Origin of the sequence: Cupriavidus numazuensis, assembly GCF_905397435.1 — a bacterium.
Lineage (GTDB): Bacteria > Pseudomonadota > Gammaproteobacteria > Burkholderiales > Burkholderiaceae > Cupriavidus > Cupriavidus numazuensis.
The window spans coordinates 1-55,956 of sequence record NZ_CAJPVI010000006.1 but is presented as its reverse complement, the minus strand read 5'-3'; the positions used below and the strand labels follow the sequence as shown (position 1 = coordinate 55,956).

Sequence of the window (55,956 nt, the reverse complement as noted above, 5' to 3'; positions counted from 1 at the left end):
CGCCCCGGAAATCATCGCCCGCATCATTCCGCTCGAGCAGCCCAAGCCGCCCGCGCCGGAACCGCCGAAGCCCAAGACGGAAACGCCGCCCAAGCAAGTCAAGGTCACCACGCCGCGGCCGACGCCGCCGCAGCCCAAGCCAGTTCCGCAACCGGTTGCCGCGCTGCCGCCGTCGCCCACCGCGATCGAGGCCCCGCCGTCACCCCCTGCTCCTCCTGCCCCCGCGCCAGCGCCTGAGCCCGCACCCGTCGCCGCCGCGCCCCGCGCCGTCGGCATCGGCGAAATCCAGTGCTCGCCGCCGCAACCGAGCTATCCGGCCCAGTCCCGCCGCATGGGCGAGACCGGCAAGGCCGTGGTCCGCCTGACGACCGACGAATCCGGCAAGGTCGTGAAGACCTCGGTGGTATCTTCGAGCGGGTCATCGCGCCTGGACCAGGCTGCCGTGGACGCCGTCCAGCGCATGCGCTGCAAGCCTTACATGGACAATGGCCGCGCCATCGCCGTGACCGCGCAGCAGCCGATCGGATTCGAACTCAACTGATCTCAACCTACAACGCACTTACCAGGAACCAACATGCAGGACCTCGGACTTTCCCACCTCTGGTCGCAAGGCGATTTCGTCATGCGTGCGACGGCCATCATTCTGCTGATCATGTCGCTCTTGTCGTGGATCGTGATCCTCACCAAGGCGTGGGATCTGATTCGCCTGAAGAAGATGGCGCACGGCGCGGAAAAGCGCTTCTGGCACTCCGACGATTTCGACCATGCGCTGGAAACGCTCGGTTCCAATGACGCGAACCCGTTCCGCACGCTGGCCATCGCCGGCAAGGAAGCGGCGCAGCACCACCGCGCCAGCCAGCCGCAGCTGCACGATGTGATGGACATCTCAGACTGGCTGACCCGCTCGCTCAAGAGCTCGATCGACGAAGCCGTGGCACGCATGCAATCGGGCCTGGCAGTGCTGGCTTCGGTCGGATCGACCGCGCCGTTCGTGGGCCTGTTCGGCACCGTGTGGGGCATCTATCATGCACTGATCGGCATCGGTGCCTCGGGCGTGCCGACGATCGACAAGGTCGCCGGCCCGGTCGGTGAAGCGCTGATCATGACCGCCTTCGGCCTGGCCGTTGCGATCCCGGCCGTGCTGGGCTACAACGCACTGACCCGCGGCAACAAGTCGGTCATCTCCAAGCTGAACCGCTTCGCCCACGACCTGCACGCCTATTTCGTGACCGGCGCGCGCGTTCGCCCGGCCAGCACCCGCGGTGACGACAACGCCGTACGGCTCGCCGCGGCACGGCAGTAACATCACCGCATCAAGGAAGTCATCATGGCATTTGGCACGCTCGACGGAGACGATGACGAGGTAATGAGCGAAATCAATATGACGCCGCTGGTGGACGTCATGCTGGTGCTGCTGATCATCTTCATCATCACGATCCCGGTCATCAACCACGCGGTGAAGATCGACCTGCCGCGCGCAAGCAATACACCGAACGAATCCAAGCCGCAAAACATCAACGTCTCGATCGATGCCCAGGGCAAGGTCTACTGGAACCAGACCGAGGTGGACGATACTGCGCTGGCCAACAACATCGCGCTGGCCGCGAAGCAGGAGCCGCAGCCTGAACTGCACCTGCGCGCGGACCGCGAGGTGCGCTACGAGCGCGTGGCCGAGGTCATGGCCGCCGCGCAGCACGGCGGGCTGGGCAAGATCGGCTTCATCACCGAGCCGAAGCAGTAAATTCTGATCGACCGGCCGGACCGGTCGGCGGCACCAGCAAAGGGCACCCCACGGGGGTGCCCTTTTTCGTTTGAGTGCCGCCCGTCGAGATATGTAACCATTGATCATCGCTATTGAAATGATAACGGTTCTCATTTAACATCCATCTATTGCAAGCACCTGCCCTGTCGAAATCGTAATGGCAGCGTGTAAGCCAACCGTCTACCGCCGAACGGAGCCAGATGATGAGCACCCTTTCCCTGCCGCTGTCGCAACCCCGTGAAGTTACCCGCCGCCGCCTGTCGTTGCGCCGCGTGGAAGTTGCGCCTCAGGGCCGACGCGATACCGCCGCGGCATCCGCCCTCGAATCCGTGAAATCGGCCGTCGCAGCTTTGCCCGCGCGCCTGGAAGCGCTCGTGCGCGACAGCCTGCCGAATACGCCGGCAAGCGAGCCCGTCGCGCTGGAAACCATCATGCGCGGCGCCACGACGCTGCCGATCCGCCATAACGGCGACATCTACACGCTGCGCGTCACGCGCTACGGCAAGCTGATCCTGACGAAGTAAGGGAAATAAAGGACGCCTGCACTATGGTGCGGGCCGTGGAAGTGTGAAGCCGAGGGGGTGGCAGGCCGAGCGGCCCGCCGGGATGATGCAAATGCCAGCCCCGCCGCTGCGGGGCTCTACGACGAAGGATCAGAGACCCAGCGCGGCAATACCGGCGCGGGCAATCTGCGCGTCTTCCGTCGACTTGACACCCGAAACGCCCACTGCACCGACAACCTGGTCGTTGTGGACGATAGGCACGCCGCCTTCCAGCATGCCCTGCAGCGTCGGCGCAGTCATGAACGAATAGCGGCCGTTGTTGATCATGTCTTCGTAGACCTTCGACTCGCGGCGGCCCAGCGACGACGTGCGGGCCTTTTCCGTGGCGATGTAGGCCGAGATCGGCGCGGCGCCATCCAGGCGCTGCATGGCCAGCATATGGCCACCATCATCCACCACCACGATCGAGACAGCCCACTGATGGGTCTTTGCCTCGGCCTCTGCTGCGGCCATGATCTTCTTCACGTCTTCTGCCGTCAGCACGGTCTTTTGCTGCATACCACTCTCCTGATGTTCATACTGTGTGAACCGGAAGTATAGCGCTGCACAAATACCCCAGTCATCGCGCCCGCCGCGTCAGCAAAGGTCAAACACAATTGCCCAAAACGACTTGACCCGCACGAATGCGGGTCAGTCTGCGGTCTGCGAGATGCGCGCCTCACCGGGCGCCATCAGCTGCGAGAGCGTCAGGCGCCATCCGTGAACGGGTCGGGCTTGCTGACGCGGCCGCCATCGGTGTACGGATCGCGCTGGCTGATACTGGCGCCGTCCGTATAGGGATCAGTCTTGCCTACGCGTGCGCCATCGGTGAACGGATCGGGCTTGCTGATCTTCGAACCGTCCAGATACGGGTCAACCTTGCCCGTGCCCGCGAACGAGGGCAGCGACACGATGGAGAGCGCCGCAAGGGCCGTTGCTGCAGCCAAACTACGCTTGATATTCATAGAGATTCCCCTTGATTCTCACTGGCAGAAGGCGCCGCGCGGGACACGATCTCTTCGTGTGACATCGCGGCGTCACAGGTGCAGTTTAGGGGAAAACCCTAATGCAAGTATCCGCAACCGTTTGATGAGTCTGTTCAGAAAATTTGACCACACTAATCTCGTGGGGAACCGGCGGAGAGCAGCCTGCTACAAGCCTCCGACGTCAGGACAAAATAAAAGAGCCCCGTTACCGGGGCTCTTTCTTTCAAAAACCTTGCAGGACCTGCTCAACGCCAGTGACCATGCCCGTGACCGTGGCCGTAGTAGCCACGAGGACCGTAGTAACCGCGCGGTCCGTAGTATGGACGCGGGCCGTAGTAGCGCGGGCCGTAGTACACCGGGGCCGGACGCACCACGACGGCCGGCGGGCCATAGTAGACCGGCGCGGGCGCCACCACCACCGGCGGAGCGGGCGGATAGTACACCGGGGCCGGAGGGTAGTAAGCCGGCGCACCGATCACTACGCCTGGCACACCGACCGCAACGCCAACGCTCACATGAGCCATTGCTGCACCCGACGCAAGGCCAGCGACGATACCGAATGCTGCGAGCCACCAACGTTTCATTTCCTGCCCCTCTGTCCCAGGATTCCTCATGACTCTATTTTAATGGCTCGGAAATTTCCGAGTGCAACGGCGCTCGCGACATTGTTACCAGCCGTAACAGGGGGATCACATTTGTCGGAGAATCGGTTTTGATAGCAGCGATTGCGCCATGCACTTGCATCCCGGATGCGCAACCACCACAATATCGGGCTTTCCGCGCGGCCGTGGAGAAATTGGTAGACTCAGCAGACTTAAAATCTGCCGCCCTTACGGGCTTACGGGTTCGAGTCCCGTCGGCCGCACCAACACCAGGCTGGATGCGGCCACTGCGTTAGTCGTTCTGCTGGATCCCGCCGCTCAGGCCATCACGTAGCAGAGCGAGGCACCGCCGACCATCAGGAAGATGAACAGCACGCCGGCCAGTGCGAGCGGCTTGCGCCCGGCACGGAGCAGATCGCCGATCCGCGTGTGCAGCCCGATCGCCAGCATGGCGCAGGCCAGCAGCCAGTTGTCCAGCGCGATCAGTCCGCCCTTCCATTCCTGCGGCACGGCACCGACAGAGTTCACCGCCATCACTGCCACGAAGCCGACCGCAAACCACGGCACCGACTTCAGCAGGCCACGCAGGCTTGGGCCGCCAGCCTGGGCTTTTGCGTCCTTGTTCGGCCACAGGGCCATCACCAGCAGCACCGGGCCGAGTGCCAGCACGCGCACCATCTTGGCCACCACCGCGGCATCCGCCGTGGTGTCGCCGATCATCTTGCCTGCCGCGATCACCTGGGCCACCTCGTGCAGCGTAGCGCCGGTGAAGATGCCGAACATCCGCTCGCTGACATTCCAGTGCCACGGGCCCGTCACCAGATCGAACAGGTACGGATAGAGCAGCATGCCAACGGTACCGAACAGCACCACGGTCGCCACGGCCACGGCCGTCTGCTTGTCATCGGTGCGCACGACGGACGCCACCGCAATCGCGGCAGCGGCGCCACAGATCGCGCTGCCCGAACTGACCAGGATCGCCTCGCGCCGGCTCAGACCGAACACCTTCGTGCCGATCAAGGTACCGAACAGCAGCGTAGCAAGCAGCATGGCAAGCGGCACCACGATGCCAGGCAAGCCCAGCGCCGCAATCGACGCAAAGGTCAGCCGCAGCCCGTACAGCGCCACACCGAGACGCAGCAAGTAATGGCGCGCGATCTGCATGCCCGGTGCCAGCGGCTGCAGCCAGTGCTTGGGCATCGTGTTGGCGGCGACCATGCCGGCGCACATCGCCAGCGTCAGCGCGCTCAGGCCGTAACGCGAAATGGCCGGATGATTGGCCAGGACCATTGAGATCCAGGCCACGCCGCCCAGAGGCAGCAAAGGCAGCAGGCGCTGGTGCCACGAGAGCACGGCGGCTGGCGGAACAGCCTGGGCAGAATTGGGAGCGGACACGGTAGACATGGCGGCAGTGGGTTTTGGTTAGTGCTTGCAGCGTAACTGCCCCACTTCAATCTGCAAAACGGGTAATATCGTTATGAATTACCTGAAATGTCGATATGGACCAGCGCCCTCTTCGCCTGACATTGCGCCAGCTGCAAGTCTTCGTGTCCGTGGCCCAGCACGGCAGCACGGTGGCCGCGTCGGAAGCGCTGGCCATGTCGCAATCAGCCGTCAGCGCGTCGCTGGCGGAACTGGAACGTGCGCTCGACGGCCCCTTGTTCGACCGCGTGGCGCGGCGCCTGAGCATCAACGAGACAGGACGCCAGTTCTTCCCGCGCGCCCTGTCGCTGCTCGACCAGGCGCAGGAACTCGAGCGCTTTGCCACGCAGACCGGCGTGCAGTTGCGCATCGCGGCCAGCAATACGATTGGCAGCTATATCCTGCCTGCGCTGCTGGCAGGCTTTCGCGCCTCCCAGGCCGGCCCTTGCCAGCTTGACCTGCGGATCGGAAACACGCGTGATGTGCTGCGCTCGCTGATGCAGTTCGATGCCGACATCGGGCTCGTCGAAGGCGCCAGCCACGAACGCGAGTTGCGCAGCGTGCCGTGGTGCGATGACGAGATGGTCGTTGTCGTCGGCCCTTCTCATCCGCTCGCCGATCCGAATGCGCCACTCGATGGCCTGCGCAATGCCGAATGGATCGTGCGCGAGCCGGGCTCGGGCACGCGCGAGATCATCGAGGAAAGACTGGTGCCGCTGCTCGGAGAGCTGCGTTTCGCGCTGGAACTGGGAAATGCGGAAGCCATCAAGCGCGCCGTGATGAGCGGTTTCGGCGTGAGCTGCCTGTCGCTGCATGTGGTGCGGGACGAACTGGAGCGCGGTTCGCTGGTCGCGGTGCGGCAGGGTCTGCCGCGCATCGTTCGCCCACTGCAGCTTGTCGTGCACCAGGACAAGTTTCCGACGCGGGGATTGCTGGCCTTTACCGAATACCTGCGCGTCGTGGCTGCGCAGGCTGGAGCACGGGCCTGAACGTCGCAAAGTTCGACGCACAAATGAAAACAGCGCCCATTGGGCGCTGTTTTCTTCAACTGGAGGCGGAGGTCGGAATCGAACCGGCGTACACGGCTTTGCAGGCCGCTGCATAACCACTCTGCCACCCCGCCAGGTGACGTGCTGCTGGATTGTATCCGCATTCATCGAACGCTGCCTGACAGCGCCCGCGGATACCAACCCAAACAAAAAGGGAAGCGCTGCTTCCCTTCGGGGATGGAGCGGGAGACGAGTCTCGAACTCGCGACCTCAACCTTGGCAAGGTTGCGCTCTACCAACTGAGCTACTCCCGCGTACAACTTTTACTACTTCGAGCCCGACGCAGACCATGATGATGACCTGACATCAAACCCAGAATCAATCTGGAGCGGGAGACGAGTCTCGAACTCGCGACCTCAACCTTGGCAAGGTTGCGCTCTACCAACTGAGCTACTCCCGCATTACGCTGGCACTACGCAACTGACTGCAAAAAACAGCTTCTTGCGTTAAACCGGCTTATCTTGCTGCTTTCGTTTGCGTCGTCAGCAGCGAGAACGAGATTATTGCAAAGAATGAATCCGTTCGTCAACACCTTTTTTGCGCGCGGCATCATTTTTGCGCACGCACCTCGTTGAGCACGCCGCTTCGCTCCCGGATCTGCGGCCAGGCCAGCTTCATGTAATAGAACATCGACCACAGGGTCAGCACTGCCGCCAGGTAGATCATCCAGGTACCCAGGACCTGCGCGTCGACGCCGAACAAGCGGTCCGTGTAGAGCAACAACGGGATCGCGATCATCTGCACGGTCGTCTTCAGCTTGCCCAGGAAGTTGACCGCGACGCTTTTGGAAGCGCCGATCTGCGCCATCCACTCGCGCAACGCCGAGATCGTGATTTCGCGGCCGATGATAACCAGCGCCACCAGGTCCGCCACGCGGCCCAGCGCCAGCAGCGACAGCAGCGCGGCCGTGACCATGAGCTTGTCCGCGACCGGATCCAGGAACGCACCGAACGCCGAAGTCTGGTTCCAGCGCCGCGCCAGGAAACCGTCGAGCCAGTCCGTGACCGCGGCGATGATGAAGAAGGACGCCGCGGTGATGTTCTTCGTGTGCATCGGCAGCCATGCTTCCGGCAGGTAGTACACGCCCACCACGAGGGGAATCATGGCAACGCGCAACCAGGTCAGCAGGATCGGGATATTAAAGGGCATGGGCTGGGAAACCGACAGTGCAGTGACGAATTCCGCGATTGTCGCCGATTTCCGTACCCATGCGCGCCCGGCGGGACAATTCGCCGGCCACGGGTGCATCAATGGAGCTGGCGATAGATCTCTTCGGCGAGGCCGCGGGAGATACCATCGACGCTGGCCAGCTCGTCGATACTGGCCGCCATGACGCCGCGTAAGCCGCCAAACCGCGTCAGCAGCTTCTGCCGTCGGCGTGCACCCACGCCCTCGATTTCTTCCAGCCGCGAGGTGGTACGCGCCTTGGCCCGGCGCGCACGCATGCCGGTAATGGCGAAACGGTGCGCCTCGTCGCGGATCTGCGCGACCAGCATCAGCGCGGCACTGCCCTGCCCCAGTTCCAACGACGGACGGCCATCGGCGAACACCAGCGTCTCCAGACCGACCTTGCGCCCCTCGCCCTTGGCCACGCCGACCAGCAGCCCGATATCGAGCCCGAGTTCCTCGAATACCTGGCGCGCCACCTCGACCTGCCCCTTGCCGCCGTCGATCAGCACCACATGCGGCACCGGCGACGAAGCCTCGCCAGCCGGATCGAGCCCGCCCTCTTCCTGCATCTGCTCGACCAGCTTCTGGTAACGGCGCGTCAGCACCTGGCGCATGGCCGCGTAATCGTCGCCCGGCGTGATGTCCTGGATGTTGTAGCGCCGGTACTCGCCATTCTGCATATCGTGGTGATGGAACACGACGCACGACGCCTGCGTCGCTTCGCCCGCGGTATGGCTGATGTCGAAACACTCCACGCGCAGCAGCGCCAGGTCTTCCAGGTCGATGCCGATGGTCTCCGCGAGTGCGCGCGTACGCGCCTCCTGGCTGCCCTGCTCCGCAAGGCGGCGTGCGAGCGCCAGCGCCGCGCCCTGCTGCGCCATTTCCAGCCAGGCCTTGCGCTGACCCTGCGGCTGCCGCACCAGTACGATCTTGCGGCCGGCGTGGAGCGCCAGCGCCTCCAGCAACGCCGCATCGTCGGGAACATGGCTGACGACGATGATCGGCGGCGGCGCCTGGTCAAGGTAATGCTGCGCCATGAATGCCGACAGCACGCGTGCGGCAATGCGCTCTACCCCGAGCGGCCCCGCCTGCGCCGGCTCGCTCTCTGCACCTTCGGCGCCTTCGTCACCGTCCTCGACAATCATCGCCGCTTCGTCGGCATGCGCCGGGAAATAGGCCTTGTCGCCAAGATGGCGGCCGCCACGCACCATGGCCAGGTTGACGCACGCGCGGCCACCTTCCACGGCCACCGCCAGCACGTCGATATCGCGTGCCTGGCCGACTTCCTCCACCGCCTGGCGCTTGAGCACCGTCGACAGCGCCGCAATCTGGTCGCGCACCGCAGCGGCCTGCTCGAACTCCAACTGCATGGCGTGCTCTTCCATCTTCGACTGCAAGCCCTCAAGCACCTCCGTCTCGCGTCCTTGCAGGAAACTCGCCGCGTTGCCGACGTCGCGTGCGTAGTCAGCCTCGCTGATCGCACCCACGCAGGGTCCGGTGCAACGATGGATCTGATGCAGCAGGCAGGGCCTCGTCCGGTTGTTGAAGACGGTGTCTTCGCAGGTGCGCAGCTGGAACACCTTCTGCAATATCTGCATGCTCTCGCGCACTGCATAGGCACTCGGGAACGGGCCAAAGTACTGGTGCTTGCGATCCGTGGCGCCACGGTAGTAGGCCATGCGCGGAAAGCGATGGCCCGTGAGCTTGAGGAACGGATAGGACTTGTCGTCGCGGAACAGGATGTTGTACCGCGGCGCCAGGGCCTTGATCAGGTTGTTCTCGAGCAGCAGCGCCTCAGCCTCGGTGCGCACGACGGTGGTGTCGATGCGAGCGATCTTGGCCACCATCATCGCAATGCGCGGCGACAACTGCGTCTTGTTGAAATAGCTCGATACGCGCTTCTTGAGGTCGCGCGCCTTGCCGACATACAGCACGTTGCCGGCACTGTCGATGTAGCGGTACACGCCAGGCAAGCCCGGCAGGCGGGCGATGACCGGCTTGGGGTCGAAGGGTTCTGCCTGGGCAGGATCAGGCGGTTGAGCCGAAGCGTCTGGAAGCTGGTCGGACATGAGGGACGATGACCAAATCGAATGCGGCCGGCTCGCGATTCGCGGCAACGGCTCTAAAATCCGGAGTTTAGAGCCGAAGTTTAGTGCAATTCACCGCCCCACCCTGCTTTACCCGCCTTGCCTGACATGCCAATCCGTTCCTGGGACATCTTCTGCACCGTCATCGACAACTTCGGCGACATCGGCGTCTGCTGGCGCCTGGCGCGCCAGCTTGCGCAGGAACACGGCCATGCCGTGCGCCTGTGGGTCGATGACCTGCACAGCTTCGCGCGGCTCGCGCCGACGCTCGACACGACCGCCCGCAGCCAGCATCTGTCTGGGGTGGAGATCCGCACATGGCGTCCGGGCGGCGATGCGGACGACCGGGCACGGTTTGCAGACGTCGCCGTACACGACGCCGTCATCGAAGCGTTCGCTTGCCATCTGCCCGATGCGTTCCTGGCGCGCATGGTGGCGCGCGAACTTGCGCCGGCATGGATCAACCTGGAATACCTGAGTGCCGAGCCATGGGTGCGGGAGCACCACGGCATGCCATCGCCGCATCCGCGGCTGCCGCTGGTCAAGCACTTCTTTTTCCCGGGATTCGAACGCGGCACCGGCGGCCTGTTGCGCGAATCGATGCTCGGCGCGCAGCGCAGCACTTTCCTCGCCGGACCGGCCGCACAGGCCGCGCTGTGGCACCGGCTGCGTGCGACGCCTGACGGCAGCGCGCTGAAGATCAGCCTGTTTTCATACCAGAATCCCGCACTGCCCGTGCTGCTCGAACAATGGCGCGACGGCCCGGAGCCGGTCCAGTGCCTGATCCCCCAGGGGCTCGCGGCCGAACAGTTGGCCGCATGGTCGGGAGAAGCCGCCGTGCCGGGCAAGGTCGTCACGCGCGGCAACCTGCAGGTCAATATCGTGCCGTTCGTGCGCCAGGAGCACTACGACGAGATGCTGTGGGCCTGTGACCTCAACTTCGTGCGCGGAGAAGATTCCTTCGTGCGTGCGCAGTGGGCGGCCCGGCCACTCGTATGGCATATCTACCCGCAGGACGAGGACGCGCACCACGACAAACTCGACGCCTGGCTCACGCTCTTCCGCCGCAGCGGTGTCGACGCCGGGGCCGCGCAAGCGCTGACGGCTTTCTGGCACGCGTGGAATGCGTACGGCAATGCACCCGACTGGGCCGCGCTGCGCAGCAAACTGCCCGCGCTGACGCAAGCCGCGCAGCAATGGCAGGCGCGCCTGCTCGGATTGGGCGACCTGGCGGCAAATCTCGTGGCGTTCTGCGAAAATCGGGTAAAATAGCGGGTTGATTTGATGGCGACCGGGCCGGGTAACCAAGGCTCCCCGTCACCAGCCGGCAGCGATGCAATGCGCGCGCCGCGGTGCGGGAACCTGAGCGAACACTGAGCACGGGGTCAAGAGCGCGTGGGCAAGGGCCCACCAGGCGCGCAGCCGGTAGCGACAGGCTGCCTGCACGGCGCCTCCGCCAACCCTCGCCATACCAATTTCCGAGACTTTCTTTTTCAGGAAAACAGTTCAGATGAAAATCGCACAGGAACTCCGCGTCGGCAACGTGTTCATGATGAACGGCGCTCCGATGGTTGTGCAAAAGGCCGAGTACAACAAGTCGGGCCGCAACGCCGCCGTGGTCAAGATGAAGTACAAGAACCTGCTCACCGAAGCCCCGGGCGAGTCGGTGTTCAAGGCTGACGACAAGTTCGAAGTCGTGGTGCTGGAGCGCCGCGAATGCACCTACTCGTACTTCGCCGACCCGATGTACGTGTTCATGGACACCGACTACAACCAGTTCGAAGTCGAGGGGGACAGCATGGGCGACGCGCTGAACTACCTCGAAGACGGCATGGCCGTGGAAGTGGTGTTCTACAACGAGAAGGCCATCTCGGTCGAAATGCCGACCACGCTGGTCCGCGAGATCGTCTACACCGAGCCGGCCGTCAAGGGTGACACCTCGTCGGGCAAGGTGCTGAAGGGCGCCAAGATCAACACCGGTTTCGAACTGCAAGTGCCGCTGTTCTGCAACATCGGCGACAAGATCGAAATCGACACGCGTACCGGCGAATACCGCAGCCGCGCCAACTAAGCGCACGGCCCGCTCCGCCTCCGTGGCGGAGCCGGTGATAAAAAAAGGCAGCCTCGGCTGCCTTTTTTGTCGTCTGGCGCAAACCCGTCGCGCGCTCAGGCGATCAGATCATGGTCCTTGAGCAGGCGCAGCGCAGAACGGTATTCGCCCTCCTGCTGCAGCTTGTTCCAGTCGAGCGGCTTGCGGCGCGCGAACAGCTTGCGGATGCGGCGCTGCGAAGTCTTGCCGATGTTCACATCGAGCTCCGTCAGCAGTTGGTCGGCACGCTCGGGGTGATTGCAGATCAGCACCATGTCGCACCCCGCGTCAAGCGCGGCGCGCGCGGCTTGCGTGACATTGCCCGCCACGCTGGCGCCTTCCATGCTCAGGTCGTCGCTGAAGATCACACCCTCGAAGCCAAGCTGCGTGCGCAGGATGTCCTGCAGCCAGAAGCGCGAGAAACCTGCCGGGTTCGGATCGACCTTCGGGTAAATCACGTGCGCCGGCATGACCGACGACAGCGACAGGCCCATCCAGTCGTACGGGCGCGCGTCCTGCGCGAGGATGTCTTCCAGCGAACGCTCGTCCACGGGAATCGCAACATGCGAGTCCGCTTCCACGTAGCCGTGGCCGGGGAAGTGCTTGCCGCAGTTGCTCATGCCGGCCAGCAACAGGCCATGGTTCAGGTGGCCCGCCAGCATGGTGACCACGCGCGGATCGGCGTGGAAAGCGCGGTCGCCGATCACGGCGCTGCGGCCATAGTCGAGATCGAGCACCGGCGTGAAGCTCAGGTCGATATCGCATGCGCGCAGTTCGGCGGCCAGTACATAGCCGCACGCGATCGCTGCCTTGGTGGCAGCCAGGACATCGCGTTCCCACAGTTCGCCGAGCTTTCGCATCGCTGGCAGATGCGTGAAGCCATCGGTCTTGCAGCGCTGCACGCGGCCGCCTTCGTGGTCGATACAGATCAGCACGTCTTCACGCACCGCGCGGATCGCACGCGTCAGCGCCAGCAATTGCGCGCGCGATTCGAAATTGCGCGCGAACAGGATGACACCGCCGGTCAGCGGGTGCGCAATGCGGCGTGCGTCTTCGGCGTCGAGCTGTTTGCCGACGACGTCGAGTACCACCGGTCCCGGCCGTTTGCCGGAAATCTTCTTGATCATGGAATTTGTTCGAGGCTAGGCTGGATTTTCCGGGACGGCAGCATGGCCGCCCCGCTCGGCGATTGCAAAGGCAACCGCATAGTCATGTTCGTCACTGACACTGACACGCACGGTGATGCCGCGTTCCGCAATCCACTGTGCGAGTTCGCCATGGCAGATCGGGGTCGGCTCGCCGGACGGCAGATTCATGAGCTCCATGGCGCGCCAGGTCATCGGCCAGCGCATGCCGAGGCCGATTGCCTTGGAGAAGGCCTCCTTCGCCGCAAAGCGCGTGGCCAGGAACGCCAGGCCACGCCGCTCGGAGCGTGCCTTGCGCGCGTGGTACTTGGCCAGCTCATCGGGCCCCAGCACCTTTTCGGCAAAGCGGCCGCGCGTGCGTTCCATCACGCCCTGCACGCGCGCGATCTCGATGATGTCGGTGCCGACGCCGTAAATCACGCCGGCTTGCCCGCAGCGGGGTAACGGGTGCCGAGGCGCGCGGCCACCATGATGGCCTTCATCTCGCGCACAGCATTCTGCCAGCCCACGAACACCGCATGCGCGACGACCGCGTGGCCGATGTTGAGTTCCTTGATGCCCGCCAGCGCCGCAATCGGCTGCACGTTCGTGTAATGCAGGCCGTGGCCCGCGTTCACGACCAGGCCGTGGCGGATGCCGGCATCGACGCCGTCGGCAACGCGGCGGAATTCGATGGCCAGCTCGTCAGGCGTATGCGCATCGGCATAGCGGCCGGTATGCAGTTCGATCACCGGCGCACCGCAGGCCGCAGCGGCGGCGATCTGGTCGGCATCGGCGTCAATGAACAGCGATACACGGATGCCAGCGGCGGCGAGCTGCTTGCAAGCGGAACTGACCTGTCCAAAGCGGCCTGCCACATCGAGCCCGCCTTCGGTCGTCACCTCCTCGCGCCGCTCGGGCACGAGGCAGACGTCCTGCGGCCGGATCTCGCAGGCGATGTCGAGCATCTCCTGCGTGATGGCGCATTCCAGGTTCATGCGCGTGGCGAGTTGTGGGCGCAGCGCGCGCACATCAGCATCGCGGATATGGCGGCGGTCTTCGCGCAAGTGCAGCGTGATCAGGTCCGCGCCGGCTTCTTCGGCCTGCAATGCTGCCTCGATCGGGTCGGGATACACCGTGCCGCGCGCATTGCGCAGCGTGGCGACGTGGTCGATGTTGATGCCGAGGTCGATGACGCCCGGATTTGCGTGGAAGATCATGCTTGCGGAATCAGCGGTGGGCCGGCTGCCCGGCGGGTCAGAGATAGTGCAGGTCGATCAGAATCTGCCGCGTCTTGAGCGGCGCTCCCTGCAAATAATAATGCAGAAGGAAGCGCATCAGCGCGCGGCTTTGCAGAGCGGTCTGCGCGCGCCCGTAATCGTCCTGCGCCATGTCGAGCAAGGTCTGGCCCGACACCACGGGCCACGACGAAGGATCGCTCGGCTGGGCCCTGCGCACACCGCGCTCGGGCTGGTAGACATAGTCCAGATGCGGCTGCACGCGCTCCCCGGTGCTCAGGCACTGGTCGAAGGCGACGGCAAAGCCGGTTTCCTGCAACAGCACACGCTCGAAGCTGCGCAGCACCAGGCCCGCGGCCTCGCCGTGCGCCAGGCGCGTAAGCGTGGCCATGTAATGGCGGAACAGCGCCGGATGGCCGTCCTCGCGCGGGCAGAACCGCATCAGCAGTTCATTGAGGTAGAACGCGGACAGCAGCGCATCGCCAGCCAGCGGCGGCATGCCGCCCACCCATTCGGCGCGCGTCAGCGTCTTGACTTCGCCGCGCCCGCTCCATGACAGGGAAATCGGATGAAAGTGCTGCAGCACAGGACGCAGCGACGAATGCGGCCGCTTGGCGCCCTTGGCGACCATCGACAGGCGTCCATGGTCGCGCGTAAAGACATCGAGAATCAGGCTGGTTTCGCGATACGGCCAGGCATGCAGCACGAAGCCCGGCTGCTCCGACACGCGGGTTTCGCTGCGCGCGGGCACGATGCGCATCGCGCGGTCCATCATCGCGCGGCCGGCGGCATCGGCCATGCCGGGCAGCGCACGGCTGTCCAGCAGCTCGGCGGCCTCGTCCACGACCGGATCGGCGCGGCGAGCCTTGGCAGGCCCACGCGCGAAGTCAGGCATCTTGCTCACTCGTAGCCGTATGCGCGCAGTCCGGCTTCGTTATCGGCCCAGCCGCTCTTCACCTTGATCCACATTTCCAGGTAGACCTTGCCGTCGAACAGCTTTTCCATATCGAGGCGCGCCTCGGTGGATATCTGCTTGAGCTTGCTGCCCTTGTTGCCGATGATCATGGCCTTGTGCGCGTCGCGCTCGACCAGGATCGTGGCAAACACGCGGCGCAGGCGCCCTTCCGTCTCGAACTTGTCGATGATGACGGTGCTCGTGTACGGCAGTTCGTCGCCGGTCCAGCGGAACACCTTCTCACGGATGATTTCCGAAGCCAGGAAACGCTCGCTGCGATCGGTCATCGCGTCGGCGTCGTACATCGGCTCGCCTTCCGGCAGATAGGGCCGGATGATCTCGAACAGGCGCGCGATATGGTCGCGCGTCTTGGCCGACATCGGCACCACTTCGCGGAAGGGGAACAGCTGGCCCATCTTTTCGAGGAAGGGCATCATCACCCCGGCGCGGTCGTCGGTCACGCGGTCGAGCTTGTTGGTCACCAGCAGCACCGGCGTGTTCTTCGGCAGCAGCGCCAGCACCTTTTCGTCGTCAGCGCCGTAATACCCGGCTTCCACGACGAACAGCACCAGGTCCACCGACGACAGCGTGGACGTGACCGCGCGGTTGAGCGAACGGTTCAGCGCACTGGCATGGCGGGTCTGGAAACCTGGCGTGTCGACGAAGACATACTGCGCGTCATCCGTGGTCTGGATGCCGACCAGGCGGTGGCGCGTGGTCTGCGCCTTGCGCGACGTGATGCTGATCTTCTGGCCGACCAGCGCATTCATCAGCGTGGACTTGCCGACATTGGGACGGCCGACAATGGCCACGGTGCCGCAGCGAAACGCCTTGGCTTGGGTATCCGCAGCAGGCTGCTGCGGATCATGGGATTCGGTCATTCCTTCAACCTGAGAGACAACTGTGGGTCCGGCGGTACCGGCTGCTTGCGGGTCTTGCCGGTGCGCTCGGCGCGGCTGCGCTTGAGCAACTGCGGCACGAGCTTCTGGACTTCGTCGAGCGCCAGCTTGGCCGCCGCCTGCTCCGCCGCACGGCGCGAGGCGCCGGTGCCGAACACCCGGACTTCCAGTTTAGGCACCATGCACTCGACTTCAAACTGCTGGCTGTGCGCGGCGCCGTGAGTGGCGATTACGTTATATTGAGGCAGGGCGATCTTGTGGCCCTGCAGGTATTCCTGAAGCAGCGTCTTGGCATCCTTGCCGAGCGTGCGCGGATCGACCTGCTCCAGGATGGGGATATACAGCTTGCGGATCAGCGTGCGCGCGGCCTCGAAGCCGGCGTCGAGAAACACCGCGCCGACGATGGCTTCGAGCGCATCGGCAAGGATCGACGGGCGGCGGAAGCCGCCGCTCTTGAGTTCGCCCTCGCCCAGGCGCAGCGCCTCGGACAACTGCAGCATCTGGGCGATCTCGTACAACGCCTGCTGCTTGACCAGGTTGGCGCGCACGCGTGACAGGTCGCCTTCATCCAGCTTGCCGAACATGCCGAACAGCATGTCGGCCACGGCGCAGTTCAGCACCGAGTCGCCCAGGAATTCGAGGCGCTCGTTGTGCTGGGCGCTGTGGCTGCGGTGCGTCAGCGCCTGCTGCAGCAACTCAGGCTTGCTGAAACGGTAGCCGAGGCGTTGCTGCAAGGCGTCGAGGTTCATATCAGTGCTGCGTTCCCGAATAGGTAATCAGTAAGCTTAGTGGACCGTAGACCGGCACTTCAGTCCGGTAGGCAAAATCGACCGACTGGATCGTTCCGTTCTCATTTTCGAGGATCTGGAGGTCTTCCCCCTTCACCGCGGCAATCCGGTCGATGGTTGCCTGCTTGTCAAAATACTCCACCACCTCACGCTTGTTGGTGGCACGTTGCTTGGCGTAGCTTGCCGCACGCTTGACCGAGAAATACTCGGTCAGGCTTGGTATCGCCCTGAGCGCCGGCAAGGCAATGCCGATCACGAATACGATCACCACCAGCAGCGTCCACAAGGAAAATCCCCGTGCCGGCTGCCGGCCGGGGCCAACACGCCACCGGCTATTATTCCCGACCCGACCCAATTGACCCGTCTGACCCATTTGCGCTTCCCTCTTTCTAGTTGAGTGTTCTGCGCCGCGCAGGTGTTATTTGAATGAACCGACGCGCCCAAAATTGCCGAGGTTCATCCAGATCACGAACGCCTTGCCGACGATATTCTCGTCCGGCACGAATCCCCAGTAACGGGAATCCAGGCTGTTGTCGCGATTGTCACCCATCACGAAATAGTGACCTGCAGGCACCTTGCAGGTCACACCCTGCTGATTGTAAGTGCAGTTTTCCCGGAACGGGAAATCCGGATCGGCACCGGCGACAAATGCCGGTCGATCCACATCGTTAAGGATGCCGTGCTCCACACCGCCGGGTAGTTTCTCCCGAAAATGCTTGGAATACGCCAGGCGTTCCTCATCCAGATAATCGGGCAGCGGCGTGTAGTCAGCCGGCTTGCCGTTGATGGTCAGATGCTTGTTCGAATATTGCACCACATCGCCGGGCAGGCCGATCACGCGCTTGATGTAATCGAGCGACGGGTCTTTCGGGTAGCGGAACACCATGACGTCGCCGCGTTGCGGCTCGCCGACGTCGACGATCTTCTTGTTCACCACCGGCAGGCGAATCCCGTAGTCGTACTTGTTGACCAGGATGAAATCGCCGATCAGGAGCGTGGGAATCATCGAGCCGGACGGAATCTTGAACGGCTCGACCACGAACGAGCGCAGCACGAACACGGCCAGGATCACCGGGAAGAAGCTCGCCGAATACTCCAGCCACCACGGCTGGCGCAGCTTTTCCTCTGCCAGACGCTTGCGCGTCGAATCGATCTCGCCGGAACCGAAGCGGCCCTGCAGGTCCGACTGGCGCGAATCGAACTCGGCCAGCGCAAGGCGCGCTGAGGCGCGCCGTTGCCGCTCGAATACGAGCTTGTCCGCAACCCACGCGATACCTGTAATCACCACCAGCACAAAAAGGATCAGTGCAAAATTCATGACGGCTTCTGGTTCTTGGATGTCTTGCTACAGCCTCTTCTACTACCGCCGCGCCTCAGGCGCGGCAGCCCCGTTCCTGTTTGCGAAACCGCTTACTTGTCGTCGACCTGCAGGATCGCCAGGAAGGCCTCCTGCGGAATCTCGACGGTACCGACCTGCTTCATGCGCTTCTTGCCGGCCTTCTGCTTTTCGAGCAGCTTCTTCTTGCGGCTGATATCGCCGCCATAGCACTTGGCCAGCACGTTCTTGCGCAACGCCTTGACGTTTTCGCGCGCAATAATATTCGAGCCGATGGCGGCCTGGATTGCCACGTCATACATCTGGCGCGGAATGATTTCGCGCATTTTCGCGGCCACTTCGCGTCCGCGGTATTGCGAGTTGGAGCGGTGCACGATCACCGACAGCGCATCGACCTTGTCGCTGTTGATCAGGATATCGACCTTGACCACGTCGGAGGGGCGATATTCCTTGAACTCGTAATCCATCGACGCATAACCGCGCGACACCGACTTCAGGCGATCGAAGAAATCCATCACGATTTCCGCCATCGGGATTTCGTAGGTCAGTTGCACCTGCTTGCCGTGGTAGCTCATGTTGATCTGCGTACCGCGCTTCTGCGTGCACAGCGTGATCACCGAGCCGACATATTCCTGCGGCATGTACAGGTTCACCGTGACGATCGGCTCGAGGATGGCCTCGATGCGGCTCGGGTCGGGCATCTTGGCCGGGTTTTCCACGGTCACCATGGTGCCGTCGCGCATCTGCACCTGGTACACCACGGTCGGTGCCGTCGTGATCAGGTCCATGTCGAACTCGCGCTCGAGGCGCTCCTGCACGATTTCCATGTGCAGCAGGCCCAGGAAGCCGCAGCGGAAGCCGAAGCCCAGCGCCTGCGACACTTCCGGCTCGAACATCAGCGAGGCATCGTTCAGGCGCAGTTTCTCGAGCGATTCGCGCAGCGCCTCGTACTGGTTCGCCTCGACCGGATACAGGCCGGCGAACACCTGCGGCTTGACTTCCTTGAAGCCCGGCAGCGGCGCCTCGGCCTTGCGCGGCACGGTCGTGATGGTGTCACCGACCTTGGCGGCCTTCAGTTCCTTGATGCCGGCGATGACGAAGCCCACCTCGCCCGCAGTCAGCGAATCGCGCGGCACCGACTTCGGCGAGAACACGCCAACCTGCTCCACGAGGTGCTGCGCACCGGTGGCCATCAGTAGCGCCTTGTCCTTCGGACGCAGCGTGCCATTGACCACGCGCACCAGCATGACCACGCCGACATAGTTGTCGAACCACGAGTCGATGATCAGCGCCTGCAGCGGCGCACTGGCGTCGCCCTTGGGCGGGGGCACCTTGGCGATCAGCGCCTCGATCACGTCCTCCACGCCCTGGCCGGTCTTGGCCGAGCACGGCGTAGCGTCCTGCGCGTCAATGCCGATGACGTCCTCGATTTCCTGGATGGCGTTGTCCGGATCAGCCTGCGGCAGGTCGATCTTGTTCAGCACCGGCACCACTTCCACGCCGAGTTCGATGGCCGTGTAGCAGTTGGCCACGGTCTGTGCTTCGACACCCTGCGAAGCATCGACCACCAGCAGCGCGCCTTCGCACGCCGACAGCGACCGGCTCACTTCGTAGCTGAAGTCGACGTGTCCCGGCGTATCGATCAGATTCAGGTTGTAGACCTTGCCGTCGCGCGCCTTGTAGGTCAGCGCGGCAGTCTGCGCCTTGATCGTGATGCCGCGCTCCTTCTCGATATCCATCGAGTCGAGGACCTGGGCCTCCATTTCGCGATCGGACAGCCCCCCACACAGCTGAATGATCCGGTCGGCCAGCGTGGATTTCCCATGGTCGATATGGGCAATGATCGAGAAATTGCGAATGTGGTCCATCTAGTCTTCAGGCAGGCGCCGGCGACTTCGCGCGGGCGCAGCGGATTCGTGAACGGCCCCGTCGTGGGGGGGCCCCCCCGGGCGCCCCCCCGGGGCCCCCACGTCGAGGCCGCGGGTCTTGGGGCGCGGATTTTGCGCCAATCTGGAATTTTACCGGATTTTCAATGACTTCCGGCCGCTCAGGTGCGATCGGAAGTGGCCGTTCGGCCGCATGTTGCGGCGCAAGCCACACCCGGAGGGCCACGACATCGAGGAAGTCTTGGCAAAGCCCACGAGGATCGTTCCCCGTGAGCAGCAGCATGACCGCGGTCAGCGGGCGGCGGTCGCCCCCGGACGCAGCGTCAGGACCTGGGTAGCATCGCCACGGCGCACGAACACGGCGGCGATGCGGCTCTTGTCCAGCCCCTTCACCAGGTCATTGAACTGGCGCGCGCCAGTCACGTCGGTATCGCCGAGCCGCAGGATGATGTCGCCTGGACGAATGCCTGCACGCAGGGCCGGGCCATCCGCGACCTCGACCTCCACGCCCGATCGCACCTTGAGTTCCTTCAGGCGGGTGTCGGGAATGTCGTTGACAATCAGGCCCAACGCGTTGGGCTTGGCAGCCTGCGCACTGGCGTCGTCCTTGGATGACGGGGCATTACGCGCCTTCGCACGGGCTTCCGGCTCAAGTTCCGTCACGGTGATCGACACATCGCGCGTCGCGCCCTTGCGCCACAACTGCAACGGCACGCGCGTGCCCGGTTTGGTGTCGCCCACCATGCGCGGCAGGTCGGACGCCTTCTCGATCTCCCGGCCGTTGAATTTCAGGATGATGTCACCGGGCTCGATGCCGGCCTTTTCCGCCGGACCGCCCGGCTCCACGCTGCCGACCAGCGCGCCACGGGCACGGCCCAGGCCGAGGGAATCAGCCACTTCCTTGGTCACATCGCCAATCGCCACCGCAATGCGCCCGCGCGTGACGCGGCCCGAGGTCTTCAGTTGCTCGGTGACGCGCATGGCTTCGTCGATCGGGATCGCGAACGAAATGCCCATGTAGCCACCGCTGCGGCTGTAGATCTGCGAGTTGATGCCGATGACCTCGCCACGCAGGTTGATCAGCGGGCCGCCCGAATTGCCGGGGTTGACCGCCACGTCGGTCTGGATGAACGGCAGGTAGTCACCGGTATCACGGCCCTTGGCGGACACGATGCCGGCGGTCACGCTGTTGTCGAGGCCGAACGGCGAACCGATCGCCAGCACCCATTCGCCCGCACGGACCTTGTCGGAATCGCCAAGCACCAGTTTCGGCAGGCCGGTCGCCTCGATCTTGATCAGCGCCACATCGGTGCGCTTGTCCGAGCCAATCAGCTTGGCCTTGAACTCGCGCTTGTCGGGCAGCGTGACATAAATGGTTTCCGCGTCGGCCACCACGTGGGCGTTGGTCATCACATAGCCGTCCTGGCTAATGATGAAGCCGGAACCGACGCCGCGGCTCTGCTCCTCGCCCTGCGGCGGCTGGCCGCGGCGCGGTGCATTCGGGGCACCCGGCGTCGGAGAGCCCGGCATCGGGACCCCGAAGAAACGCCGGAAGAATTCGGCCATCTCGTCGTCATCGCCGCCCGGGCCACCGCGCGAGCGGACGCGCTCGGTCGTCCGGATGTTGACCACGGCCGGGCTGGCCTTCTCCACCAGGTCGGTGAAGTCGGGCAGGTTGTAGTTGGATGCGGCGGCCTGGGCGTGGCCCACTTCGGCAACCGCCGGGCCGAGAATCAATATGGCAGCCATGACCACGGCACGCGCCAGGGCTGGGGATCTGAACGTCATCGACAACTCCCGGGATTCAGCAAATGATGAAGTAGCGACTGAAACAAGGCGGCAGGAAGCCCGCACGGAAGCACCGTATGCAGGGCTTGCGAGCCCCGTATCCGGCACTTCGCAGCGCTCAGTGTAACGCCTTGGGAGGGCGATATTCCACGGCCGACGCGAACTGCCGCACCGTGCTGGCGGGCACTTCGCCCACCACTGTAATCCAGTAGTCCGCAATGCGGCGGACCACGACCTGCGTAGCGCCCAGCGACGCGACGCCCTCGCGGCGCACGCGCTGCTCGGAAACCGGCTCGATAAACACCGACAAGCCAGTCAGCCCGTCGCTGTAGACGACCTGGAGCACCTCGAACACCTGACCGCGTCCGCTGCCCTGCGCGGGCGCGCGCAGTTCACCGAGCGGGCGGCGCACCTCGCGGATCTTCTGGAAGCCCTTCAGCGGCACCGCAATGTTCCAGCCCTCGTCCGCGACGTTGGTTGGCTGGTACGTGACCTCATAGTGACTCCAGGAGCTGGAGTTCTTGATGGCGCCGAGGATGCGCTGCTTGTCCGACGGCACGCCGATGTCGACCTGCGAAAAGGCGACCTGCTCAAGCACCTTGCCGCCGTCGCCGATCGTCTGCGCCCGCATCAGCAGGCCCGAATTCTTTTCGGCCCACAAGCGTACGGCGTAGCGAGCCGCATCGTGCGGCTCCAGCGAGAACACCTCGCACTCCACGCCGGCCACGCGCTCGCCCGGGAGCTTGCGCATCTCGTAGAGATCGAGCACGTCGCTCTTGTTGGTGGCCAGCAGCGCCGGGAAGCGGTCCTTGGCTTCCTGCTTCTCGACCACCACGAGCTTGGCTTCGGGAATCAGGCTGTGCACCACGTCATTCTGCCGCAGCACTTCGCGCGGCTTGCCGTCGAGCGTCTCAAGCCGCTCGTACTCGTTGTGCACGAGATCGCTGTAGTGCTGGATCTTCGACGCATGCATCACACTGCCGCGCTGGTAGATCAGCGTGCCGACATAGTTTTCGCGCTGCGCTGCACGGTGGATCTTGCTGAGCCAGGCGGACGCGTCGCGCCGGTTCAGCGAACTGTCCGAGGGCTGGGCTGTGGCCGCCGCCGCGCTCAGACACAAGGCCAGAAAAAAGGACCTACGCAGGCCCCCCATTCTCGGTGCGCCCGCTACGCTGGCGGGCGACCATCCTTTGTGCATGTCCGGCATTATTCCTGCGAATTGTCCTGAGAGAAATTGGCACCGTTGGCGACCGTACGCATGGTCGGCACGAATGCCTCCGTTGCGACGGACGTGCGGTGGGCACGCAGGTATTCGTCCAGCCGCGGATCGCGGATCATCTGGGCGTTTTCGGCTGCGACGGTAACGATGTTCGCGGCTGCGGCCTTGGCGGCGACGGGCTGCTCGACGCGCGCAACCACGGCGTCAGGCGTACCCAGGTCGGAAGGTCCGCGCAACTGGGGAACCACGACCCAGCTCACAGCCGCCACTGCCGCGGCAATCGCGGTGCCCGGCATCACGCGCCGCACCCACGAAGGGCGCACCAGCAGGCGCTGTCGCATGCCCGCGGCCTGGGCCACGGCAGGCACCAGTACGTGCGGCTCGTCATCGAGGCGCGCCGAGAAGCGGGCGAGAAAATCGCCTGTCGAACCCGCATGGCTCAACTCTTCCGACCGCAGCGTATCGCCGATCATCTGGAACACGGTCCAGTTCTCCATGCCAGGCTCGCTCTTCGCGAGCGCCAGTACGGGATCGACCTCGTGCGGCGACAACTCGCCATCCATCAGGACGGAGATTTGCTCCGCCGCTTCCACTACATGAACCGACTGCTTATGAGCCTGACCCATTTCCCACCCCAAGACATTCCAATTCCATTGAACACCGATAATCCCGTCACTTGCTGTCGCTTATCGATGCAGGAATAGGCTGCAACGCTGGCCGCACGACATTCTTCTCACTACCATCGCTTGCCCTCTGCCGTTCCCAGCAGCGGGCGCAATTTTTCAGCAATCGCCTCACGCGCACGGAAGATGCGCGAGCGCACCGTGCCGATCGGGCAACCCATCGCCTCCGCGATCTCCTCATAGCTGAGGCCTTCGATCTCACGCAAGGTGATGGCGGTACGCAACTCTTCCGGTAGCGCCTCCATCGCGCGGTTCACCGTTTCGGCGACCTGGCGCGTGTGAAGCATCGACTCCGGCGTATTGATATCCCTTAGTTGCTCACCGTCCGCAAAAGTTTCAGCCTCTTCCGTATCGATGTCGCTGGACGCCTCGGGTCGCCGTCCCTGCGTAGCCAGATAGTTCTTGGCCGTGTTCACGGCGATCCGGTACAGCCATGTGTAGAAGGCGGATTCCCCGCGGAATTGGGGCAAGGCACGATATGCCTTGATAAAGGCATCCTGCGCCACATCCTCGACTTCGGCGGGATCTCTCACCAGGCGCGAAATCAGGCGGATGATCTTCCGGTGGTACTTTGCCACCAGCAGCTCAAAGGCCCGCTTGTCGCCCTGCTGGACGCGTTCAACTAGGAGCTGATCGGCTTCGCGTTCGCTCACGTATGGTTCACCTGCAGTGTATCTCTTGGTTTGGTCGTCACGACGAACGTTGTATTTTACCTACGAACTGCGATCGGCCAGTGCTTGAAAGTGCATGCTGTGACCGCTGGCTAACAATAACGTTCCCTATTGCCTTGCGAGGGTTGCACCTCTCGTGCAACCGCCAGTGCAAGCCGCGCAGCCCGTAGCACTCGGTGGGATCGCGCCTGGAGCGGCAACACCAGGAGTCCGCGGCGTTTGCCGGGGCCTTGCGCCAGACTCAGGAACAGGATGCCGCCGATGTTCCAGCTGCCCGTCACGACCGCAGTTTCACTGCTGGCGTCGGACCGCCGCACTACCACGCGAGGCATGCCGTAGCGCTGCAGCGATGGCAACACCGCGGAACAAGACTGGCCGGCCCACGACCACCAGTGACGCGTGGCCCATCCAAGCAGGACACAGAGACCGAGCCAGGCGGTACAAATCAGGAAAGGATAGACGCTGCCGGCCAAGCCACGAGGCGTGATTGCACTCAGGCACATCCGGGCCAGCAGGCCGAAGGCAATCCCCTCGCCCGCCCAGAACACGAGCAGGGCCCACCGCAAGCGATGAAGCCCGCCGAGTCGGGAGCCGGCGAGGCGTTTCCGTGGCACCGAATCAGGCGCGACGGAAGACCAGCGTGCCGTTGGTACCGCCGAAGCCGAAGTTGTTCTTCACGGCCACATCGATCTTCATTTCACGCGCCGTGTTGGCCACGTAGTCCAGGTCGCACTCCGGGTCCTGGTTATCGATGTTGATGGTCGGCGGCGACACCTGGTTATGCAGGGCCAGCACGGTGAACACCGATTCCAGGCCACCGGCGCCGCCCAGCAAGTGGCCGGTCATCGACTTGGTCGAATTCACCACCATCTTGTAGGCGTGATCGCCGAAGGCCGCCTTGATGGCGTCGGTTTCGTTCTTGTCGCCAAGCGGCGTCGACGTGCCGTGCGCGTTCAGGTACTGCACCTGGTCCGCGTTCATGCCCGCGTCCCGCAGTGCGTTGACCATGCAGCGGCGCGGGCCGTCCATGTTCGGCGCAGTCATGTGGAACGCGTCGCCGCTCATGCCGAAGCCCACGAGTTCGGCATAGATACGCGCACCGCGCGCCTTCGCCGATTCGTACTCTTCGAGCATCATGACGCCGGCGCCCTCGCCCAGCACGAAGCCGTCGCGGTCCTTGTCCCACGGGCGCGAAGCGGCTGCGGGATCGTCATTGCGCGTCGACAGGGCGCGCGCGGCTGCGAAACCGCCGATGCCCAGCGGCGACACGGTCGATTCGGCACCGCCCGCCAGCATGGCGTCGGCGTCGCCGGCCTGAATCAGGCGGGCGGCGAGGCCGATGCTGTGCAGGCCGGTCGTGCAAGCCGTCACCGCAGCGAGGTTCGGGCCCTTCAGGCCGTGCATGATCGACAGGTGGCCCGAGATCATGTTGATGATCGATCCCGGCACGAAGAACGGCGAAATACGGCGCGGACCACGCTCGGTCAGCGTGGCATGCGTGTCCTCGATCATCGGCAAGCCGCCAATGCCCGAGCCGACCAGCACGCCGATGCGCTCCGCATTGGCATCGGTCACCTCATAGCCGCTGTCCTTAAGCGCCTGGGCGCCGGCAGCAATGCCATAGTGGATGAACGTATCCATATTGCGGGCTTCCTTGGCCGGGATGTAATCCTCGGCATTGAAGCCCTTCACTTCACCGGCAAAGTGCACGGAAAGCGCGGAATGATCGAATTTGGTGACGGTGGCGATACCGGACTTGCCGGCAACCAGGTTGGCCCAGCCTTCGGCAACCGTGTTTCCGACCGGAGACACAAGGCCAAGCCCAGTGACAACGACGCGACGACGGCTCACTATGATTTCCTACGGGTGCGTGATGCAGGATCAGGGACACGTACCGCCAAGAACGCGGACCCGGGGGTCAGCGGTGCGCGGTACGTGTCTTGATTCTGCGTCTTCGAACAGACGAAAGCCACAGAAAACAGCAAGGCGCTACCGGAACGGTGCGCCCACCCGCCTTCTGTGGCTCGGAATTCAGAAACGACTGGCTTAGGCCTTGACGTGCGCGGTGGCGTAGTCGATTGCCTGCTGCACGGTCGTGATCTTTTCGGCTTCCTCATCAGGAATTTCCATGCCGAATTCATCTTCCAACGCCATCACGAGTTCAACCGTGTCCAGCGAGTCCGCACCGAGATCGTTCACGAACGACGATTCGTTCTTGATGTCTGCCTCGGCCACGCCAAGCTGTTCTGCCACGATTTTCTTGACGCGTTGTTCGATATTGTCCATGTAACCCTCCAGGGAAGTTCGACAAAAAGTGGGCGCATTTTAGCAGGTTTGGGGCGTCAGAAATGCCGCCTGCCAAGCTTTGCAAGAATCGCGCCCGATTGGTTCGGAAAACTACGACTTCAGGCAGCTTCTTTCGGCTTCTTCTCCGAAATGTCTACCCAAAAAACCATTAACTCATGTACATCCCGCCGTTCACATGCAGCGTGGTGCCGGTGATATAGGCGGCTTGCGGACCAGCCAGGAAAGCGACCGCGTTGGCAATATCTTCCGGCTGACCCAGGCGGCCGAGCGGAATCTGCTGCTTGAGCGAAGCATGCTGCTCTTCGGACAGCGCCTTGGTCATGTCGGTATCGATAAAGCCGGGCGCGACGCAATTGACGGTCACGTTCCGGCTGCCGATTTCCGCTGCCAGCGAACGGGTCATGCCCGCCACGCCGGCCTTGGCGGCCGAGTAGTTCATCTGGCCGGGATTGCCCACCGAGCCGACCACCGAAGTGATGTTGATGATGCGGCCCTGGCGTGCCTTCATCATCGGGCGCAGCACCGCGCGCGACAGACGGAACACGGAAGTCAGGTTGGTCTGGATCACCGCGACCCAGTCCTCGTCCTTCATGCGCATGGCGAGCTGGTCTTGCGTAATGCCGGCATTATTGACCAGCACGCCGATGCCGCCGTGGGTCTTGACGATTTCGTCGATCAGCGCGTCGCACGCTGCCGCGTCATTGACGTTCAGCACTGCGCCCTTGCCCTTCAGGCCATCGGCACCGAGGTAATCGGTGATGCCGGCTGCACCGGACTCGCTTGTGGCGGTCCCGATCACAGTGGCGCCCTGACGCGCCAGTTCCAGCGCGATGGCTCGGCCAATGCCACGCGAAGCGCCCGTGACCAGTGCGACCTGGTTCTCGAGAAGTTTGGTCATGCGAATTATCCTTTTCTTGCGATCGCTTACTTCAGCAGCGCCAGGGTTTCCTGCAGCGAGGCCGGATCGAAAACCGCACCGCCGGTCAGGTTGCCGTCGATACGCTTGGTCATGCCAGCCAGGACCTTGCCCGGGCCGCATTCAATCACGTGCGTGACGCCTTCGGCGGCCATCTTCTGCACGCACTCCACCCAGCGCACCGGCGCGGCGGCCTGGCGCACGAGCGCGTCTTTGATCGCTTCCGGATCGTTGACGATGGCGACGTCCACGTTGTTAACCAGCGGAATGGTCGGTGCCGAGAACGTCAGGCCGGCCATGCGTTCGCGCAGACGGTCCGATGCCGGCTTGAGCAGCGACGAGTGGAACGGTGCGGACACCGGCAGCGGCAGCGCACGCTTGGCGCCCTTGGCCTTGGCGACTTCACAGGCCTTTTCGACACCAGCCTTGCTGCCGGCGATCACAACTTGCGACGGCGCGTTGAAATTCACGGCCTCGACCACGCCAGCGGCTGATGCTTCAGCGCAGGCAGCGCGGACGTCATCGTCGGACAGGCCGAGGATGGCGGCCATGCCGCCCTGGCCCACCGGCACCGCTTCCTGCATGGCTTGTGCGCGGAAACGCACCAGCGGCACGGCTTCGGCGAACGGGATCACGCCGGCCGCGACCAGTGCCGAGTATTCGCCCAGGCTGTGGCCAGCCACCATGGCGGGCACCGGGCCGCCAGCGTCGAGCCACGCGCGGTAGACCGCCACCGCGGCGGTCAGCATGACCGGCTGCGTGTTGGTGGTCAGGTTCAGCTCTTCAGCCGGACCTTCGGCGATCATACGGCCAATATCCTGACCGAGTGCCGTCGAGGCTTCCTCCAGGGTCGCGCGCACCACGGCGTTGTCGGCGAACGCATTGAGCATGCCGACCGACTGCGAGCCCTGGCCAGGAAATACGAATGCAAATTTCATCGGAGTGCAATCCTAGATTTGAATACCGGTAGCCGCGCGGCCGGTCTCGCCCGCCGCGCCGGCTGTCGTTACATGCGCACCAGCGCAGCGCCCCAGGTGAAGCCGCCGCCTACGCCTTCCAGCAGCACGGTGTGTCCGGGACGGATACGACCGTCGCGCACCGCGGCATCCAGTGCCAGCGGAATCGAAGCGGCCGAAGTATTGCCGTGTTCGTGCACGACCGCGATCATGCGCTCGGCGGGCAGGCCGAGCTTGCGCGCGGTGCCCTGCATGATGCGGATATTGGCTTGGTGGGGAATCAGCCAGTCGATCTGCTCGGGCTGGATCTCGGCCGCCGCCATGGTTTCGCGCGCGACCTTGTCGAGCACGGTCACGGCGAGCTTGAACACCGCCTGACCGTCCATGTGCAGGAACGCATTGCCCGCGATGGCGCCGCCGTGGACATTGCCCGGCACGCACAGGATGCCCACGTGGCTGCCATCGGAATGCATGGCCGTCGACAGGATGCCAGGCTCGTCGGAAGCCGACAGCACGACCGCGCCGGCACCGTCGCCGAACAGCACGCAGGTGGTGCGATCGTTGAAGTCCAGGATCCGCGAGAACACTTCGGTACCGATCACCAGCACATTGCGGTGCGAACCGCTGCGGATGAACTTGTCAGCCGTGGCCAGCGCATACACGAAGCCCGAGCACACTGCCTGCAGGTCGAAGGCGGCACACTGGTTATTGATGCCCAGCTTGTTCTGGATGATGCACGCGGTGCTCGGGAACACGAAGTCCGGCGTCGACGTCGCCACCAGGATCAGGTCGATGCTCTGGCGATCGATGCCTGCCGCTTCGATCGCCTGCTCGGCCGCCTTGACCGCCAGGTCGCTGCTGGCCACGTCCGGGTCGGCCCAGTGGCGCGCCGAGATGCCGCTGCGCGAGAAGATCCACTCGTCGCTGGTCTCGATGCCCTTCTCGGCCAGTTGTGCCGTCAGATCCTGGTTGGTCACACGCCGCGGGGGCAGGTAGCTCCCGGTACCGATGATTTTTGCGTACTTGGTCATGTAGTGTCGGATCGATTTGTCCGTATGGCAGCCTCAGGCGCCGGCCCGATGCATCAGGCGGCGCGGGTGCTGGGGTGCGGGGTCGGGGCTGTCTCCGGGCTGGCCGGCGCAGCGCCCGCAGCGCTGGTCTTGTCGGCAAATGCCCTTGCTATGCGTTCGATGACGCCGTTCTTGGCGGCATCATACCCGCGTTTGATCGCCCATTCAAAAGAATGGGCATCGGCCGACCCGTGGCTCTTGATCACCAGGCCGCGCAAGCCGAGCAGCGAGGCGCCGTTGTAGCGCGCCGGATCGAGCCGCTTGGCCAGGCGCGACAGCACCGGCATGGCAATGCCGGCGAGCAGCTTGGTGAACCAGGAACGCGTGAATTCTTCCTTGATCATGCCACCGATCATCTTCGCCAGGCCTTCGGTGCTCTTGAGCGCCACGTTGCCGACGAAGCCGTCGCAGACGACGATATCGGTCGTGCCCTTGAAGATGTCGTTGCCTTCCACGTTGCCGTGGAAATTGAGTTCCGAGGCACGCAGCAGTTCCCCCGCGCGCTTGACCACCTCATTACCCTTGATGACCTCTTCGCCGATGTTGAGCAGGCCTACGGTCGGGTGTTCCTTGTGGTCCACCACGGCCACCATGGCCTCGGCCATGCGCGCGAACTGCAACAGGTGCTCGGGCTCGCAGTCGGCGTTGGCGCCGAGATCCAGCACTGTGGTGCCCCAGCCCTTGTCGTTCGGAATGGTGGTAGCGATGGCAGGCCGCTCGATGCCCTCGAGCGTCTTGAGCACATAGCGCGATACCGCCATCAGTGCCCCGGTGTTGCCCGCCGAAATGCAGGCGCCCGCCAGGCCTTCCTTGACCTGGGTCACAGCGACCCGCATCGAGGAATCCTTCTTCTTGCGAAGCGCCACTTCCACCGGGTCATCCATGGTGATGACCTCGGTTGCCGGCACGACGCTGACGCGCGGATGATGCTGCGCGTGCAGCTTCTTCAGCTGCGCCTGGATGGCGTCGGGCAAGCCGACCAGCACCACCGCGGCATCGTCATGGCTGGAAAGAAAACTGATCGCTGCCGGGACAGTCACGGAAACGCCGTGGTCGCCGCCCATGCAGTCGATAGCGATTTTGATCGTCATTGTTCCGGATACGGATTACGGATCGGCGCCGGCGAAGGCCGGTGCGCGTCCCGAGCGCCCAACAAAAAAGCGGCAACGATCTTGCCGCTTTTTTGTTTCTGATCTACAGGCATGCGCGAGCGAGACGCAATGTCACGCCGAACGAAGCGATCAGTCGTTCTTGGTCTTGATGACCTTGCGACCACGGTAGTAGCCGTTCGGGCTCACGTGGTGACGCAGGTGGGTTTCGCCGGTGGTCGGCTCAACGGCCAGCGGGGCGACCGACAGATGGTCGTGCGAACGATGCATGCCGCGCTTGGACGGCGACTTCTTGTTCTGTTGAACAGCCATGATGACTCCTTCGAGAATTTTTCAATATTAACACACGCATCCTGCACTAGGCGTAGCCGGGGCCCGGCCGGACGCTTCAACCACTACCTGCAAGACCTTGCGTCGTGCCGCATCGCGGCATCAGTGCCTGGTCTTCAGGCCGGCCAGCGCCGCGAAGGGCGATGGCCGCTTTTCCTCTTCTTCGGGTGCAGCCTCGGGCTCCACCTCACCGTCCGCGCCCGTCACGAGACTCTCGTGCACAGTCGGGCAGACGGCATGCTTGGGTGCTGTCGGCAGTGCCAGCAACACCTCGTCTTCAATCAGTTCCAGCAACGAAAAGCGCTTCGAGCCCGCGATTGCATCGAGTGCGTCGTCGTCCATCGGTGCGGCATCGGCCGCTTCCTCGCTGGAGAAAACCTCGAAGCGCATCGACGTGGCAACAGGCTCGGCATAGGCTGCCAGGCAACGCTGGCAATCGAGCCAGACTTGGCCGTTCACTGCGAGTTCCAGGAACAGGCGCTGCGCCATCGGCGCGCCGGGCTCAGTGGCCTCTTCATGCGCCGACCCGGCAGCCGTATAGGTAAATACCTCGTCGGGCGCCGAAGCTGGCGCTTGCGCGGCCGTCTCGGCTAAGATGCGCGGCAAATCCCGCACCGCCACCTGGCCGGTTGCGCTGCTGCCTTTGCGGCAGAACGCAAAGAGATCTAGCTCGCGCAGGTCGATCGGCTGGGTCATATTGCTGCTCATGCTTGGCTCGCTACACCCGGGGCCCGCCACCCGTCAGGCAGCAAGGCATCCGATATTCGGATGCAGCAAAACGCGCGATTATAAGATGAAAACTGCTCTGTGGTCAAAGGGCTTGCCTGCATTGCCCATGGAATTCCTGTTCCGCTTCAATCACTTATGACTTCAACACCGCTTCCCAGGCTGATCCTGGGCTCCAGCTCTCCCTACCGGCGCGAGTTGCTTGAACGGCTGCGCCTGCCTTTCGAGGTGGCGGTGCCCGATATCGACGAAACCCCGCTCGCCGGCGAATCGCCGGAAGCCACCGCGCTGCGGCTCTCGCTGAACAAGGCCCAAGCCATCGCGCAACGGCACCCGGACGCCCTGATCATCGGGTCGGACCAGGTCCTGACGCTGGACGGCCGCCAGATGGGCAAGCCCGGCTCCCACGACAAAGCCCTGGAACAACTGCGCCTGATGCGCGGCCGCACGGCCACATTCCATTCCGCACTCTGCCTGCTCGATGGCCGAACCGGCCAGTCGCAGCTTGCCGATGTGCAGACCCGCGTCACCATGCGCGACCTCACCGATGCCGAAATCGACGCCTACCTGCACCTGGAAAAGCCGTACGATGTCGCCGGCAGCGCCAAGTCGGAAGGCTTGGGCATTGCACTGCTGTCGCGCGTCGAGTCGGATGACCCGACCGCGCTGGTTGGCCTGCCGCTGATCGCGCTCACATCGATGCTGCGCCAGGCCGGTTACCCCTTCTTTGCCGCATGAGCGGTACGAATACGATGAGCGGCACCCTTTACCTGATCCCAAATACCCTCGGCAAGCGCGACGAAGCCGACCCGCTGCCCGATGTCATCCCGGCCGGCGTCCAGCAGGTCGCGGCAAGCCTCGACTACCTCGTTGCGGAGAACGCCAAGACCGCGCGCGCCTTTCTCAAGAAGCTGGGCGAAACGTGCCCGCTGGCGCGCCCGATCCAGCAGATTGAAATTCGCGAACTGAACGTCAATACCCGCGCCGATGCGCTGGCCGACCTGCTCGCCCCGCTGGCGACAGGCCGCGACGGCGGCCTGTTGTCCGAAGCCGGCGTGCCCGCCGTGGCAGACCCGGGTGCCGAACTGGTGCGCTTGGCCCACGCACGCGGCATCCGCGTGCGCCCGCTCGTCGGACCGAGTTCGATTCTGCTCGCGGTGATGGGCTCGGGGCTGAACGGCCAGAGCTTCGCCTTTAACGGCTACTTGCCGGTGGATCCGGACGACCGCGCCAAGCGGCTGCGCGAACTGGAACAGCATTCGCGCAAGTTCCGACAGACGCAGGTGTGGATCGAAACCCCTTACCGCAACGGCGCGCTGCTTGACGCGCTGCGCCAGCACTGCGCGGGCACGACGCTGCTGTCGGTTGCCGTGGATCTCACGCTGCCTACGGAGACCATCGTCACGCTGCCACTCTCGGACTGGCGACCGGACCGACTGGACCTGCACAAGCGCCCCGCCATCTTTTCGCTGCTCGCCGGCTGATATACAAACGAGAAAGGCTCCCGAGGCCAGCCGGCGCTTGCCGGACATGACCGCAAGGGAGCCTCTCTGTACTACCTGTCAGCGCATGCCCTGGACCCCGGTGCTCCAGAGCATCGTCTTCATTGCCGCCGTACCCATGGCCGCGCCAAAGCGCTTGGCCACGCGTTCGGCGATGTTTTCCTTGACGGTGTAGTCGACGATGTCCTCGGCCTTGAACAGGTCACGCGCGACGTAATCAGCACTACCCAGCCCGTCCGCCAATCCCAGTTCGACACTGCGCTCGCCCGACCAGAACAGCCCCGAGAACAACTCGGGATCGCTCTTGAGGCGATCGCCCCGCCCTTCCTTCACCACGTCGATGAACTGCTGGTGGATTTCCTTGAGCATCGTCTCGGCATAGGCCTTTTGCCGCGGCACCTGCGGAGAGAACGGATCGAGCATGCCCTTGTTGGAACCAGACGTATACAAGCGGCGCTCGACGCCGAGCTTGTCCATCAGGCCGGTAAAGCCGAAGCCATCCATCAGCACACCGATCGAGCCGACGATGCTGGCCTTGTCGACATAGATTTTGTCGGCAGCCGCGGCCACGTAGTAGCCGCCCGACGCGCAGATTTCTTCCACGACCACGTAGAACGGCTTGGACGGATACAGCGTGCGCAGGCGATGGATCTCGTCATTGATGATGCCGGCCTGCACCGGCGACCCGCCCGGCGAGTTGATCTTGAGGATCACGCCCGCCGCATTGCTGTCGGCGAATGCGGCCTGCAGCGAGGCGTTGATCGATTCCGCGCTGGCTGGCGTCCCCGCCGCGATTTCACCGTCCAGCGAAACCATGGCGGTATGGCGACCCGATCCGATCCCACTGTCGCCCTTGAAGTCGAACACCGCGAAGAAGACCACCAGCAGGATACCCAGCACCGCAAAGCGGAAAAAGATGCGCCAGCGCCGCGCGGCACGCTGCTCGCGCAGCGTCGCCATCAGCACCCTCTCCAGCACATCGCGCTCCCAGCCCGCGCCGCCGCCGACCGGCGTGCTGGCCTTGCTGCCGTCCAAGCGCGCCTTGCGTTCACCCGCCTCGCGGCGCGCGGCATCGTCGGCGGCTCTCAGTTCGCGATCGAGCGGATAGTCGGCCTTATGAGCCGTCTCCAGTCGCTCCGCCTCGCCGCTGCCGCCGGCGCCTTCCGACGCTGCCGTTGGGCTGGCGACCCCATGTTCATCCGGCTGACCCGATTCGCCAAACGGCGGTTTCTGCTGTTCTGTCATGCAAGTGGCTCGTGGAAAGGCTCTTGGAAAGGCTGGCGCGACACCGCCATGGTCAGCTTACGCGTCACCCGCCGGCTCGGCCGGATAGTATGGCGCTTCCGGCACCCAAAATACCTTGCCGTCGCGCTCTTCGATTCGCAGCTTGGCCAGGGAAGCGCCCCGGCACGGACCGCCGACACACAGCCCGCTGTCAGGCTCGTACATCGCCCCATGTGTCGCACAGATCAAGTATAGGCCCGAGGACTCGAAAAACTGCCCCTCTTGCCAGTCCAGCTCCATGGGCACGTGGGCGCACTGGTTCAGATAGCCGTGCACGGCGCCGTCAAAGCGGACCGCGAACGCGCCAACCTGGCGCGTGTTGATGCCAACGGTGAAGCGCACGCCGGACCCGCCATCCACCAGCGCTTCGGCCGGGCACAGGAACTGCGCGGCCACACCTTCGATGCCGGACTCAGGCATTCGCCAGCAACCATTCCGTCAGGTCGCCGATGGAACCCGCGCAGTGCAGCGGGGACATTGCACGCAGGGAATCCTCCGGGTGCGCACCATAAGACACACCGATGCCATGAGCACCGGCATTGGCTGCCATCTGTAGGTCGTGCGTCGTATCGCCGATCATGACGGTGCGGCCCATGTCCTGGCCCAGCTCACGCGTCAGCTCCTGCAGCATGGCCGGATGCGGCTTCGAGAAGGTTTCGTCCGCGCAGCGCGTGGCGTCGAACCACTGGGTCAGGCCGCTGGCGGCCAGCGCGCGTTGCAGGCCGACCCGCGTCTTGCCCGTCGCGACGCCAAGGAAATAGTGCTCTCCGTGCAGGGCTTCGAGCATCTCGCGCACGCCGGCAAACAACACCAGCTCGGCATCGCGCGTCAGGAAGTGATAGCGGTAGCGCTCGGCAAGACGCGGATAGTCGGACGGATCCAGTGTCGGCACGGCATAAGACAGCGCATCCTTCAGACCCAGGCCGATGACGTGGCTCGCAGCGCTGTCATCGGGCACCGGCAGCCCCAGGTCCTTGCTGGCCAGCTGGATGCACTTTGCGATGGTCGGGGTGGAATCCATCAGGGTTCCATCCCAATCGAAGACGATCAGGTCAAATTGTTGCCTGGCCATTGGTTTCCTTGTTGGCTGGGTGGGCACCCGGCTTCGGAGTGCCCTTGTTGCTCTGGCTGCGCAATTGTTGCAGGAATCCGGTGCATTCGTCCGGCAGTGGCGCCGCCACCACAAGCGGCTCGCCCGTGCCCGGATGGACGAATGTCAGCCGGTGTGCGTGCAGGAACATGCGCTTGATCCCCGGCCGCGCTCCGGAGCGGGCCAGTTGCTTGTTTAGCGCGAAGTCGCCGTATTTCTCGTCGCCGACGATCGGGTAGCCCGAATGCGCCAGGTGCACGCGGATCTGATGCGTGCGGCCAGTCTTCAGTTCCGCCTCGAGCAGCGTGAAGCCGGAGAATGCCTCGACGCGGCTGAACACCGTGTGCGACGGCAGGCCGTCCTCCTGGACGCGGACCCGGCGCTCGCCGTCCGGCGTACTGTACTTATATAGTGGCAGCTTGACGTGCTGGCGGTTGTTGGGGAATTCGCCGACCACGCAGGCGAAGTAGCGCTTGTCCATGCTGCTGCCACGGATCTGCTCATGCAGGTCGACCAGCGCCGAACGCTTCTTCGCCAGCACCAGGATGCCGGACGTCTCACGGTCCAGCCGGTGGACCAGTTCGAGGAACTTGGCCTGCGGCCGCGCCTTGCGCAGTTGTTCGATGACACCGAACGCGACCCCGGAACCGCCGTGGACGGCCACGCCGGCCGGCTTGTTGATGACGAGCAGGTGCGCATCCTCGAACAGCACCGGGAAGTCGGCCGCCGGCACGGGCTGCTTCGCTGCTTGTGAAGGCTCCGCCACCCGCATCGGCGGAATGCGCACCACATCCCCGACCTGCAGGCGGTAGGTGGCATCGACGCGCCCCTTGTTGACGCGAACCTCGCCCGAGCGCAGCACCCGGTAGATATGGCTCTTCGGTACCCCCTTGGAAACCTTCAACAGGAAGTTGTCGATACGCTGCCCTTCGGCGCCTTCGTCAATCGTGACATACGCCACCTGGGGGCCCGCCGGCGCAGACTTTGCCCCTGTTTCAATTTGATGGCGTAACTCATTCATTTTCAATATAATTTCCTCGCTGTTCCGGCCAAAGACCGGTAGCGCAAGACCTGTGTAAGCGATTTATCGCATTTTACACTTGGGGTTGCCGCCAGCCCTTCCGTCTCCCGCTTATTCGCGTAACCCGCAAAGCGCCAGACGGGCTAATGGCGGCAAAGCAGCACGCGCGCAGTTGCCGGCGCGCAGGAAGTCGCCCATAGGTGGCTTCGGCAAGACCGGCAATTACGTGGGAACAAAGTGTTCAGGTAATACAGAATTTAAGGGCGGATGCCACGTGGCATCCGCTTCGGTGAGAGAAAGTCCCGCCGCACCGGGAAACGGTGCCGGCCGGCAGGCGGTGCCTGCCCCCTGACTAGAAATACCGGCGCCCGGTCGCAGAACTCCAAGAAGTAGTAGGTGCGCCCGCCAGGAGATGTCAGGTGGCAAATGGCCGCAGTGCCGTGTCCGAAAAACTTGCTCTTTGACGCGCCCAGGCCTTCCGTGGCCGGCCGCGATGCCGCCTGCGCCGGTTGCGCCGGCCCCGCATCGCCACCGGCATCCGGGAACGCGCCGGATGCCTGCGACAAGAGCAGCAGCCGGCGTTCTCTCCCGCCACGCGGACGTCCCCCCGGCGTCGTCGCCTTTCTTTCACCCGCGCCCAGCCGGTTGCGTTCCCACGCAATCTGGCGCTTTTCGGCAATTCTCGCGCCTCGCTTCGCTCCCTTGCGTGCTTCATCGATAGCCGCGGACACCGCTTGACGGTGCATCCGCGACACTGGAATGAGGTATTGCGATGAAACGCATGCTGTTCAACGCGACGCAACAGGAGGAGTTGCGCGTCGCCATCGTCGACGGTCAGAAGCTGATCGATATCGACATCGAAACTGCCGGGCGCGAACAGCGCAAGGGCAACATCTACAAGGGTGTCATCACCCGCATCGAACCCTCGCTGGAAGCCTGCTTCGTCAACTACGGCGAAGAACGCCACGGCTTCCTGCCGTTCAAGGAAGTGGCCCGCGCCTTCTTCAAGGAAGGCATCGATGTGCGCAACGCGCGCATCCAGGACGCCCTGCACGAAGGCCAGGAACTGATCGTCCAGGTCGAGAAGGAAGAGCGCGGCAACAAGGGCGCGGCCCTGACCACGTTCATCTCGCTGGCCGGCCGCTACCTGGTGCTGATGCCCAACAACCCGCGCGGCGGCGGCGTGTCGCGCCGTATCGAGGGCGAGGACCGCCAGGAACTGCGCGAAACCATGTCGCAGCTGCAGGTACCGGAGGGCATGAGCATCATCGCCCGTACCGCTGGCATCGGCCGCTCGGCCGAAGAACTGCAGTGGGACCTGAACTACCTGCTGCAACTGTGGAAGGCCATCGACGGCGCCGCCGGCGACAACAAGGCCCCGCTGCTGATCTACCTGGAATCGAGCCTGGTCATCCGCGCCATCCGCGACTACTTCCAGCCGGACATCGGCGAGATCCTGATCGATACCGACGAGATCTACGAACAGGCCCGCGCCTTCATGAGCGTGGTGATGCCTGACAACATGAACCGCGTGAAGAAGTACCGGGACGACGTGCCCCTTTTCTCGCGCTTCCAGATCGAACACCAGATCGAGTCGGCCTACTCGCGCATGGTCATGCTGCCGTCGGGCGGCGCCATCGTGATCGACCACACCGAGGCGCTGGTCTCCGTGGACGTGAACTCGGCCCGCGCCACCAAGGGCGCCGACATCGAGGAAACCGCGCTGCGCACCAACCTCGAGGCCGCCGACGAAATCGCCCGCCAGCTGCGCCTGCGCGACCTGGGCGGCCTGATCGTGATCGACTTCATCGACATGGAGTCGGGCAAGGCCCAGAAGGACGTCGAAACCCGTCTGAAGGACGCGCTGCGCCACGACCGTGCGCGCGTGCAGATGGGCAAGATCAGCCGCTTCGGCCTGATGGAGCTGTCGCGCCAGCGCCTGCGCCCGTCGCTGTCGGAGGGCTCGCACATCACTTGCCCGCGCTGTAACGGCACGGGCCACATCCGCGATACCGAATCGTCCGCCCTGCAGGTGCTGCGCATCATCCAGGAAGAGGCGATGAAGGAAAACACCGCCGCCATCCACTGCCAGGTGCCGGTGGAGGTTGCCGCCTTCCTGCTGAACGAGAAGCGTCAGGAAATCAACCTGATCGAGTTGCGCTTTAAGGTCAACGTGCTGCTGATCCCGAACAAGCACCTGGAAACGCCGCATTACAAGCTCGAGCGCCTGCGCCACGACGATCCGCGCCTGGAAGAAGGCATGGCCAGCTACCGCATGGCCGAAGCCGCCGCCAAGGAGCTGGAGGCGGACACCAGCTACAGCGCCCGCAAGAAGGAAGACGCCAAGCCGCGCCAGGAAGCCGCAGTCAAGGGCATCACCCCGGAACAGCCGGCGCCCGTGTCGGTGCCGCGCCCCGAGCGCGCGCCGCGCCAGGAAGCCGCTCCTGTGGCCCCGCCGGTGCCGGCTACCAAGCCCGTGGAAAGCGGCGGTTTCATCGCCTGGCTGAAGGGCCTGTTCGGCGCACGCCCGGCAGCACCGGTCGTCGTGGAGCCGGCCAAGCCGGTCGCCAGCGAGGCGCGCAGCGCCGATGGCCGTCGTGAACGCGGCCAGCGTGGCGAAGGCCGCGGCCAGGGTCAGCGCGGCGACCGCGCCGAGCGTGGCGAACGTACCGAACGCGGTGAGCGCGGCGAACGTCAGCGCGGCGATCGCGGCCCGCGTGGCGAGCGCGCCGAGCGTCAGGGCGGAGAGCGTGCGGAACAACGCGAACAACGTGAGCCGCGGGAACAGCGCGAGCCGCGTGGTGAGCGCCAGGGCCGCCAGCCGCGCCAGGGTGAACAAGCTACCCCGGCGCTGGCTCGCCAGCCTGAAGCCGCCCAGGGCGAACGTGCCGAAGCGCGCCAGGAAGGCCGGCGCGACCGCAACCAGGAGCGCCGTGAACGTCAGCGTGATCGCCAGCGTGATCGCGGCGACGCACGGGAAGCCGAGGCCGGCGAAGCCGCACCGGCTGAAGCAGTAGCCGCCATCCAGGCTGCCGCGAGCCTGCCGCAGGCCGCCTTCGAAGACACCCAGACCGCCGCCCCGCGCGCCGACCTGCCGGAAGGCGCGGAAGCCGCGACCGAAGGTGGCGAAGGCGAGGAACGCCGCCGCCGCAACCGTCGTGGCCGCAACCGCTATCGCCGCGAGCGCGACGACTCGGTGCAAGGCACGCAGGATGACGAGGAAGCCACGTCCGCCGACGTCGTGTCAGATGCGGTACAAGCCGTCGCCGCAGAAGTCAGCCCCGCACCGGCCCTGGCTGCTCCGGTGGCCGATGTGCGGGAAATGGAACCTGTCGCGCTGGCCGCTGAAAAGCCGGCCCAGGCCGTAGAAGCTGTCGCGGCCCCTGTTGTCACCGTGACTGAAGTCGCTGCCCAACCGGCTGTGACGCAGGCACCGGCTCCGGTGGTTGCCGAGGCCCCGGCTGTCGAAACCGCACCTGCCGTTATCCCGGCAGTGGCCGTGGCCGAGCCGGCACCGGTTCTGCAAGCGGCACCGGTCGAACCGGTCGCACCGGTGGTGCAGCCTGCGGTCGCCGAGCCTGTAGCGGTTGAAGCGGCTGTCGCAGCGCCTGCCGTCCCGGTTGCCGCGCCTGTGGCCACCGTTGCCGCCGCAGCGGCCAGCCCGTCGGCCCTGCCGATGGAAGGCCTGCAGCCGATGCTGGCTACCGCCGGCCTGGAGTGGGTCAGCACGGACAGCGAAAAGCTGCGTGCCGCCCAGGAAGCGGCTGCTCGCATCGTCCCGGCGCCGCGCGTGCCGCGTGAGCGCAAGCCGCTGCCGCCGCTGCCGGAAGGCCCGATGATCCTGGTCGAGACCAGCGGTCGCGAAGTCGAGAAGGCTGAGCAGCACTAAGCACCACATCCGCGTCAGTGGAAAATAAAAGGGGACGGCCAGGCCGTCCCCTTTTTTCATGCATGGGCAATCCCGATGCCGGCAGCCCGCCTCGGCTAGAATGGCACCAGAATGCATCCGGTTCCCCCGAGCCCTGCTCGCCGGAGGCATCGCCCACCCACAGGCCATGACCGACACCGTCATTCCGATCTTCGACCTGCGCGATCATCGCTACCGCTCGATGACGCCCAGCATCCCCGAAACGCTGGTCGAGCCTTCCGGGCTGGTCGCCGATACCCGCGCGCGGCCGCTGCACGACCTGCGCATCTCGGTGACGGACCGCTGCAATTTCCGCTGTGTGTACTGCATGCCGAAGGAAGTCTTCGACAAGGACTACACCTTCCTGCCGCATTCGGAGTTGCTGAGCTTCGAGGAAATCGAGCGCACCGCGCGCCTGTTCGTGAGCCTTGGCGTCGAGAAGATCCGCCTGACCGGCGGCGAACCGCTGTTGCGCAAGAACATCGAGAAGCTCATCGAAATGCTCGCGCGCATCGACACCGTCTCGGGCAAGCCGCTGGACCTGACGCTGACGACCAACGCGTCACTGCTCGCGCGCAAAGCGCAGTCGCTGCGCGATGCCGGCCTGAGCCGCGTGAGCGTGAGCCTCGACGCCATCGACGACGCCACCTTCCGCCGCATGAACGATGTGGACTTTGCCGTGGCCGACGTGCTGCATGGCATCGAGACCGCGCAGGCCGTGGGGCTGGCGCCGATCAAGGTCAACATGGTGGTCAAGCGCGGCACCAACGATGCCGAGATCGTGCCGATGGCCCGCCACTTCCGCGGCAGCGGCATCATCGTGCGCTATATCGAGTTCATGGATGTCGGCGCCAGCAACCACTGGCAGATGGATGAAGTGCTACCGTCCGCCGAGGTGGTGCGCCGCATCGACGAAGTCTTTCCGCTGGAGGCCGTTCAGGCCAACTACGCCGGCGAAACCGCCGAGCGCTGGCGCTTCCGCGACGGCGGCGGCGAGATCGGCGTGATTTCCAGCGTAACGCACGCGTTCTGCGGCGACTGCAGCCGCATCCGGCTGTCGACCGAAGGCCGCCTCTACCTGTGCCTGTTCGCGACCGAGGGCTTTGACCTTCGTTCGCTGCTGCGCGGCGACTACAGCGACCTCCAGGTTGCGAATGCGATCGCCCAGGTCTGGCAGGGCCGCACCGACAATTACTCGGAGCAGCGCAGCAACCCTGCGGTCCGGCAGGCGCGCGCCGAACGCAAGATCGAAATGTCATACATCGGCGGATGACCCGCCGACTTCCATTTTTCCGATGATTGCACGCGACGACATTACCGGCCTGATCCTCGCAGGCGGCAGGGGCAGCCGCATGGGCGGCACGGACAAGGGCCTGCAGCCCTTGCGCGGCACGCCCATGGCCATGCACACGATGATGCGCCTGACGCCGCAGACCGGCGCGCTGATGATCAACGCGAACCGGAACCTGGCGGCCTACGAGTCGTTCGGCGTGCCGGTGGTGACCGATTCGGTGCCGGACTTCGCGGGCCCGCTGGCCGGCATGCTGGCCGGACTGGAGCAATGCCAGACCGGCTGGATGGTCACCGCGCCGTGCGATTCGCCATTCCTGCCGGCAGACCTCGTACCGCGGCTCGCCCAGGCCATCGAAGCCGAAGGCGCGGAGCTGGCCATTCCGGTCACCGTGGACGCGGATGGCCGCCGCCAGCTCCAGCCCGTCTTCTGCCTGATGCCGGTCGGCATGCTGGATGACCTGATCGCCTACCTGAACGGCGGCGGACGCAAGATCGAAACCTGGGCGACATCGCACCGGCTGGCGGAAGTCCTGTTCGATGACGCCGGCGCATTTGCCAATATCAACACCCTCGACGAACTGCGCACGCACGAAGCCGACTGAAGGCCGTTCCCACCATGCCATCCCTGCAATCCGTCATTTCCTGCCTGTCCGACTACGATCCCACCGCCCTGCCCGTGGACCAGGCCAACCGCATCATCGGCGAAGTCGTCGAGCCCGTGCGTGGTGTCGAGCAAGTGCCCATCCGCAGCGCGCTGGACCGCGTGCTGGCCGAGGACATCACCTCGCCGATCGATGTCCCCGCTCACGACAACTCGGCGATGGACGGCTACGCGTTCGCCAGCAGCGCGCTGCAGGCCGCTAATGCAGGTCAAGTGGAGCTCGAAGTCGCCGGTACCTCGTTTGCGGGCGGCGGCGCAAGCAGCCCGCCGGGTGCGGGCCAGGCCGTGCGGATCATGACCGGCGCGGTCATGCCGGATGGCTGCGACACCGTCGTGCCGCAGGAATTCGTCGATGTGTTGGCGGACGGCAGCCGCATCCGCTTTGCCGCGGACACCGTGCGCGCAGGCGACAACCGCCGCCTGCGTGGCGAAGACCTCGCGCGCGGCCAGTCCGCGCTGCCGGCCGGCCGCATCATCCAGCCGGCCGACCTCGGCTTGCTGGCCTCGCTCGGTTTCGCCGAGGTACGCGTGCGCCGTCGTTTGCGCGTGGCGTTTTTCTCGACCGGCGACGAACTGCGCTCGATCGGCGAGCCGCTGGACGCCGGTTGCGTGTATGACTCGAACCGCTACACGCTGCACGGCATGCTGCGGCGCCTGAATGTCGACCTGATCGACATGGGCGTGGTGCGCGACGACCCCGCGGCACTGGAAGCCGCGTTCCGCACGGCCTGCGAGACCGCCGATGCGGTGATCACTTCGGGCGGCGTCTCGGTCGGCGAAGCCGACTACACCAAGCAGATCATGGCCAGCCTCGGTGACGTCACGTTCTGGAAGATTGCGATGCGGCCCGGGCGGCCGATGGCATTCGGGCGGATCGCCTCGGGCGGGCGCGACGCGCTGCTCTTCGGCCTGCCGGGCAACCCGGTCGCCGTCATGGTGACCTTCTACCATTTCGTGCGCGCCGCGCTGCATCGCCAGATGGGCGCCAACGTGCCGCCGCTGCCGCTGATGCGCGTGCGCAGCGCCCAGGCCATCCGCAAGAAGCCCGGCCGCACCGAATATCAGCGCGGCATCCTGGCGCGCGCAGACGGCGGCGAGTGGGAGGTACGCATCACCGGGCAACAGGGCTCCGGCGTGCTGCGCTCGATGAGCGAGGCCAACTGCTTCATCGTGCTGGCCCATGAGCAGGATGCCGTCCGGGCCGGCGACATGGTCGATGTGATGCTGTTCGACGGGCTGGTCTGAAGGACGCACGCCCGCGCCGATCTGTCGTATTTGCGCCGCATATTGATGCCTGCCGCCGAGCCGCGGCAGGTGAAATGCACGCCACCTCTCTGCCGGACTATGCTTGCGTCCGGGCAATCGCTACACTTGCCGCACGATTTTGAAACAATGTCCTCCCCCGTCATGAATCAGGAGATTGCCTACCTCCACCCGGTCAAGACCGCCCGCGCGCTGGTACTCGTCTACCTGTGCTTTTCGGTGCCGATCGTCTCGCTGGGCCTGTTCGTCGCGTTCGTTCGCTACGGCGACCTGCCCGGCATTACCGTGTTCACCGCGCTGATCCTGAACGCACTGATCGGATTCGGGCTGCTGTGGCTCGCCTGCAAGGCCTACAACTGGGTCGCCGCGCGCTTTGGCGGCATCGAAGTTCACGTACGCGAACTCGCTCCCGAAGAAGCGGAGCACTGATCATCCCCAAGAGGCCGGCGCGCATCACGCGCCGCCAGGCCTCAGCCACCTGCGTCTTCCGGCACCTCGGGTACGGCCGTGCCCAGTAACTGCTGCGCTGCCTCGCCAGGCAATGCCTCAACCGTCCGCAGCTTGCGCGCCATCTGGCGCGTGCGAACCTCGGCCTGTTCGATATTGCGTGCCGCGCGTTCGAGCGTATCGCGGGTCTTGGCCAGCACGTCCCCGAATTTCCCGAATTCCGTCTTCACGGCGCCCAGCACTTCCCACACCTCGCTCGAACGCCGTTCCAGCGCGAGCGTGCGGAAGCCCATCTGCAGGCTGTTGAGCAAGGCCGTCAGCGTCGTCGGCCCCGCCACCGTCACGCGGTAGTCGCGCTGCATGACGTCCGTCAGCCCAGGCCGGCGCAACACCTCGGCATACAGGCCCTCGGTCGGCAGGAACAGGATGGCGAAGTCGGTCGTGGCGGGCGGCGACAGGTACTTCTCCGCGATGGTCTGTGCCTCGCGCCGCAGTGCCACTTCGAGTTCGCGGCCATAGGCGGCCACACCATCAACATCCCCGCGCTCCTGGGCATCGAGCAGCCGCTCGTACTGCTCCTTGGGAAACTTGGCGTCGATCGGCAGCCAGACCACGCCCTGTGCCGGATCCTTGCCCGGCAGGCGGATGGCAAATTCCACGCGTGCGCCCGAATTGCGCACGGTTTCCACGTTCTTGCCGTACTGATCCGGCGTCAGCATCTGCTCGAGCAGCATTTCGAGCTGCACCTCGCCCCACGTGCCGCGCGACTTCACGTTAGTGAGCACCTTCTTCAGGTCGCCCACGCCCTGCGCCAGCATCTGCATCTCGCCAAGACCGCGATGCACCTGTTCGAGCCGCTCGGAAACCAGCTTGAACGATTCGCCGAGCCGTTGCTCGAGCGTCGCGTGCAGTTTCTCGTCGACGGTGCGGCGCATCTCGTCCAGCTTGGCGGCGTTGTTCGCCTCGATATCGCGCAGTTTCTGCTCGAGCGTGGCGCGCACTTCCGCCAGCCGGCGTTCGTTGGCTTCCGACATCTGCGCAAGCTGCTGCTGCAGGCCGTCGCCAAAGCGGCGCAGCGACACCGCCTGCTCGTCACGCGCCTGCTGCCCCTGCAGCAGCAGGTTCTGCCTGACGTGTTCGAGCTGCTGCGTGTTCGATTCCGTCAGCTTGGCGAGCTGCTGGGCAAAGGTGTCGATCTGGTTGTTCTGCAGCGTTGCGATACTGGTCAGTTGCGACGACAGCGTCTGCTGGAAGCGCAGCATCTGCCGGGCCGATTCCGAACGGCCGCCGCGCGCGGCCTCGGCCACGTCGTTGCGCAATTCGCGTTCGAGCCGTTCCATGCCGCGCTGGCTGTCGGCTCGGTTGTCGGCAAGCTCGCGCAGCACCTCGTCGGCTGTGGTTGGCGTCGCCTGCTGGCGCAGCAGCAGAACGACAAGCAGGGCGAGCGCTAGCAGCGCTACGCCCAGCGTCAGCAAGGGAATCCAGGTCATGAGCAAGACTTCAGCGGCGATGCCCCATCACTGCAGGATCAATCACCGAAGGCGGATGGCCGGCATTGGGACCGGCGTCGAGCGCGGCGATCAGGTTGTCCGCCGCCAGCATCGCCATGGCGCGACGCGTCTTTTCCGATGCGCTCGCGATGTGCGGTGTCAGCACCACGTTCGACACGGTCAGCAGGTCCGGATGGACATCGGGCTCGCCTTCGAACACGTCGAGGCCCGCGGCAAAGATGCGGCGCGTCTTGAGCGCCTGTGCCAGCGCCTCGTCATCGACAATACCGCCGCGCGCAAGATTGACCAGCGTGGCCGTCGGCTTCATCTGGGCCAGTTCGGTGGCGCCGATGGCATGGTGGCTTTCGGGCCCGTATGGCAGCACCAGCACCAGGTGATCGGACTGCTGCAGCAATTCGGCCTTGCTCACATAGCGCGCATTGAGCGCGCGCTCGGTCGCCTCGGGCAACGGGCTACGGTTGTGGTACAGCACGGTCATGCCAAACCCGGCCGCGCGGCGTGCGAGCGCCTGGCCGATCCGCCCCATGCCGAGGATGCCCAGCGTGCTGCCGTACACGTCCATGCCGACCAGCATGTCGTAGCTCCACCGCTGCCACCTGCCATCGCGCAGGTAGTGCTCGGACTCGGTCACGCGGCGCGCGGTGGCCATCAGCAGCGCCCAGCCGAAGTCGGCCGTGGTCTCCGTCAGCACATCGGGCGTATTGGTGGCGACAATGCCCGCCGCTGTCAGCGCGGGGATGTCGAGGTTGTTGTAGCCGACCGCCATATTGCAAACGGCACGCAGGTCGGGCAGCGCGGCGACCACGCCGCCATCGATGCGGTCGCCGGCGTTGGTCAGCACGCCAGCCTTGCCGGCCAGGCGCGCCTTGAGCGCGGCGGCATCGAGCACGGCGTCCTGCTGGTTGTGGTCGACCTCGAAGTATTGCGCGAGATGGTCGATGACATCGGGAAAAATGGCACGGGTGACAAGAATGGACGGCTTCATGGCATCACACATGGAAAAAGAGGAACGTCATCACCAGGAACAGCGGCAACAGGATGGAGCCAGACCATAGCATGTAGCCGAAGAAACTGGGCATGCGCAGGCCGCGGTTTTCTGCGATGGCCTTCACCATCAGGTTCGGCGCATTGCCGATATAGGTATTGGCGCCCATGAACACCGCGCCGGCCGAGATCGCGGCAAGTGTCGACGCATCGCGTGTCATCAGCGTGGCAGCGTCTCCGCCTGCGGTATTGAAGAACACGAGGTAGGTCGGCGCATTGTCCAGAAATGAAGAAAGTATGCCGGTTGCCCAGAAGTACATGCTGTCGACGGGCTGCCCGTTGGCATCGCTCACGGCGCGCACCACAACGGCGAACGCACCATCGGTACCCGCCTTGAGCATGGCGATAACCGGGATGATTGTCAGGAAGATGCCAGCAAACAGCTTGCCGACCTCCAGGATCGGTTCCCAGCTGAACTCGTTGCCGCTGCGCGCGGTGTGCGGCGTCACCAGCAGCGAGACGATCGCCACCGCCACCAGCAGTACGTCGCGCACCGCCGCCTGCAACGGCACTTCGGTGCCGAGCACATCGAACGAGATGCCAGGCTTCCACAGGCCGCTCATCAGCACCAGCCCTACCACCGCGAGCAACAGCACGAAGTTGATCTTGCCTTCAATGCGGATGCCGCGCGTGTCCGGCGTCGGATCGTTGCGCTCGGGCAGCGCTTCTTCCTTGTTGACGTAGTAGTGGCGATCCAGCAGGTAGAAGATCGCGAGCAGCGCGGCGCAGATGAACAGTGTCTCCGGCAGGATGTTGCGCATGGTCCAGAAGAAATCCACGCCCTGCAGGAAACCCAGGAACAGCGGCGGGTCGCCAAGCGGTGTCAGCGAACCGCCGGCATTGGCCACGAGGAAGATGAAGAACACGACCACGTGGGCCACATGGCGGCGATTGTCGTTGGCGCGCAGCAGCGGACGGATCAGCAGCATCGCTGCGCCCGTTGTGCCCATAAAGCTGGCCAGCAGCGTGCCCAGCGCCAGGATGCCGGTATTGAGCCGCGGCGTTCCGTGCAGGTTGCCGCGCACGCAGATGCCGCCGGCGACGATATACAGCGCGGCGATCAGCGCGATGAACGGGATGTACTCGCCGAGCAGCGCATGCACCGCACCGGCCAGTGCTGCATGCACGCCGAACACGGCGGCAAACGGCAGCAGGAACAGCAGGCCCCAGCCCGCCGCGATCTTGCCGTAGTGGTGGTGCCAGAACCGCGGCGCCAGCAGCGGGGCCAGCGCGATCGACAGCAGCACGCCCGCGAACGGCAAGCCCCACCATGCGGACAGGGTCGCGCCATCGACGTCGGCGGCGTGGGACAGCGAAGGAACGATGGCCAGCATTGCCGGCAGCGGCAACAGCATGCGGGCGCGTTGCATCAGATGGGCTCTCCTTTTGACAGTGCGCGTGGCTGAATGCCCGGCGTTGCCGCAGCGGAGTTCCCTCTGCGGCAATGCCGGCGCCTCGCGCGTGAACATGCCAGTGTAAATCAGGCGCCACTGCGTCCCGCGCGGCGCCAGCCGGACAGGCGCGGCGAGATCAGGCCTGGTCGACCAGGATCACGTGGACGCGGTACGGCCCGTGGGCACCGAGCACGATGGTCTGCTCGATGTCGCCGGTGCGCGACGGACCGCTGATGATATTGGTCGCGCGCGGCAGCTCGCCGCGTTCGCTGCGTACCAGTGCAAAGGCGTCTTCGAGACTGTCGACGATGCGCGATACGGGCACCACGGCGATATGCGTTTCGGGCAGCAACGCCGCCGAGGCAAACGTTTCGGGCCCAGACAGCAGCATCAGCGAACCGGTCTCGGCAATGGCGCAGAAGCAGCCGGTAATGCCGACCAGGTCGCCATGGTCGTGATCGGCCTGCGGATCGCGCACCGGAGGCCGGCATTCGACGGTCATGCCGCTTTGCTGCCATGGCAGCGCGCCGAACGCATCCCACGCCACGGCGCGATGCGCGAGGTTCAGGCTGTCGAGGTAGCGCACCGTTGCGGCCGGCACGTCGGCGAGCGTGGCAACGCGATCGACGGTGGAAGCCATGCGCTGCGCCCAATCCATGAACGCTTCAGTGCGGTCCGGCCGAGGCGTCGGGCGCGGCCCCTGCGGATGGCGCGCCAGATAGTCGGCCACGGCCTCGCGTTCGCCGCTGGTCACCTTGGGCGAACGCCCCTGCGCAGCGCGGATACGGGCAAAGATGCGATCACGGGCGTTGTTGGTTTCCATATGGCCTGGACAAGTTCAGAAATGCGGTGCGATGCACGCCATTATAGAGACGCGCTCTACCGCGCCCGTCTCGCCGAGCCGATGAAAATTGCTACGTGGACGCCTTAACGTCAAACACCTGACGCAGGTACGCCAGGTACCCGGCATCGTCGCACATGGTCTTTTCCGGGGTATCCGACAGCTTGGCCACCGGCTGCCCGTTGCAGCGGACCATCTTGATCACGATCTGCAGCGGCGTGTAGCCGAGGTCGTTGGTCAGGTTGGTGCCGACGCCGAATGCCAGCTTGCAGCGGCCATGGAACCGCTCGTACAGCTCGATCACGCGCGGGATATCGAGGCTGTCGCTGAAGATCAGCGTCTTGCCAAGCGGATCGACACGGTTGGCCGCGTAGTGCGCGAGCATCTTCTCGCCCCACAGGAGCGGGTCACCCGAATCATGTCGCACGCCGTCGAACAGCTTGCAAAAAAACAGGTCGAAGTCGCGCAGGAACGCGTCGAAGCCGTAGGTGTCCGACAGCGCGATGCCCAGGTCGCCCCGGTATTCGCGCGCCCAGTTCTCCAGCGCGAAGACCTGTGAATCGCGCAAGCGCGGACCCAGTGCCTGGCACGCCTGCAGGTACTCATGGGCCATGGTGCCCAGCGGCACCATATTGTGCCGGTATGCAAAAAGCACGTTGCTGGTGCCAGCCAGTTGCGGCCCCAGTGTCTTGCGTGTCGCCAGCAGGATTTCCTCCTGCCAGTCGCGCGAGAAGCGCCGACGCGTGCCATAGTCGGCAATCACGCAGTCGCGGTACTTCGGCGCCCGCAGCAGCGTCAGCTTCTGTTCCAGCCGGCGGCGGCCCTCGGCATAGTCCGACTGCGGCTGGGTGGCCCGGAAATAGACCTCGTTGACGATGGCCAGCAACGGCACCTCGAACAGGATCGTGTGCAGCCACGGGCCGCGAATCGCGATCTCGATTTCGCCGTTGCCTTGCGGCGCCGGCTCGATCGACACGTATTTCTCGTTCAGGTGGAACAGCGCGAGGAAATCGACGAAATCGCTCTTGATGAAGCGCATGCCACGCAGGTAGGCGAGTTCGTCTTCCGAGAAGCGAAGGCTGCACAGCTGCGCCACTTCCGCGCGGATCTCGTCGACATACGGGGTCAGGTCAACATCCGCGTTCCGGCACTTGAAGCGGTACTCGACCTGCGCCTGCGGGAAATGATGCAGCACCACCTGCATCATCGTGAACTTGTACAGGTCGGTGTCGAGCAGGGATTGGATGATCATAACGGGCCAGACGGCGATGCCGGTTCAGGCACACATGCTAACCGAAGTCCGCCCTCACGGGCGGCGTGCGCCTGGAGGGCCGTTCAGCCGCCATCGAGAAAAGGTTGCGGACGCCGCAAGGCCGGCACGCCCTGTACGCACCACAACGGGCGGCCGTCGTTCGCGCGGCAGGACACCAGCGTCGCCGCCGCACGCGGCACCTGCACCGGTAACGGATCGGCAAAGGCGCCGTTCTCCGCCATGATGCGCTCGGAGTAAACCTGGCGTCCCAAGCGCTGGAAAGTCAGCACCTGTACCATCTGGCCCGCTTCGGGCTGCAGCTCGGGGCCACACGGCAGCAGCCCGGCGCGGCCGCAACTGGCCATGGCATCTCCTGCGGGAGCCCGTGTGACGCTGAAGCTCTCCCAATCGAAGCTCGTCAGTGCCGCCAGCGTCACCGGCTGATCCGAGCGCGTGCGCCAGGCCACCAGGCGCGATACCACGCTATCGGCCATGGCCGGCTCGGACAACGTCTGCGCATTCGCGACGGACGGCACCACGGCTCCCAGCATAGGGAGCCCGAATAACCCATACAGGGCCCGGCGAAGCGCCCACTTCCTTAACCCCCACGAACCAAAGCGCTGCTGGCAAGGCATGTGAGCTTCTCCTGGTGGTCACGACGGCGGACGTGCCGGTGCAAAGTGCGTCCGGCACCATGGCATCGTGCCACCGCTGCGCCGCCTGGCACAGACCTGTTCGCAATCAAATATACATAAAGAAATAAGAAAACTATCTGATCCAGCTATATAGACCCGCTATTCTTGCCAGAAGGCTCGGATACAATATCGGCTTCTGAAAGGCCACGGCACTCGCTCGTCCCGTGCAGCCCGCCATTGGCGGACATGCAAGGGCTTGCGCTGGCATATAAGCGGCCGAAACCAGTTTCCCATCAAAAGCCGACCCGTTTTCCTGGAACCGAAATGACTCACGTTGTCACCGAATCCTGCATCCGTTGCCGCTACACAGACTGCGTTGACGTATGTCCGGTGGATTGTTTCCGTGAAGGCCCGAATTTCCTGGCCATTGACCCGGATGAGTGTATCGACTGCGCCGTGTGCGTGGCCGAATGCCCGGTGAACGCCATTTACGCCGAGGAAGACGTTCCGGGCGACCAGCAGCAGTTCATTGACCTGAACGCCGAGCTGGCGCGCAATTGGCCGTCCATCACCAAGACCAAGGCCCCGCTGGCCGAGGCCGAAGAGTGGAAGGACACGACCGACAAGCTGCAATACCTGCAGCGCTGAGCTGACTAGAAAGCCGTCCCCACGCGCTTTCCGCAATGCCGGGCACGCGGTGCCCACAACGTATCAGGACGATTATGGACTTGAGCATTCCCAATCCCGTTGCCGACACGACGAAGGCCGCTGACGCCAGTACCGCTGGCGGCCAGCCGCTGGAAATCGATGCGTTGATCGTCGGTGCCGGCCCGGTCGGGCTGTTCCAGGTGTTCGAACTGGGCCTGCTCGAAATCAAGGCGCACGTCATCGACTCCCTCAAGGTGGTCGGCGGCCAGTGCGTCGAGCTGTATCCGGACAAGCCCATCTACGATATCCCGGCCGTGCCGAGCTGCACCGGTCAGGAACTGACCGACAACCTGCTCAAGCAGATCGAGCCGTTCGGCCCGACCTTCCACCTGGGCCAGGAAGTCGCCGTGGTCGAGCGCCGTGACGACGGCCGCTTCTTCGTCGAGACCTCGCTCGGAACCCGCTTCATCACCAAGACCATCTTCATTGCCGCTGGCGTGGGCTCGTTCCAGCCGCGCACGCTGAAGGTCGACGGCATCGACAAGTTCGACGGCAAACAGCTGTTCTACCGCGTCAAGGATCCGAGCCGCTTCCACGGCCGCAACCTGGTGATCGTCGGTGGCGGCGATTCCGCGCTGGACTGGACGCTGGACCTGGTCGGCAAGGCCGAGTCGGTGGTGATGATCCACCGCCGCGATGGCTTCCGCGCCGCACCGGCATCGGTCGCCAAGATGAAGGAACTGTGCGAACAGATGGAAATGCAGTTCCTGGTCGGCCAGATCGGCGGCTATGAAGAGAAGGACGGCGTGCTCAACGAGATCAAGGTGACCGGCGCCGACGGCGTGACCCGCCGCCTGCCGGTGGACGACGTGCTGGTGTTCTTCGGCCTGTCGCCGAAGCTCGGCCCGATCGCCGAGTGGGGCCTGGACCTGGAACGCAAGCAGATCAAGGTCGACACCGAGAAGTTCCAGACCAATATCCCGGGCATTTTTGCCGTGGGTGACATCAACACCTACCCCGGTAAGAAGAAGCTGATCCTGTCGGGCTTCCACGAGGCCGCGTTGGCTGCGTTTGGTGCTGCACCGTATATCTTCCCTGAAAAGAAGATCCACATGCAGTACACCACCACCTCGCCGAAGCTGCACAAGGTGCTCGGTGTGGAATCGCCCGTGTTCGACTGATCACGGCGCGGCCCGCCGCGATCGAAGAAAAAGGCCGCCGCAATGGCGGCTTTTTCTTTTGGCTGTACGTCCGGCGCGCCGCTATAATGCGGCCTCGCTGTCGGATGCGACGCAGTGGAGGGTCGGACAAGACTCCCTGCACAGCGCCCGCAGCAGCCAGTCATCTCGCCAGTACAAACCGGCGGCAACAAAAAGATGCCGAAGGGTATTGACGAGAGAATGAGAAACTGGCTATAATTTCTTTCTCTGCTGTTCCCCGATAGCTCAGTCGGTAGAGCGCCGGACTGTTAATCCGTAGGTCCCTGGTTCGAGCCCAGGTCGGGGAGCCATCCGATACAAGACGAAGGCCGATGCGAAAGCATCGGCCTTTTTCTTTTTGTCGCTTCGTGCTTGCTGCCCGTCCTTCAAGACGCGCTCGCCTCGCACCCGTCTTCCGCAACGCTAACTGGCAGCAGCGCCATCGCCGACTCCAGTCGCTGCCAAAGCACCTTGCTGGCTGGTTCCAAAGGCAGACGCACATCGGGGGCGATCCACCCCTCCATCGCCAGAGCCGCCTTCACGGGCGCCGGATTCGGCTCCGCGAACATCAGCGACACCAATGGTTCAAGCTGGCTGAACAGCGCGCCCGCCGCGAGACGCCGCCCTGTTTCGGCAAGGTGCAGCAGCCGGACAAACAGATCGGGCCGGATATGGGCCGACGCAGGCACCGCACCCGCGCCGCCTGCCAGCAGATGGTCCAGCATGCGCGCATCTTCGCCGCAAAACACCGGGAACGACTGTCGGCCTGCGATTTCGCGCAGATTGACGGCATCGCACTCCTTCACTGCCACAATGCGTGGATGCGCCAGCAGCGACTGAGTGAGCGACAGCGACATGGCGCAACCCGTCCGCTTCGGCACGTTGTACAGCATCAGTGGCCGCTGCGTCGCCTTCAGGACCTCGGCGAAGTGCCATGTGATGCCCGCATCCGACGGACGCAGGTAGTACGGTGGCGGAACCAGATAGCCCGCAAGGTCTAGGTGGTCAAGCTCGCGCACCTGTTCGCACACCGCGCGCGTATCGACGCCACCCACGCCGGCCATCACGGGCACGGCGCCATTCACCGCCTCCAGCACCGTCGCGGCCAGCGCGAGCCGTTCCAGCGGCGAAAGCAGGCCGCCCTCCCCCGTAGTACCCAAGATGATGAGACCGTCCACGCCTGCGCGCACATAGCGCTCCGCGAGCCGCGCCGCCGCGGGCAGGTCCAGAGCGGTACCGCGCATCGGCGTCACCATCGGCAACCACATACCCCACGGCGGCGCATGCCTTCCCGCGAACGGACGCAGGCAGGCATCGATCGCCGCAGCCGCGAAGCCGCTCTCTTCAGTGCGCCACATGATCGGCACCCAGTTCCGTCGCAAACCCGAACTCCGCGGCCGGCAGCGCATGCATGATGGCATCCATGGCGTGCTCGCGATGCGCGCGCGAGACTTCCACTTGCACTGTCGTCTCGTGATGGCGGTGATCGACCCTCACGATATAGATGCGCGCGAGCTGGCCGATGGCACGCTGCAGCGCCTGACGGATCGTGAAGACTTCCGTGGATGCCACCGCGAGCCGGAAGCGAATCCAGACGGGCGTAGCTTTTGCATGCGCGCTACGGGTCTGCAGGGCTCGACGTCGGGGAGTGGCATCGGCAGCAAGGTTCGACTGGGGCATGTACGTTGGCCCGCGTTCGCGAGCCGGCTGTTGAACATGGATCCATGCTAGGCCTGACGGCCTAAATTTGATGCAGCAATACCTCGGCCGCGTATCAAATTCCCATCAAGACGGACTGCTTCAGAACGTCTTGCTGATCGACGCCCATGCCGTCGCCTTGCCCATGTAGCGGCCCTTGGCGTTGGTATAGACCGTCTTGTCGGCATTGGTATCGATGTATGCCACCGACACTGAGAAGCCCTTGCCCAGGTCCTTGGTCAGGCCGAGCTTCCAGTCCGCGTACGACGCATCGGTGAACTGCACCTTCTGATAGCCCACGTGCGCATTCAGCGTCAGGCCCCACACATTGAGCGGCACGTTCGCCGACAGATCGGCATACCAGCTGTGCTTGCTGTCGGCAAACCCGAAGAGGTTCGTCGGCGCGTAGGAGTATTTCAGGAACACCGGGCCATAGCCGATGCCTGCGTACAGTTCGGTGGTATAGGGCCGCACATAGCCGGCCGGATAGTCGCCAGGATAGTAGTACTGCAGCACGCCGACGTCATAGTTCCAGTCGCCGCCGCCAAACGTGTTCTTGAAACCGCCATAGAAGTCCATCTCGATCGGCGCCGAGACATCGGGATTGCTGTCGCCGAGCCAGCTGATGTTCGAGTTCCAATTGCCGAGATAGAAGCCGGATTCGTGGCTGACATCGAAGCCACCCTGGATGGCCGGACGGCGATTGGTCTGCATCAGGCCGCGATAGCGGTACTCGGTGGCCAGCGCGACATTCGCGGTGACCGTCCATGCGGATGCCGGTTCGGCGGCCGGCTCAGGTGCGAACTGTGCGAGAACAGTGGTGGTGCTGAAGAAGCCAACCGAAGAGATCGCGGCCGTCATCCAGGCGGCCGGTTTGCGCAATGCTGTCATTGTTATCGAGGCAGAGTTGATAAGCTGCCCGCGGAGCACCGCGGGACAGCCTGCCACGATAAGGACCGGCACCTAAAATCGGTATCAAGAAACTTGCGGTGGGTGAAGGGATTGCAATAAAGAAGGGGTTTTGCCGAATTGAGGGGGTGTCGGGATTGGTATGTCGATGTTTTGCTGGCGTTGCCCGCAAGGGTTTGGGGGTTGGGATTGGGGTGTCGTTCTTGGCAGGCGCCGCTGTTTCGCCGGCGTAGCCGGCGACCTACTCTTTTGTCCGAGCGACAAAAGAGTAGGCAGAAAAGCGCGTCGTTGCCGCTGGCCATCAATTCCACGGTGGCAGTCGTTCAAACGGCTTTGGACGCCTGCGATGGTGGTCGGCCGTTCCAACCTGCTACGCAATGTGAGTCAGAACCTGTGCCTCGCGCGGCACGGCTTTTGGACGATCCCCAAGACGAACTCGGGTACAGCGTTTCAACCAGGTCAGTGGTGGGACGCCTTCGGCTGCGCTGCGCGCGCGTCGTCGTCTGGGGGCAAACTCATCAACGTCGCTGACGTCCGAGGTTCGTTTTTTTGCTCTACGCGCATGCATGCGCGGGCGTCTTCACCGAGGCGTGGTTTGCCCTGGGCCCACGCGCTCAGACTTGAGCTCTGCGCGTAGCGCAGCCGAA

At 64.3% G+C, this 55,956-nt stretch carries 56 protein-coding genes and 5 tRNA genes (1 of these 61 only partly in view); 18 read left to right on the top strand and 43 right to left on the bottom strand.

What is annotated here, in order from left to right:
• The 4 genes from KHO41_RS06845 to hemP form a co-directional block, all read left to right on the top strand.
• Positions 1-541, top strand: the 3' portion of a protein-coding gene (locus KHO41_RS06845) for an energy transducer TonB (RefSeq protein WP_211952542.1). It extends 110 nt beyond the left edge of the window; the window shows 541 of its 651 coding nt (coding positions 111-651); its start codon lies off the left edge, out of view; the stop codon is at positions 539-541.
• Between the two features lie 33 nt (positions 542-574).
• Positions 575-1,303 carry a MotA/TolQ/ExbB proton channel family protein gene (locus tag KHO41_RS06840; protein ID WP_211952541.1) on the top strand — a complete coding sequence of 243 codons (729 nt, stop codon included), beginning with the start codon at positions 575-577 and terminating at the stop codon, positions 1,301-1,303.
• A gap of 24 nt (positions 1,304-1,327) precedes the next feature.
• Positions 1,328-1,741 (top strand): ExbD/TolR family protein, encoded by a 414-nt coding sequence (locus tag KHO41_RS06835; protein WP_211952540.1) that lies wholly within the window; start codon positions 1,328-1,330, stop codon positions 1,739-1,741.
• A 224-nt stretch (positions 1,742-1,965) separates the two neighbouring features.
• Positions 1,966-2,286: a hemin uptake protein HemP gene (gene hemP, locus KHO41_RS06830; protein ID WP_211952649.1), complete on the top strand. Its 321-nt coding sequence runs from the start codon at positions 1,966-1,968 to the stop codon at positions 2,284-2,286.
• 129 nt (positions 2,287-2,415) lie between these two features.
• On the opposite strand, the gene KHO41_RS06825 is transcribed toward hemP, so the two are convergent.
• The 3 genes from KHO41_RS06825 to KHO41_RS06815 all read right to left on the bottom strand — a co-directional run bounded on the left by KHO41_RS06825 (position 2,416) and on the right by KHO41_RS06815 (position 3,874).
• Complete coding sequence (locus tag KHO41_RS06825) at positions 2,416-2,823, bottom strand: GlcG/HbpS family heme-binding protein (protein ID WP_011298395.1); 408 nt, start codon at positions 2,821-2,823, stop codon at positions 2,416-2,418.
• Positions 2,824-3,011: 188 nt separating this feature from the next.
• Entirely contained in the window at positions 3,012-3,269 is a 258-nt protein-coding gene (locus KHO41_RS06820; protein ID WP_211952539.1) for a hypothetical protein, read from the bottom strand.
• 266 nt (positions 3,270-3,535) lie between these two features.
• Positions 3,536-3,874 (bottom strand): hypothetical protein, encoded by a 339-nt coding sequence (locus tag KHO41_RS06815; RefSeq protein ID WP_211952538.1) that lies wholly within the window; start codon positions 3,872-3,874, stop codon positions 3,536-3,538.
• A 197-nt stretch (positions 3,875-4,071) separates the two neighbouring features.
• Here KHO41_RS06815 and KHO41_RS06810 point away from each other — a divergent pair.
• Positions 4,072-4,158: transfer RNA gene (locus KHO41_RS06810), tRNA-Leu, on the top strand.
• Between the two features lie 52 nt (positions 4,159-4,210).
• Here the strand turns inward: KHO41_RS06810 and KHO41_RS06805 are convergent.
• On the bottom strand, positions 4,211-5,296 hold the full coding sequence (locus tag KHO41_RS06805) for a YeiH family protein (protein WP_211952537.1): 1,086 nt from the start codon (positions 5,294-5,296) through the stop codon (positions 4,211-4,213).
• 95 nt (positions 5,297-5,391) lie between these two features.
• Between KHO41_RS06805 and KHO41_RS06800 the strand changes: the two genes are divergently transcribed.
• Positions 5,392-6,303: a LysR family transcriptional regulator gene (locus KHO41_RS06800; RefSeq protein WP_211952536.1), complete on the top strand. Its 912-nt coding sequence runs from the start codon at positions 5,392-5,394 to the stop codon at positions 6,301-6,303.
• 60 nt (positions 6,304-6,363) lie between these two features.
• On the opposite strand, the gene KHO41_RS06795 is transcribed toward KHO41_RS06800, so the two are convergent.
• The 5 genes from KHO41_RS06795 to uvrC all read right to left on the bottom strand — a co-directional run bounded on the left by KHO41_RS06795 (position 6,364) and on the right by uvrC (position 9,602).
• Positions 6,364-6,437: transfer RNA gene (locus tag KHO41_RS06795), tRNA-Cys, on the bottom strand.
• 104 nt (positions 6,438-6,541) lie between these two features.
• A tRNA-Gly gene (locus tag KHO41_RS06790) sits at positions 6,542-6,617 on the bottom strand.
• A gap of 70 nt (positions 6,618-6,687) precedes the next feature.
• Positions 6,688-6,763, bottom strand: a tRNA-Gly gene (locus KHO41_RS06785).
• Positions 6,764-6,912: 149 nt separating this feature from the next.
• Complete coding sequence (gene pgsA / locus KHO41_RS06780) at positions 6,913-7,512, bottom strand: CDP-diacylglycerol--glycerol-3-phosphate 3-phosphatidyltransferase (protein ID WP_211952535.1); 600 nt, start codon at positions 7,510-7,512, stop codon at positions 6,913-6,915.
• Between the two features lie 98 nt (positions 7,513-7,610).
• On the bottom strand, positions 7,611-9,602 hold the full coding sequence (uvrC, locus tag KHO41_RS06775; protein WP_211952534.1) for an excinuclease ABC subunit UvrC: 1,992 nt from the start codon (positions 9,600-9,602) through the stop codon (positions 7,611-7,613).
• Between the two features lie 126 nt (positions 9,603-9,728).
• On the opposite strand from uvrC, the gene earP reads away from it, so the two are divergent.
• Positions 9,729-10,892, top strand: coding sequence for an elongation factor P maturation arginine rhamnosyltransferase EarP (earP, locus tag KHO41_RS06770; protein WP_211952533.1), 1,164 nt, complete (start codon positions 9,729-9,731; stop codon positions 10,890-10,892).
• 238 nt (positions 10,893-11,130) lie between these two features.
• Entirely contained in the window at positions 11,131-11,691 is a 561-nt protein-coding gene (efp, locus tag KHO41_RS06765) for an elongation factor P (protein ID WP_211952532.1), read from the top strand.
• Between the two features lie 95 nt (positions 11,692-11,786).
• Here efp and nagZ read toward each other — a convergent pair whose 3' ends face one another.
• The 21 genes from nagZ to KHO41_RS06660 form a co-directional block, all read right to left on the bottom strand.
• The gene (gene nagZ, locus KHO41_RS06760) at positions 11,787-12,836 is read right to left on the bottom strand and encodes a beta-N-acetylhexosaminidase (protein WP_211952531.1); all 1,050 of its coding nucleotides are present in this window, start codon (positions 12,834-12,836) and stop codon (positions 11,787-11,789) included.
• 15 nt (positions 12,837-12,851) lie between these two features.
• Positions 12,852-13,274 (bottom strand): holo-ACP synthase, encoded by a 423-nt coding sequence (acpS, locus tag KHO41_RS06755; protein ID WP_211952530.1) that lies wholly within the window; start codon positions 13,272-13,274, stop codon positions 12,852-12,854.
• Entirely contained in the window at positions 13,271-14,053 is a 783-nt protein-coding gene (gene pdxJ, locus KHO41_RS06750; RefSeq protein ID WP_011298405.1) for a pyridoxine 5'-phosphate synthase, read from the bottom strand. Before pdxJ ends, acpS begins: the two co-directional genes overlap by 4 nt.
• Before the next feature lie 37 nt (positions 14,054-14,090).
• Positions 14,091-14,966 carry a DNA repair protein RecO gene (gene recO / locus KHO41_RS06745; protein WP_211952529.1) on the bottom strand — a complete coding sequence of 292 codons (876 nt, stop codon included), beginning with the start codon at positions 14,964-14,966 and terminating at the stop codon, positions 14,091-14,093.
• A 5-nt stretch (positions 14,967-14,971) separates the two neighbouring features.
• Positions 14,972-15,907: a GTPase Era gene (era, locus tag KHO41_RS06740; RefSeq protein ID WP_211952528.1), complete on the bottom strand. Its 936-nt coding sequence runs from the start codon at positions 15,905-15,907 to the stop codon at positions 14,972-14,974.
• On the bottom strand, positions 15,904-16,674 hold the full coding sequence (rnc, locus tag KHO41_RS06735; protein WP_211952527.1) for a ribonuclease III: 771 nt from the start codon (positions 16,672-16,674) through the stop codon (positions 15,904-15,906). Before rnc ends, era begins: the two co-directional genes overlap by 4 nt.
• Position 16,675: 1 nt before the next feature.
• A complete protein-coding gene (locus KHO41_RS06730) occupies positions 16,676-17,086 on the bottom strand; it encodes a DUF4845 domain-containing protein (RefSeq protein ID WP_211952526.1) in 411 nt (136 codons plus the stop codon).
• Positions 17,087-17,131: 45 nt separating this feature from the next.
• The gene (gene lepB / locus KHO41_RS06725) at positions 17,132-18,031 is read right to left on the bottom strand and encodes a signal peptidase I (RefSeq protein ID WP_211952525.1); all 900 of its coding nucleotides are present in this window, start codon (positions 18,029-18,031) and stop codon (positions 17,132-17,134) included.
• Positions 18,032-18,123: 92 nt separating this feature from the next.
• Positions 18,124-19,917 carry a translation elongation factor 4 gene (gene lepA / locus KHO41_RS06720; RefSeq protein WP_211952524.1) on the bottom strand — a complete coding sequence of 598 codons (1,794 nt, stop codon included), beginning with the start codon at positions 19,915-19,917 and terminating at the stop codon, positions 18,124-18,126.
• A 309-nt stretch (positions 19,918-20,226) separates the two neighbouring features.
• On the bottom strand, positions 20,227-21,723 hold the full coding sequence (locus KHO41_RS06715; RefSeq protein WP_211952523.1) for a DegQ family serine endoprotease: 1,497 nt from the start codon (positions 21,721-21,723) through the stop codon (positions 20,227-20,229).
• A 118-nt stretch (positions 21,724-21,841) separates the two neighbouring features.
• Positions 21,842-22,921: a MucB/RseB C-terminal domain-containing protein gene (locus KHO41_RS06710; RefSeq protein WP_211952522.1), complete on the bottom strand. Its 1,080-nt coding sequence runs from the start codon at positions 22,919-22,921 to the stop codon at positions 21,842-21,844.
• A gap of 8 nt (positions 22,922-22,929) precedes the next feature.
• Positions 22,930-23,568, bottom strand: coding sequence for a sigma-E factor negative regulatory protein (locus tag KHO41_RS06705; RefSeq protein WP_211952521.1), 639 nt, complete (start codon positions 23,566-23,568; stop codon positions 22,930-22,932).
• A 110-nt stretch (positions 23,569-23,678) separates the two neighbouring features.
• On the bottom strand, positions 23,679-24,278 hold the full coding sequence (gene rpoE, locus KHO41_RS06700; RefSeq protein WP_211949023.1) for an RNA polymerase sigma factor RpoE: 600 nt from the start codon (positions 24,276-24,278) through the stop codon (positions 23,679-23,681).
• A 636-nt stretch (positions 24,279-24,914) separates the two neighbouring features.
• Positions 24,915-26,147, bottom strand: a complete 1,233-nt coding sequence (gene fabF, locus KHO41_RS06695) for a beta-ketoacyl-ACP synthase II (protein WP_211952520.1) — start codon at positions 26,145-26,147, stop codon at positions 24,915-24,917.
• Between the two features lie 195 nt (positions 26,148-26,342).
• Positions 26,343-26,582, bottom strand: a complete 240-nt coding sequence (gene acpP / locus KHO41_RS06690; RefSeq protein ID WP_008644813.1) for an acyl carrier protein — start codon at positions 26,580-26,582, stop codon at positions 26,343-26,345.
• Between the two features lie 169 nt (positions 26,583-26,751).
• A complete protein-coding gene (gene fabG, locus KHO41_RS06685; RefSeq protein WP_211952519.1) occupies positions 26,752-27,501 on the bottom strand; it encodes a 3-oxoacyl-ACP reductase FabG in 750 nt (249 codons plus the stop codon).
• A 26-nt stretch (positions 27,502-27,527) separates the two neighbouring features.
• Positions 27,528-28,457, bottom strand: a complete 930-nt coding sequence (gene fabD / locus KHO41_RS06680; protein ID WP_211952518.1) for an ACP S-malonyltransferase — start codon at positions 28,455-28,457, stop codon at positions 27,528-27,530.
• Between the two features lie 68 nt (positions 28,458-28,525).
• The gene (locus tag KHO41_RS06675; RefSeq protein WP_211952517.1) at positions 28,526-29,506 is read right to left on the bottom strand and encodes a beta-ketoacyl-ACP synthase III; all 981 of its coding nucleotides are present in this window, start codon (positions 29,504-29,506) and stop codon (positions 28,526-28,528) included.
• Between the two features lie 53 nt (positions 29,507-29,559).
• The gene (gene plsX / locus KHO41_RS06670; RefSeq protein WP_211952516.1) at positions 29,560-30,636 is read right to left on the bottom strand and encodes a phosphate acyltransferase PlsX; all 1,077 of its coding nucleotides are present in this window, start codon (positions 30,634-30,636) and stop codon (positions 29,560-29,562) included.
• Between the two features lie 150 nt (positions 30,637-30,786).
• Entirely contained in the window at positions 30,787-30,966 is a 180-nt protein-coding gene (rpmF, locus tag KHO41_RS06665) for a 50S ribosomal protein L32 (RefSeq protein ID WP_008644820.1), read from the bottom strand.
• A gap of 120 nt (positions 30,967-31,086) precedes the next feature.
• Entirely contained in the window at positions 31,087-31,680 is a 594-nt protein-coding gene (locus tag KHO41_RS06660) for a DUF177 domain-containing protein (RefSeq protein WP_211952648.1), read from the bottom strand.
• A gap of 168 nt (positions 31,681-31,848) precedes the next feature.
• Between KHO41_RS06660 and KHO41_RS06655 the strand changes: the two genes are divergently transcribed.
• Together KHO41_RS06655 and KHO41_RS06650 are read left to right on the top strand one after the other, a co-directional pair.
• Positions 31,849-32,448 carry a Maf-like protein gene (locus KHO41_RS06655; RefSeq protein ID WP_211952515.1) on the top strand — a complete coding sequence of 200 codons (600 nt, stop codon included), beginning with the start codon at positions 31,849-31,851 and terminating at the stop codon, positions 32,446-32,448.
• Positions 32,449-32,462: 14 nt separating this feature from the next.
• A complete protein-coding gene (locus KHO41_RS06650; RefSeq protein WP_211952514.1) occupies positions 32,463-33,194 on the top strand; it encodes an SAM-dependent methyltransferase in 732 nt (243 codons plus the stop codon).
• A gap of 78 nt (positions 33,195-33,272) precedes the next feature.
• Here KHO41_RS06650 and KHO41_RS06645 read toward each other — a convergent pair whose 3' ends face one another.
• The 4 genes from KHO41_RS06645 to KHO41_RS06630 are packed head-to-tail and all read right to left on the bottom strand — an operon-like array spanning position 33,273 to position 36,607.
• Positions 33,273-34,457 (bottom strand): S49 family peptidase, encoded by a 1,185-nt coding sequence (locus KHO41_RS06645; RefSeq protein WP_211952513.1) that lies wholly within the window; start codon positions 34,455-34,457, stop codon positions 33,273-33,275.
• Between the two features lie 57 nt (positions 34,458-34,514).
• Complete coding sequence (locus KHO41_RS06640) at positions 34,515-34,916, bottom strand: Rieske (2Fe-2S) protein (RefSeq protein WP_211952512.1); 402 nt, start codon at positions 34,914-34,916, stop codon at positions 34,515-34,517.
• A complete protein-coding gene (locus KHO41_RS06635; RefSeq protein WP_211952511.1) occupies positions 34,909-35,568 on the bottom strand; it encodes an HAD-IA family hydrolase in 660 nt (219 codons plus the stop codon). The genes KHO41_RS06640 and KHO41_RS06635 overlap by 8 nt, the downstream gene beginning before the upstream one ends.
• Complete coding sequence (locus KHO41_RS06630) at positions 35,549-36,607, bottom strand: RluA family pseudouridine synthase (RefSeq protein WP_211952510.1); 1,059 nt, start codon at positions 36,605-36,607, stop codon at positions 35,549-35,551. Before KHO41_RS06630 ends, KHO41_RS06635 begins: the two co-directional genes overlap by 20 nt.
• Before the next feature lie 772 nt (positions 36,608-37,379).
• On the opposite strand from KHO41_RS06630, the gene KHO41_RS06625 reads away from it, so the two are divergent.
• The 5 genes from KHO41_RS06625 (at position 37,380) to KHO41_RS06605 (ending at position 44,160) form a co-directional block, all read left to right on the top strand.
• Positions 37,380-40,496: an Rne/Rng family ribonuclease gene (locus KHO41_RS06625; protein ID WP_211952509.1), complete on the top strand. Its 3,117-nt coding sequence runs from the start codon at positions 37,380-37,382 to the stop codon at positions 40,494-40,496.
• Between the two features lie 166 nt (positions 40,497-40,662).
• On the top strand, positions 40,663-41,787 hold the full coding sequence (gene moaA / locus KHO41_RS06620; RefSeq protein ID WP_211952508.1) for a GTP 3',8-cyclase MoaA: 1,125 nt from the start codon (positions 40,663-40,665) through the stop codon (positions 41,785-41,787).
• A 22-nt stretch (positions 41,788-41,809) separates the two neighbouring features.
• Positions 41,810-42,409, top strand: coding sequence for a molybdenum cofactor guanylyltransferase MobA (gene mobA / locus KHO41_RS06615; protein ID WP_211952507.1), 600 nt, complete (start codon positions 41,810-41,812; stop codon positions 42,407-42,409).
• Positions 42,410-42,423: 14 nt separating this feature from the next.
• Positions 42,424-43,713, top strand: a complete 1,290-nt coding sequence (gene moeA, locus KHO41_RS06610; RefSeq protein WP_211952506.1) for a molybdopterin molybdotransferase MoeA — start codon at positions 42,424-42,426, stop codon at positions 43,711-43,713.
• A 162-nt stretch (positions 43,714-43,875) separates the two neighbouring features.
• Entirely contained in the window at positions 43,876-44,160 is a 285-nt protein-coding gene (locus KHO41_RS06605) for a hypothetical protein (protein ID WP_211952647.1), read from the top strand.
• A gap of 41 nt (positions 44,161-44,201) precedes the next feature.
• Here KHO41_RS06605 and rmuC read toward each other — a convergent pair whose 3' ends face one another.
• The 6 genes from rmuC to KHO41_RS06575 all read right to left on the bottom strand — a co-directional run bounded on the left by rmuC (position 44,202) and on the right by KHO41_RS06575 (position 50,756).
• A complete protein-coding gene (gene rmuC / locus KHO41_RS06600; protein WP_211952505.1) occupies positions 44,202-45,668 on the bottom strand; it encodes a DNA recombination protein RmuC in 1,467 nt (488 codons plus the stop codon).
• 10 nt (positions 45,669-45,678) lie between these two features.
• On the bottom strand, positions 45,679-46,674 hold the full coding sequence (locus KHO41_RS06595; protein WP_211952504.1) for a 2-hydroxyacid dehydrogenase: 996 nt from the start codon (positions 46,672-46,674) through the stop codon (positions 45,679-45,681).
• 4 nt (positions 46,675-46,678) lie between these two features.
• A complete protein-coding gene (locus tag KHO41_RS06590) occupies positions 46,679-48,103 on the bottom strand; it encodes a sodium:proton antiporter (RefSeq protein ID WP_211952503.1) in 1,425 nt (474 codons plus the stop codon).
• 160 nt (positions 48,104-48,263) lie between these two features.
• Positions 48,264-48,950, bottom strand: coding sequence for a LutC/YkgG family protein (locus KHO41_RS06585; RefSeq protein WP_211952502.1), 687 nt, complete (start codon positions 48,948-48,950; stop codon positions 48,264-48,266).
• 91 nt (positions 48,951-49,041) lie between these two features.
• Complete coding sequence (pncB, locus tag KHO41_RS06580; protein WP_211952501.1) at positions 49,042-50,220, bottom strand: nicotinate phosphoribosyltransferase; 1,179 nt, start codon at positions 50,218-50,220, stop codon at positions 49,042-49,044.
• Between the two features lie 83 nt (positions 50,221-50,303).
• Positions 50,304-50,756 carry a hypothetical protein gene (locus KHO41_RS06575; RefSeq protein ID WP_376989390.1) on the bottom strand — a complete coding sequence of 151 codons (453 nt, stop codon included), beginning with the start codon at positions 50,754-50,756 and terminating at the stop codon, positions 50,304-50,306.
• Between the two features lie 423 nt (positions 50,757-51,179).
• Here KHO41_RS06575 and fdxA point away from each other — a divergent pair, with 423 nt between their 5' ends.
• The 3 genes from fdxA to KHO41_RS06560 all read left to right on the top strand — a co-directional run bounded on the left by fdxA (position 51,180) and on the right by KHO41_RS06560 (position 53,013).
• Positions 51,180-51,503: a ferredoxin FdxA gene (gene fdxA, locus KHO41_RS06570; protein ID WP_211952499.1), complete on the top strand. Its 324-nt coding sequence runs from the start codon at positions 51,180-51,182 to the stop codon at positions 51,501-51,503.
• Positions 51,504-51,577: 74 nt separating this feature from the next.
• Positions 51,578-52,684 (top strand): NAD(P)/FAD-dependent oxidoreductase, encoded by a 1,107-nt coding sequence (locus KHO41_RS06565; RefSeq protein ID WP_211952498.1) that lies wholly within the window; start codon positions 51,578-51,580, stop codon positions 52,682-52,684.
• 253 nt (positions 52,685-52,937) lie between these two features.
• Positions 52,938-53,013: transfer RNA gene (locus KHO41_RS06560), tRNA-Asn, on the top strand.
• 75 nt (positions 53,014-53,088) lie between these two features.
• On the opposite strand, the gene dapA is transcribed toward KHO41_RS06560, so the two are convergent.
• From dapA to KHO41_RS06545, 3 genes are all read right to left on the bottom strand, one after another.
• Entirely contained in the window at positions 53,089-54,060 is a 972-nt protein-coding gene (gene dapA / locus KHO41_RS06555) for a 4-hydroxy-tetrahydrodipicolinate synthase (RefSeq protein WP_211952497.1), read from the bottom strand.
• Positions 54,047-54,382, bottom strand: a complete 336-nt coding sequence (locus KHO41_RS06550) for a hypothetical protein (RefSeq protein ID WP_211952496.1) — start codon at positions 54,380-54,382, stop codon at positions 54,047-54,049. The genes dapA and KHO41_RS06550 overlap by 14 nt, the downstream gene beginning before the upstream one ends.
• A gap of 120 nt (positions 54,383-54,502) precedes the next feature.
• Entirely contained in the window at positions 54,503-55,261 is a 759-nt protein-coding gene (locus KHO41_RS06545) for a TorF family putative porin (protein ID WP_376989396.1), read from the bottom strand.
• Between the last annotated feature and the right edge of the window lie 695 nt (positions 55,262-55,956).

Bases quoted from the DNA above. Each gene is read 5' to 3' on its own strand.
- KHO41_RS06710 (WP_211952522.1), bottom strand. From the start codon at position 22,921: ATGCACAAAGGATGGTCGCCCGCCAGCGTAGCGGGCGCACCGAGAATG.
- rmuC (WP_211952505.1), bottom strand. From the start codon at position 45,668: ATGACCTGGATTCCCTTGCTGACGCTGGGCGTAGCGCTGCTAGCGCTC.
- KHO41_RS06625 (WP_211952509.1), top strand. From the start codon at position 37,380: ATGAAACGCATGCTGTTCAACGCGACGCAACAGGAGGAGTTGCGCGTC.
- KHO41_RS06595 (WP_211952504.1), bottom strand. From the start codon at position 46,674: ATGAAGCCGTCCATTCTTGTCACCCGTGCCATTTTTCCCGATGTCATC.
- lepA (WP_211952524.1), bottom strand. From the start codon at position 19,917: ATGGACCACATTCGCAATTTCTCGATCATTGCCCATATCGACCATGGG.
- KHO41_RS06590 (WP_211952503.1), bottom strand. From the start codon at position 48,103: ATGCAACGCGCCCGCATGCTGTTGCCGCTGCCGGCAATGCTGGCCATC.
- KHO41_RS06645 (WP_211952513.1), bottom strand. From the start codon at position 34,457: ATGACAGAACAGCAGAAACCGCCGTTTGGCGAATCGGGTCAGCCGGAT.
- KHO41_RS06705 (WP_211952521.1), bottom strand. From the start codon at position 23,568: ATGGGTCAGGCTCATAAGCAGTCGGTTCATGTAGTGGAAGCGGCGGAG.
- nagZ (WP_211952531.1), bottom strand. From the start codon at position 12,836: ATGATCAAGAAGATTTCCGGCAAACGGCCGGGACCGGTGGTACTCGAC.
- KHO41_RS06630 (WP_211952510.1), bottom strand. From the start codon at position 36,607: ATGAATGAGTTACGCCATCAAATTGAAACAGGGGCAAAGTCTGCGCCG.
- KHO41_RS06835 (WP_211952540.1), top strand. From the start codon at position 1,328: ATGGCATTTGGCACGCTCGACGGAGACGATGACGAGGTAATGAGCGAA.
- KHO41_RS06820 (WP_211952539.1), bottom strand. From the start codon at position 3,269: ATGAATATCAAGCGTAGTTTGGCTGCAGCAACGGCCCTTGCGGCGCTC.
- KHO41_RS06840 (WP_211952541.1), top strand. From the start codon at position 575: ATGCAGGACCTCGGACTTTCCCACCTCTGGTCGCAAGGCGATTTCGTC.
- KHO41_RS06635 (WP_211952511.1), bottom strand. From the start codon at position 35,568: ATGGCCAGGCAACAATTTGACCTGATCGTCTTCGATTGGGATGGAACC.
- plsX (WP_211952516.1), bottom strand. From the start codon at position 30,636: ATGACGATCAAAATCGCTATCGACTGCATGGGCGGCGACCACGGCGTT.
- pdxJ (WP_011298405.1), bottom strand. From the start codon at position 14,053: ATGATCTTCCACGCAAATCCGGGCGTCATCGACCTCGGCATCAACATC.
- recO (WP_211952529.1), bottom strand. From the start codon at position 14,966: ATGCCTGACTTCGCGCGTGGGCCTGCCAAGGCTCGCCGCGCCGATCCG.
- KHO41_RS06730 (WP_211952526.1), bottom strand. From the start codon at position 17,086: ATGGGTCAGACGGGTCAATTGGGTCGGGTCGGGAATAATAGCCGGTGG.
- efp (WP_211952532.1), top strand. From the start codon at position 11,131: ATGAAAATCGCACAGGAACTCCGCGTCGGCAACGTGTTCATGATGAAC.
- rpmF (WP_008644820.1), bottom strand. From the start codon at position 30,966: ATGGCTGTTCAACAGAACAAGAAGTCGCCGTCCAAGCGCGGCATGCAT.
- KHO41_RS06655 (WP_211952515.1), top strand. From the start codon at position 31,849: ATGACTTCAACACCGCTTCCCAGGCTGATCCTGGGCTCCAGCTCTCCC.
- acpP (WP_008644813.1), bottom strand. From the start codon at position 26,582: ATGGACAATATCGAACAACGCGTCAAGAAAATCGTGGCAGAACAGCTT.
- KHO41_RS06640 (WP_211952512.1), bottom strand. From the start codon at position 34,916: ATGCCTGAGTCCGGCATCGAAGGTGTGGCCGCGCAGTTCCTGTGCCCG.
- moeA (WP_211952506.1), top strand. From the start codon at position 42,424: ATGCCATCCCTGCAATCCGTCATTTCCTGCCTGTCCGACTACGATCCC.
- KHO41_RS06800 (WP_211952536.1), top strand. From the start codon at position 5,392: ATGGACCAGCGCCCTCTTCGCCTGACATTGCGCCAGCTGCAAGTCTTC.
- fabG (WP_211952519.1), bottom strand. From the start codon at position 27,501: ATGACCAAACTTCTCGAGAACCAGGTCGCACTGGTCACGGGCGCTTCG.
- KHO41_RS06545 (WP_376989396.1), bottom strand. From the start codon at position 55,261: ATGACGGCCGCGATCTCTTCGGTTGGCTTCTTCAGCACCACCACTGTT.
- KHO41_RS06585 (WP_211952502.1), bottom strand. From the start codon at position 48,950: ATGGAAACCAACAACGCCCGTGATCGCATCTTTGCCCGTATCCGCGCT.
- KHO41_RS06550 (WP_211952496.1), bottom strand. From the start codon at position 54,382: ATGCCCCAGTCGAACCTTGCTGCCGATGCCACTCCCCGACGTCGAGCC.
- earP (WP_211952533.1), top strand. From the start codon at position 9,729: ATGCCAATCCGTTCCTGGGACATCTTCTGCACCGTCATCGACAACTTC.
- moaA (WP_211952508.1), top strand. From the start codon at position 40,663: ATGACCGACACCGTCATTCCGATCTTCGACCTGCGCGATCATCGCTAC.
- rnc (WP_211952527.1), bottom strand. From the start codon at position 16,674: ATGAACCTCGACGCCTTGCAGCAACGCCTCGGCTACCGTTTCAGCAAG.
- lepB (WP_211952525.1), bottom strand. From the start codon at position 18,031: ATGAATTTTGCACTGATCCTTTTTGTGCTGGTGGTGATTACAGGTATC.
- KHO41_RS06650 (WP_211952514.1), top strand. From the start codon at position 32,463: ATGAGCGGCACCCTTTACCTGATCCCAAATACCCTCGGCAAGCGCGAC.
- KHO41_RS06605 (WP_211952647.1), top strand. From the start codon at position 43,876: ATGAATCAGGAGATTGCCTACCTCCACCCGGTCAAGACCGCCCGCGCG.
- uvrC (WP_211952534.1), bottom strand. From the start codon at position 9,602: ATGTCCGACCAGCTTCCAGACGCTTCGGCTCAACCGCCTGATCCTGCC.
- fabD (WP_211952518.1), bottom strand. From the start codon at position 28,457: ATGAAATTTGCATTCGTATTTCCTGGCCAGGGCTCGCAGTCGGTCGGC.
- dapA (WP_211952497.1), bottom strand. From the start codon at position 54,060: ATGTGGCGCACTGAAGAGAGCGGCTTCGCGGCTGCGGCGATCGATGCC.
- KHO41_RS06815 (WP_211952538.1), bottom strand. From the start codon at position 3,874: ATGAAACGTTGGTGGCTCGCAGCATTCGGTATCGTCGCTGGCCTTGCG.
- KHO41_RS06565 (WP_211952498.1), top strand. From the start codon at position 51,578: ATGGACTTGAGCATTCCCAATCCCGTTGCCGACACGACGAAGGCCGCT.
- KHO41_RS06675 (WP_211952517.1), bottom strand. From the start codon at position 29,506: ATGACCAAGTACGCAAAAATCATCGGTACCGGGAGCTACCTGCCCCCG.
- KHO41_RS06805 (WP_211952537.1), bottom strand. From the start codon at position 5,296: ATGTCTACCGTGTCCGCTCCCAATTCTGCCCAGGCTGTTCCGCCAGCC.
- mobA (WP_211952507.1), top strand. From the start codon at position 41,810: ATGATTGCACGCGACGACATTACCGGCCTGATCCTCGCAGGCGGCAGG.
- KHO41_RS06825 (WP_011298395.1), bottom strand. From the start codon at position 2,823: ATGCAGCAAAAGACCGTGCTGACGGCAGAAGACGTGAAGAAGATCATG.
- pncB (WP_211952501.1), bottom strand. From the start codon at position 50,220: ATGATCATCCAATCCCTGCTCGACACCGACCTGTACAAGTTCACGATG.
- pgsA (WP_211952535.1), bottom strand. From the start codon at position 7,512: ATGCCCTTTAATATCCCGATCCTGCTGACCTGGTTGCGCGTTGCCATG.
- KHO41_RS06715 (WP_211952523.1), bottom strand. From the start codon at position 21,723: ATGACGTTCAGATCCCCAGCCCTGGCGCGTGCCGTGGTCATGGCTGCC.
- fdxA (WP_211952499.1), top strand. From the start codon at position 51,180: ATGACTCACGTTGTCACCGAATCCTGCATCCGTTGCCGCTACACAGAC.
- era (WP_211952528.1), bottom strand. From the start codon at position 15,907: ATGACCGAATCCCATGATCCGCAGCAGCCTGCTGCGGATACCCAAGCC.
- hemP (WP_211952649.1), top strand. From the start codon at position 1,966: ATGAGCACCCTTTCCCTGCCGCTGTCGCAACCCCGTGAAGTTACCCGC.
- KHO41_RS06660 (WP_211952648.1), bottom strand. From the start codon at position 31,680: ATGACCCAGCCGATCGACCTGCGCGAGCTAGATCTCTTTGCGTTCTGC.